This window comes from Pantoea sp. JKS000250, assembly GCF_003201065.1.
In the GTDB taxonomy this organism is placed as follows: Bacteria; Pseudomonadota; Gammaproteobacteria; order Enterobacterales; family Enterobacteriaceae; genus Pantoea; species Pantoea vagans.
On sequence record NZ_QICZ01000001.1, the window covers coordinates 1 to 55,928 of the forward strand.

At 43.8% G+C, this 55,928-nt stretch carries 69 protein-coding genes (1 of these 69 running past the window's edge); 42 read left to right on the forward strand and 27 right to left on the reverse strand.

The genetic code is table 11. The annotated features are described in order from the left end of the window. The 8 genes from BY447_RS00005 to BY447_RS00035 form a co-directional block, all read left to right on the forward strand. Positions 1-276 (forward strand): M91 family zinc metallopeptidase (locus BY447_RS00005; RefSeq protein WP_323859470.1); only part of this gene is annotated, 276 nt, incomplete at its 5' end. Between the two features lie 5 nt (positions 277-281). Beyond that, positions 282-497: a hypothetical protein gene (locus BY447_RS23060; protein ID WP_146210973.1), complete on the forward strand. Its 216-nt coding sequence runs from the start codon at positions 282-284 to the stop codon at positions 495-497. Beyond that, entirely contained in the window at positions 482-910 is a 429-nt protein-coding gene (locus BY447_RS00010) for a M91 family zinc metallopeptidase (protein ID WP_110330187.1), read from the forward strand. Before BY447_RS23060 ends, BY447_RS00010 begins: the two co-directional genes overlap by 16 nt. 11 nt (positions 911-921) lie before the next feature. Continuing rightward, positions 922-1,563 carry a M91 family zinc metallopeptidase gene (locus tag BY447_RS00015; RefSeq protein WP_097097542.1) on the forward strand — a complete coding sequence of 214 codons (642 nt, stop codon included), beginning with the start codon at positions 922-924 and terminating at the stop codon, positions 1,561-1,563. Positions 1,564-1,583: 20 nt separating this feature from the next. Then, positions 1,584-2,219: a M91 family zinc metallopeptidase gene (locus tag BY447_RS00020; RefSeq protein WP_097097541.1), complete on the forward strand. Its 636-nt coding sequence runs from the start codon at positions 1,584-1,586 to the stop codon at positions 2,217-2,219. Between the two features lie 57 nt (positions 2,220-2,276). Continuing rightward, complete coding sequence (locus tag BY447_RS00025) at positions 2,277-3,494, forward strand: MFS transporter (RefSeq protein WP_097097540.1); 1,218 nt, start codon at positions 2,277-2,279, stop codon at positions 3,492-3,494. Between the two features lie 119 nt (positions 3,495-3,613). Continuing rightward, a complete protein-coding gene (locus tag BY447_RS00030; RefSeq protein WP_097097539.1) occupies positions 3,614-4,246 on the forward strand; it encodes a M91 family zinc metallopeptidase in 633 nt (210 codons plus the stop codon). 9 nt (positions 4,247-4,255) lie between these two features. Then, positions 4,256-5,800, forward strand: a complete 1,545-nt coding sequence (locus BY447_RS00035) for an HrpF/NolX family T3SS translocon protein (RefSeq protein ID WP_097097538.1) — start codon at positions 4,256-4,258, stop codon at positions 5,798-5,800. 95 nt (positions 5,801-5,895) lie between these two features. Here the strand turns inward: BY447_RS00035 and BY447_RS00040 are convergent, their stop codons facing one another. Further along, complete coding sequence (locus tag BY447_RS00040; RefSeq protein WP_097097537.1) at positions 5,896-6,432, reverse strand: RNA polymerase sigma factor; 537 nt, start codon at positions 6,430-6,432, stop codon at positions 5,896-5,898. 237 nt (positions 6,433-6,669) lie between these two features. On the opposite strand from BY447_RS00040, the gene sctW reads away from it, so the two are divergent. The 11 genes from sctW to sctU are packed head-to-tail and all read left to right on the forward strand — an operon-like array spanning position 6,670 to position 16,972. Beyond that, positions 6,670-7,824, forward strand: coding sequence for a type III secretion system gatekeeper subunit SctW (gene sctW / locus BY447_RS00045; RefSeq protein ID WP_097097536.1), 1,155 nt, complete (start codon positions 6,670-6,672; stop codon positions 7,822-7,824). Next, positions 7,821-9,953: a type III secretion system export apparatus subunit SctV gene (gene sctV / locus BY447_RS00050; RefSeq protein WP_097097535.1), complete on the forward strand. Its 2,133-nt coding sequence runs from the start codon at positions 7,821-7,823 to the stop codon at positions 9,951-9,953. Before sctW ends, sctV begins: the two co-directional genes overlap by 4 nt. Beyond that, complete coding sequence (locus tag BY447_RS00055; RefSeq protein WP_097097534.1) at positions 9,946-10,836, forward strand: FHA domain-containing protein; 891 nt, start codon at positions 9,946-9,948, stop codon at positions 10,834-10,836. Before sctV ends, BY447_RS00055 begins: the two co-directional genes overlap by 8 nt. After that, on the forward strand, positions 10,830-12,182 hold the full coding sequence (locus BY447_RS00060) for a FliI/YscN family ATPase (RefSeq protein ID WP_097097533.1): 1,353 nt from the start codon (positions 10,830-10,832) through the stop codon (positions 12,180-12,182). The genes BY447_RS00055 and BY447_RS00060 overlap by 7 nt, the downstream gene beginning before the upstream one ends. Next, the gene (locus tag BY447_RS00065; protein ID WP_097097532.1) at positions 12,166-12,615 is read left to right on the forward strand and encodes a hypothetical protein; all 450 of its coding nucleotides are present in this window, start codon (positions 12,166-12,168) and stop codon (positions 12,613-12,615) included. The genes BY447_RS00060 and BY447_RS00065 overlap by 17 nt, the downstream gene beginning before the upstream one ends. Beyond that, positions 12,612-13,133: a hypothetical protein gene (locus BY447_RS23065; RefSeq protein ID WP_141400266.1), complete on the forward strand. Its 522-nt coding sequence runs from the start codon at positions 12,612-12,614 to the stop codon at positions 13,131-13,133. The genes BY447_RS00065 and BY447_RS23065 overlap by 4 nt, the downstream gene beginning before the upstream one ends. Continuing rightward, positions 13,130-14,146, forward strand: a complete 1,017-nt coding sequence (locus BY447_RS00080) for a FliM/FliN family flagellar motor switch protein (RefSeq protein ID WP_097097529.1) — start codon at positions 13,130-13,132, stop codon at positions 14,144-14,146. Before BY447_RS23065 ends, BY447_RS00080 begins: the two co-directional genes overlap by 4 nt. A gap of 3 nt (positions 14,147-14,149) precedes the next feature. After that, positions 14,150-14,815, forward strand: coding sequence for a type III secretion system export apparatus subunit SctR (gene sctR, locus BY447_RS00085; RefSeq protein ID WP_097097528.1), 666 nt, complete (start codon positions 14,150-14,152; stop codon positions 14,813-14,815). Between the two features lie 9 nt (positions 14,816-14,824). Then, complete coding sequence (gene sctS / locus BY447_RS00090) at positions 14,825-15,088, forward strand: type III secretion system export apparatus subunit SctS (RefSeq protein ID WP_097097527.1); 264 nt, start codon at positions 14,825-14,827, stop codon at positions 15,086-15,088. Beyond that, positions 15,088-15,885, forward strand: coding sequence for a type III secretion system export apparatus subunit SctT (gene sctT / locus BY447_RS00095; protein ID WP_097097526.1), 798 nt, complete (start codon positions 15,088-15,090; stop codon positions 15,883-15,885). Before sctS ends, sctT begins: the two co-directional genes overlap by 1 nt. 1 nt (position 15,886) lies before the next feature. Continuing rightward, positions 15,887-16,972, forward strand: a complete 1,086-nt coding sequence (gene sctU / locus BY447_RS00100) for a type III secretion system export apparatus subunit SctU (protein WP_097097525.1) — start codon at positions 15,887-15,889, stop codon at positions 16,970-16,972. 98 nt (positions 16,973-17,070) lie between these two features. On the opposite strand, the gene BY447_RS23070 is transcribed toward sctU, so the two are convergent. The 12 genes from BY447_RS23070 to BY447_RS00160 all read right to left on the reverse strand — a co-directional run bounded on the left by BY447_RS23070 (position 17,071) and on the right by BY447_RS00160 (position 26,567). Next, positions 17,071-18,012, reverse strand: coding sequence for a hypothetical protein (locus tag BY447_RS23070; RefSeq protein WP_141400265.1), 942 nt, complete (start codon positions 18,010-18,012; stop codon positions 17,071-17,073). A gap of 75 nt (positions 18,013-18,087) precedes the next feature. Next, positions 18,088-18,267: an HrpT family type III secretion system protein gene (gene hrpT / locus BY447_RS23435; protein WP_097097523.1), complete on the reverse strand. Its 180-nt coding sequence runs from the start codon at positions 18,265-18,267 to the stop codon at positions 18,088-18,090. Further along, entirely contained in the window at positions 18,267-20,282 is a 2,016-nt protein-coding gene (sctC, locus tag BY447_RS00115; protein WP_097097522.1) for a type III secretion system outer membrane ring subunit SctC, read from the reverse strand. Before sctC ends, hrpT begins: the two co-directional genes overlap by 1 nt. An 87-nt stretch (positions 20,283-20,369) precedes the next feature. Next, a complete protein-coding gene (locus tag BY447_RS00120; RefSeq protein ID WP_097097521.1) occupies positions 20,370-20,597 on the reverse strand; it encodes a type III secretion protein HrpF in 228 nt (75 codons plus the stop codon). A 9-nt stretch (positions 20,598-20,606) separates the two neighbouring features. Then, on the reverse strand, positions 20,607-21,221 hold the full coding sequence (locus BY447_RS00125; RefSeq protein WP_097097520.1) for an HrpE/YscL family type III secretion apparatus protein: 615 nt from the start codon (positions 21,219-21,221) through the stop codon (positions 20,607-20,609). Beyond that, positions 21,218-21,772 carry a hypothetical protein gene (locus tag BY447_RS23075; protein ID WP_141400264.1) on the reverse strand — a complete coding sequence of 185 codons (555 nt, stop codon included), beginning with the start codon at positions 21,770-21,772 and terminating at the stop codon, positions 21,218-21,220. The genes BY447_RS00125 and BY447_RS23075 overlap by 4 nt, the downstream gene beginning before the upstream one ends. After that, a complete protein-coding gene (sctJ, locus tag BY447_RS00135; RefSeq protein WP_097097518.1) occupies positions 21,765-22,529 on the reverse strand; it encodes a type III secretion system inner membrane ring lipoprotein SctJ in 765 nt (254 codons plus the stop codon). Before sctJ ends, BY447_RS23075 begins: the two co-directional genes overlap by 8 nt. A gap of 4 nt (positions 22,530-22,533) precedes the next feature. Continuing rightward, positions 22,534-22,890 carry an EscI/YscI/HrpB family type III secretion system inner rod protein gene (locus tag BY447_RS00140; RefSeq protein ID WP_097097517.1) on the reverse strand — a complete coding sequence of 119 codons (357 nt, stop codon included), beginning with the start codon at positions 22,888-22,890 and terminating at the stop codon, positions 22,534-22,536. A 42-nt stretch (positions 22,891-22,932) separates the two neighbouring features. Next, on the reverse strand, positions 22,933-23,142 hold the full coding sequence (locus BY447_RS00145) for a hypothetical protein (RefSeq protein ID WP_097097516.1): 210 nt from the start codon (positions 23,140-23,142) through the stop codon (positions 22,933-22,935). Between the two features lie 98 nt (positions 23,143-23,240). Further along, positions 23,241-24,170: a sigma 54-interacting transcriptional regulator gene (locus BY447_RS00150; RefSeq protein WP_097097515.1), complete on the reverse strand. Its 930-nt coding sequence runs from the start codon at positions 24,168-24,170 to the stop codon at positions 23,241-23,243. A gap of 438 nt (positions 24,171-24,608) precedes the next feature. Then, positions 24,609-25,517: a transglycosylase SLT domain-containing protein gene (locus BY447_RS00155; RefSeq protein WP_097097514.1), complete on the reverse strand. Its 909-nt coding sequence runs from the start codon at positions 25,515-25,517 to the stop codon at positions 24,609-24,611. A gap of 84 nt (positions 25,518-25,601) precedes the next feature. Further along, a complete protein-coding gene (locus BY447_RS00160; protein WP_097097513.1) occupies positions 25,602-26,567 on the reverse strand; it encodes a DNA cytosine methyltransferase in 966 nt (321 codons plus the stop codon). A 92-nt stretch (positions 26,568-26,659) separates the two neighbouring features. On the opposite strand from BY447_RS00160, the gene BY447_RS00165 reads away from it, so the two are divergent. Then, positions 26,660-27,139 (forward strand): lytic transglycosylase domain-containing protein, encoded by a 480-nt coding sequence (locus BY447_RS00165; RefSeq protein WP_320204503.1) that lies wholly within the window; start codon positions 26,660-26,662, stop codon positions 27,137-27,139. Here the strand turns inward: BY447_RS00165 and BY447_RS00170 are convergent. The 12 genes from BY447_RS00170 to BY447_RS00215 form a co-directional block, all read right to left on the reverse strand. Continuing rightward, a complete protein-coding gene (locus BY447_RS00170) occupies positions 27,136-31,896 on the reverse strand; it encodes an AvrE-family type 3 secretion system effector (RefSeq protein WP_097097512.1) in 4,761 nt (1,586 codons plus the stop codon). The two genes, BY447_RS00165 and BY447_RS00170, sit on opposite strands and share 4 nt — an antisense overlap. A gap of 167 nt (positions 31,897-32,063) precedes the next feature. Next, positions 32,064-32,345, reverse strand: a complete 282-nt coding sequence (locus BY447_RS23080; protein ID WP_097097511.1) for a helix-turn-helix domain-containing protein — start codon at positions 32,343-32,345, stop codon at positions 32,064-32,066. A gap of 17 nt (positions 32,346-32,362) precedes the next feature. Further along, on the reverse strand, positions 32,363-32,686 hold the full coding sequence (locus BY447_RS00175) for a hypothetical protein (RefSeq protein WP_097097510.1): 324 nt from the start codon (positions 32,684-32,686) through the stop codon (positions 32,363-32,365). Positions 32,687-32,688: 2 nt separating this feature from the next. Beyond that, entirely contained in the window at positions 32,689-33,009 is a 321-nt protein-coding gene (locus BY447_RS23085; RefSeq protein ID WP_141400263.1) for a hypothetical protein, read from the reverse strand. Positions 33,010-33,123: 114 nt separating this feature from the next. Next, entirely contained in the window at positions 33,124-33,360 is a 237-nt protein-coding gene (locus BY447_RS00180) for an excisionase (RefSeq protein WP_097097509.1), read from the reverse strand. A 190-nt stretch (positions 33,361-33,550) separates the two neighbouring features. Next, entirely contained in the window at positions 33,551-34,216 is a 666-nt protein-coding gene (locus BY447_RS00185; RefSeq protein ID WP_097097508.1) for a hydrolase, read from the reverse strand. Between the two features lie 489 nt (positions 34,217-34,705). Further along, entirely contained in the window at positions 34,706-35,620 is a 915-nt protein-coding gene (locus BY447_RS00190; RefSeq protein ID WP_097097507.1) for a LysR family transcriptional regulator, read from the reverse strand. A gap of 111 nt (positions 35,621-35,731) precedes the next feature. Beyond that, positions 35,732-36,610 carry a RecT family recombinase gene (locus BY447_RS00195; protein WP_097097506.1) on the reverse strand — a complete coding sequence of 293 codons (879 nt, stop codon included), beginning with the start codon at positions 36,608-36,610 and terminating at the stop codon, positions 35,732-35,734. After that, positions 36,607-37,425, reverse strand: coding sequence for a PD-(D/E)XK nuclease-like domain-containing protein (locus tag BY447_RS00200; protein ID WP_097097505.1), 819 nt, complete (start codon positions 37,423-37,425; stop codon positions 36,607-36,609). Before BY447_RS00200 ends, BY447_RS00195 begins: the two co-directional genes overlap by 4 nt. Continuing rightward, positions 37,425-37,733, reverse strand: a complete 309-nt coding sequence (locus BY447_RS00205; protein WP_097097504.1) for a hypothetical protein — start codon at positions 37,731-37,733, stop codon at positions 37,425-37,427. The genes BY447_RS00200 and BY447_RS00205 overlap by 1 nt, the downstream gene beginning before the upstream one ends. Positions 37,734-37,991: 258 nt before the next feature. Beyond that, positions 37,992-38,741 (reverse strand): hypothetical protein, encoded by a 750-nt coding sequence (locus BY447_RS00210; protein ID WP_141400262.1) that lies wholly within the window; start codon positions 38,739-38,741, stop codon positions 37,992-37,994. Positions 38,742-39,254: 513 nt separating this feature from the next. Beyond that, entirely contained in the window at positions 39,255-39,968 is a 714-nt protein-coding gene (locus BY447_RS00215) for an XRE family transcriptional regulator (protein ID WP_097097502.1), read from the reverse strand. 93 nt (positions 39,969-40,061) lie between these two features. On the opposite strand from BY447_RS00215, the gene BY447_RS00220 reads away from it, so the two are divergent. From BY447_RS00220 to BY447_RS23220, 16 genes are all read left to right on the forward strand, one after another. Continuing rightward, the gene (locus BY447_RS00220) at positions 40,062-40,277 is read left to right on the forward strand and encodes a transcriptional regulator (RefSeq protein ID WP_097097501.1); all 216 of its coding nucleotides are present in this window, start codon (positions 40,062-40,064) and stop codon (positions 40,275-40,277) included. 262 nt (positions 40,278-40,539) lie between these two features. Continuing rightward, positions 40,540-40,824, forward strand: a complete 285-nt coding sequence (locus BY447_RS00225) for a CII family transcriptional regulator (RefSeq protein ID WP_097097500.1) — start codon at positions 40,540-40,542, stop codon at positions 40,822-40,824. 281 nt (positions 40,825-41,105) lie between these two features. Beyond that, positions 41,106-42,179 (forward strand): hypothetical protein, encoded by a 1,074-nt coding sequence (locus BY447_RS23090; protein WP_141400261.1) that lies wholly within the window; start codon positions 41,106-41,108, stop codon positions 42,177-42,179. Continuing rightward, entirely contained in the window at positions 42,176-42,865 is a 690-nt protein-coding gene (locus BY447_RS00230; protein ID WP_097097499.1) for a replication protein P, read from the forward strand. Before BY447_RS23090 ends, BY447_RS00230 begins: the two co-directional genes overlap by 4 nt. A 60-nt stretch (positions 42,866-42,925) precedes the next feature. Continuing rightward, positions 42,926-44,179, forward strand: a complete 1,254-nt coding sequence (locus BY447_RS00235; RefSeq protein ID WP_097097498.1) for a DNA-methyltransferase — start codon at positions 42,926-42,928, stop codon at positions 44,177-44,179. Further along, the gene (locus tag BY447_RS00240) at positions 44,179-44,634 is read left to right on the forward strand and encodes a hypothetical protein (protein ID WP_097097497.1); all 456 of its coding nucleotides are present in this window, start codon (positions 44,179-44,181) and stop codon (positions 44,632-44,634) included. Before BY447_RS00235 ends, BY447_RS00240 begins: the two co-directional genes overlap by 1 nt. 2 nt (positions 44,635-44,636) lie before the next feature. Then, positions 44,637-45,086, forward strand: a complete 450-nt coding sequence (locus BY447_RS00245; protein ID WP_320204502.1) for a hypothetical protein — start codon at positions 44,637-44,639, stop codon at positions 45,084-45,086. Between the two features lie 341 nt (positions 45,087-45,427). Beyond that, positions 45,428-45,628, forward strand: coding sequence for a hypothetical protein (locus BY447_RS23095; protein WP_097097494.1), 201 nt, complete (start codon positions 45,428-45,430; stop codon positions 45,626-45,628). Between the two features lie 77 nt (positions 45,629-45,705). Further along, entirely contained in the window at positions 45,706-46,305 is a 600-nt protein-coding gene (locus BY447_RS00255) for a recombination protein NinG (RefSeq protein ID WP_097097493.1), read from the forward strand. After that, the gene (locus BY447_RS00260; RefSeq protein WP_097097492.1) at positions 46,302-46,937 is read left to right on the forward strand and encodes an antitermination protein; all 636 of its coding nucleotides are present in this window, start codon (positions 46,302-46,304) and stop codon (positions 46,935-46,937) included. The genes BY447_RS00255 and BY447_RS00260 overlap by 4 nt, the downstream gene beginning before the upstream one ends. 517 nt (positions 46,938-47,454) lie before the next feature. Further along, the gene (locus BY447_RS00265) at positions 47,455-47,850 is read left to right on the forward strand and encodes a tellurite resistance TerB family protein (RefSeq protein ID WP_097097491.1); all 396 of its coding nucleotides are present in this window, start codon (positions 47,455-47,457) and stop codon (positions 47,848-47,850) included. Between the two features lie 144 nt (positions 47,851-47,994). Then, the gene (locus BY447_RS00270) at positions 47,995-48,402 is read left to right on the forward strand and encodes a helix-turn-helix domain-containing protein (RefSeq protein ID WP_097097490.1); all 408 of its coding nucleotides are present in this window, start codon (positions 47,995-47,997) and stop codon (positions 48,400-48,402) included. Positions 48,403-48,580: 178 nt separating this feature from the next. After that, a complete protein-coding gene (locus tag BY447_RS00275) occupies positions 48,581-49,015 on the forward strand; it encodes a tellurite resistance TerB family protein (RefSeq protein ID WP_097097489.1) in 435 nt (144 codons plus the stop codon). A 169-nt stretch (positions 49,016-49,184) separates the two neighbouring features. Beyond that, a complete protein-coding gene (locus BY447_RS00280) occupies positions 49,185-49,568 on the forward strand; it encodes a hypothetical protein (RefSeq protein WP_141400260.1) in 384 nt (127 codons plus the stop codon). Between the two features lie 76 nt (positions 49,569-49,644). Further along, the gene (locus tag BY447_RS00285) at positions 49,645-50,037 is read left to right on the forward strand and encodes a hypothetical protein (protein WP_097097487.1); all 393 of its coding nucleotides are present in this window, start codon (positions 49,645-49,647) and stop codon (positions 50,035-50,037) included. Positions 50,038-50,046: 9 nt separating this feature from the next. Beyond that, the gene (locus BY447_RS23220) at positions 50,047-50,232 is read left to right on the forward strand and encodes a hypothetical protein (protein WP_097097486.1); all 186 of its coding nucleotides are present in this window, start codon (positions 50,047-50,049) and stop codon (positions 50,230-50,232) included. On the opposite strand, the gene BY447_RS23100 is transcribed toward BY447_RS23220, so the two are convergent. Together BY447_RS23100 and BY447_RS00295 are read right to left on the reverse strand one after the other, a co-directional pair. Continuing rightward, on the reverse strand, positions 50,212-50,523 hold the full coding sequence (locus BY447_RS23100; protein ID WP_141400259.1) for a helix-turn-helix transcriptional regulator: 312 nt from the start codon (positions 50,521-50,523) through the stop codon (positions 50,212-50,214). The genes BY447_RS23220 and BY447_RS23100 overlap by 21 nt on opposite strands. A 60-nt stretch (positions 50,524-50,583) precedes the next feature. Continuing rightward, the gene (locus BY447_RS00295) at positions 50,584-50,892 is read right to left on the reverse strand and encodes a HigA family addiction module antitoxin (RefSeq protein ID WP_097097485.1); all 309 of its coding nucleotides are present in this window, start codon (positions 50,890-50,892) and stop codon (positions 50,584-50,586) included. A 151-nt stretch (positions 50,893-51,043) separates the two neighbouring features. Here BY447_RS00295 and BY447_RS00300 point away from each other — a divergent pair, with 151 nt between their 5' ends. From BY447_RS00300 to BY447_RS23110, 6 genes are all read left to right on the forward strand, one after another. Continuing rightward, positions 51,044-51,529, forward strand: coding sequence for a hypothetical protein (locus BY447_RS00300; protein ID WP_097097484.1), 486 nt, complete (start codon positions 51,044-51,046; stop codon positions 51,527-51,529). 19 nt (positions 51,530-51,548) lie between these two features. Further along, positions 51,549-53,006: a glycosyltransferase family 2 protein gene (locus tag BY447_RS00305; RefSeq protein ID WP_097097483.1), complete on the forward strand. Its 1,458-nt coding sequence runs from the start codon at positions 51,549-51,551 to the stop codon at positions 53,004-53,006. Further along, positions 52,991-53,602, forward strand: coding sequence for a hypothetical protein (locus BY447_RS00310; protein ID WP_097097482.1), 612 nt, complete (start codon positions 52,991-52,993; stop codon positions 53,600-53,602). The genes BY447_RS00305 and BY447_RS00310 overlap by 16 nt, the downstream gene beginning before the upstream one ends. Continuing rightward, complete coding sequence (locus tag BY447_RS00315) at positions 53,590-53,895, forward strand: HNH endonuclease signature motif containing protein (protein WP_097097481.1); 306 nt, start codon at positions 53,590-53,592, stop codon at positions 53,893-53,895. The genes BY447_RS00310 and BY447_RS00315 overlap by 13 nt, the downstream gene beginning before the upstream one ends. A gap of 67 nt (positions 53,896-53,962) precedes the next feature. Further along, entirely contained in the window at positions 53,963-55,729 is a 1,767-nt protein-coding gene (locus tag BY447_RS23105) for a hypothetical protein (protein ID WP_141400258.1), read from the forward strand. 15 nt (positions 55,730-55,744) lie between these two features. Continuing rightward, positions 55,745-55,928, forward strand: the 5' portion of a protein-coding gene (locus tag BY447_RS23110) for a hypothetical protein (protein WP_141400257.1). Its footprint extends 50 nt past the window's final position; only the first 184 of its 234 coding nucleotides appear in the window; its start codon is at positions 55,745-55,747; its stop codon lies off the right edge, out of view.

Sequence of the window (55,928 nt, forward strand, 5' to 3'; positions counted from 1 at the left end):
CAATCTGTTGTGGTAAACCGACCAGCGGGACATAGTCCACACGCCCTGGATGATGCTTTTCTGAGTTTGGCACATGAACTTGTCCATGCTTTTTATCTTCTTAATGGCAAACGATTATCAACACCTCTTGATTCTCGCGGCACACGAATTCATGAAGAGCTTAGGGCAGTAGGTGTGCCGCCTTTCGAAAATGCAATGTTTTCCGAAAATGCGATCAGGCGTGAACATCATAAAGATTATCGAAGAGATTATATACTATCAACTGATAGAGGGTGAAATTAATGTATACTGTGCCGCCCAGTAGAACACTTCCTTTTATAAATATTTTAAGCGATAACGATGAGAATCGTGAAGCAGCAGAGATCGCTTTAAAAACAATCCTTTCAAAACCTCATGGTCGAACGCTTTTAAGTGAAATTGCGGATAACAGCACGGATGAGAAGAAAATTACTATAATTTCAGCTAACAATGTTGATTCCTCTTGCTACCTCAATTAACTAAATCTCAACTCATTAAATATAATGAATACAGAGATAATGATAAAGACTGGAGTAATAAAGTTGCATCTCATATTTCAAATTCACCATCAATACAAGGGCTTGGAGAGGGTGTAAGCTCTAATGTATTCTGGAATAAATCAGTCTCAATTTATATTGATTCAAAAGGCGAAAATTATATTAAGAATGATGGTGTAATTTCCTTTATCTCCTTAGCGCATGAACTCAACCATGCATATTATCTTTTGAAAGGTGATTACCTTTCACATCCTGTTGATGAAGAAGATACGCCTATTTTCGAGGAGTATCGGGCAATGGGGGTGCATCAATATGAGAACATCCCTTACTCTGAAAATGCTATTAGGCGGGAACATAACATTGAACTAAGAAAGAATTATTATATGAATGATTAAAAGGAGTTCAGATGCTGATAACAAATAGTTCTTATATGCCTAATGTTGAAATTCATCATCATAATCAGGATGAATTAAAAAAGACAGAGGCAGCATTAAAGAAAATTGGTTCTAAGCTTAAAGGTTTTTTGATGTTGAGTGAAATCAACAATATGGCTCAGGGACAAACTAAGATAAGAATCATTCCGACATTATATGGAGAAAGCACTACATCATCAGCTTTAACAGAGTCACAACGAAAAATATTCCCTAATCCTGATCCTGATAACATTTCTTCCCAAAAATGGGAGGATAGCATAGGGAATCGGATTAACTCAATACATGCAATTGGAGGTAATGAGACCGGAACAAGCGCTATAGTAAACTGGAATATTCGCGAATATGTTCATATAAATAACAGTGGAGATAGCATTGTTTCAAAAAATAGTAAATATTCTTTTGTCACACTTGCTCATGAACTTGTTCATGCTTACTGGATCATGAGAGGTGAAGGCTTAGTGGTCGGGGTAGACAGTAATGGTATAGCTAATATGGAAGAATGGAGGGCGATGGGGATCAATAATTACTATAATGAAATATTTAGTGAAAACAGTATTCGTCAGGAGCATGGTTTACCAATGCGAATCAGATATATTCCTTCAAATATTTCTTAACTGATTTAGAGGTAATCAAAATGATTACGCAAAGTGCCTTATTCAAAAATTTCACTATTGAATATTCTGAAGAAAGACAGTTTAAACTTGCAGAATATGCATTATCAAAAATTGGCTCAAAGCCAATAGGATTTTCGATGTTAATCGAAATGAATAACATGGCTAAAGGTGAAACAAAAATAAATATTTTCCCTAATAAGGAAGGAGGGTCTGCTACAGGGATGATGTTAACAGAAAGTCAGTTTCAAAAATATCCAAACATATCAAATCTTCCAGATGTGAAATGGAAGATCGAACGTGCAAAAACAATTGTTGCTGATAAATCGATAGGAGGTGAGGGCCAGCCAACGAGTGCTTTTATTGTCTGGAATACCAAAGAAGCTAATTATGTAAGTGATACCGGAAAAAACGCAAGAGTTGAAGATGAAAAAATGTCTTTTGTCACACTTGCTCATGAACTAGTTCATGCTTACTGGATCATGAAAGGGAAAACTTTAGGAATTAAACCTGATATAAATGGCGTTCACAACATGGAAGAATGGAGAGCGATTGGGATAAACAATTTTCTTAATGATAGGTTCACTGAAAATAATATTCGTCGTGAACATGGGTTGCCTCTCAGATTGCAATATGCGGGAGAAAACTTTATTCGATAAATTCTTTGTGTATCGTCATGACCTTAAAAAAATTAATATCACAACTCTGGAGCAATTGTGACTGAATCAGATAATCTATTCTGGAAACGTAATCTTTTTATTTGCATGATTGGTGCGTTTGCGACAACTGTCGGATTAACCATCATGCTTCCTTTTCTCCCATTATATGTTAATCAGCTTGGCATTGTTGAACAGGATAAAATCATTCGCTGGTCTGGAATTGCTTTTAGTGTGACCTTCCTTTCAGCGGGTCTTGTCGCGCCGATATGGGGAAGGTTAGGTGATCGTTTTGGCCGAAAAACGATGCTTATACGCGCAAGTCTCGGACTCTCTATCATTCTCTCTTTGATTGGGTTTGCTACTAACGTGTATAACCTCGTTTTAATGCTGTTCCTGGTTGGTCTGGCTGGTGGTTATGGATCTGGTTCAACGATTCTTATTGCTGTTCAGGCTCCTCAGGAGCGGTCTGGTTGGGCGCTGGGTATGGTCGCATCAGGCGTAATGGCGGGAAATCTAGCTGGACCTTTGTTAGGGGGTATTCTTGCACCGTTGATCGGCATTCGTGAAACGTTCTGGTCTGCCGGAGGTTTTATCTTTATTGCATTCCTCTTAACCCTCTTTGGAATCAAAGAAGAACATAAACCTAAAACCAAAACCGAGCGAAAATCGAAAGGGATTATTGGTAAGCAGGATAAACCTGTAATCCTTGTAATGCTGATTTCAAGTATGTTTCTGATGATAGCGAACCTTTCTATCGAACCTATCATTACGATCTTTATCAGCTCAATTGAGTCGAATGTTGATAACATTACTTTTATGTCAGGTCTCGTTCTGGCTGCTTCAGCTCTCGGATCTGTTTTATCGGCGTCGGTATTAGGCAAAATAGCCGATAAAATGGGACACGTTGAGGTCATCATAGGAGGAATGTTTATCGCTGGACTCCTCATCATTCCTCAGGCGTTCGTTACATCTGGATGGGAGTTGGTCCTGTTGCGGTTCCTGATGGGAATTGCGCTCGGAGGATTGTTGCCTTGTACCTCAGTCATTATTCGACAGAAAGTTGCTGTTGAGAATGTTGGAAGTGTGCTGGGTTACTCGGTTTCAGCAAAGTTCATCGGTCAGTTCATTGGTCCATTCCTCGGGGGAATGATAGGTAGTCATCTCGGGATCCGATATGTGTTCATTCTGACAACAGTCGTTATGTTCGCTGGCGCAATTCTGAATTTAATTTTCGTCAAAAAAACATTCAAAGATGTTTATGAGAGTCATGAATAGTCATGTTAAGCCCTATCTCGTCCTTGAAACAAAACTAAATATGACATTATGTTAGCCAAAAGTGCATTGTAGAAGATTTGTTCAAGTCAAAATAGAAGAGGCATGTCTGACAGAAAATTATGTATATACAAAGTCGTGTTGTACCAAACCTGACGATTGAAACCTCCAATCCTTATCTTTATAAAAAAACAGAATCAGCACTTTTCAAAATCTCAGCAAAGCCGATTGGTCAGGCTCTTTTAAGAGAAATCAATTCACTTGCTAGAAATGAAAGATGTGCATTTGTGATTCCAGATGAAAGCTTCGATTGCTCGGCAAAACCAATGCTGACATATTCTCAATTAAAAACATATGGTCCCCCACCAATTGATGAAGACGAAGATAAATGGAATATGTACAAAGCTATTGAACTCGTCACTTCAACCCAAAAAGGAGGTAAGGGGGTCGGAACGACAGCTGTCAGTTACTGGAACCCAAATGAATTCATTCATATCGATCTCTTTGGTCACTCTCATAAGGTGATCAATCAATATAGTTCATTCCTTTCTCTTGCACATGAACTTATTCATGTCAGAAATATTTTAAAGGGTGACGTCTTGATAAATTCTGAAGGTGGATTATCTCGAATTTTAGAGGAAGAGTACCGAGTATTGGGTTTACCTCCCTATCATGATGAACCTATAACAGAAAACAAAATCCGCTTAGAACATGGTTATCCTTATCGGTTCGATTATCAGCATTTAGATAATTAGAGGCTCAAGATGAAAATCTTAACATCGACAAATGAGAATGTATTTCAGAACGATAGTCTTCTAACTGGGCCACCAGCTGAAGAAGCTTTTCCTCAGAAGGCACAAACCAATGTTATCGACTTTACCTCTGTTTCTTCTCAGCAAAGTTTAAACCAAATCCTCCAGCCGAACGTTCAAGGGTTTATTACCGCTAATGACGCTGGATCAACTCTTACTGATTCGTCCTCTGAAAGTGGGATGTCTTTTGCGGATGTTGTGACGACACTCGGTCGGCATGACGGTTTATTGAAAAAGGCAATGACGAAGGAAGATTTACAAAAGCTTGAATCCGATCCTGATACACCATCAGATATGAAAGCCGCTCTTCAGATACTATTGAATAATCCTGCTATGTTTCAGGCGATAGACAATGCAACGCCTGATAAAGTCGATGGCAAGATCGCCGCAGGGGACATCGATGCACTACGCAAAACGCCTGCTTTTATGCAATATGCCTCTCAGCTTTCAGAATCCTATACTCACGATTACATTCCTTCTGACGCTCCTACAGGTTCACCGCCTCAGGAAATGACGGCAAACGATGCTGCTCGTGAACTCTATCTTTACTCGCAGAGTCTGCCAAAACAGCTCAGCCTTCAGACTCTGAATGAGATTGCAAACGGATCACAACCGCTTGATAAGTGTCCTCCGCAGGTCGCCGCAGCTGCCAAATATTTCACTGATCATCCTAACCAATGGGCAAACCTGACAGGGATGAGTGACCCGACAAAACCTGAATCCCGTGAAGCTTTATGTGATCAGGTTTCTTATTCGGTAAAACTCACGAAACCCGAAAGTGACGCGCTTCAGACTGTTAAAGACAACGAGGATATTTTTTTTAAGAACGGGAGCCTCACACCTAAGAAACTCAAGGACATTGCTAAAGATCCCAATAATTCTCAGTCTGTAAGAGACGCGGCAACATTGTTAAGCAAACCGAATTCAATGTTGTTTTCGATGCTGGACAATGGCAAACATCACGCGGGAGGCAATTTCTTTAATAAATCCAATGATGAGAAAATCAGTAAAGGTGATCTCGATGCTTTCATTGCGCATGGTTCTAACCAGGTAGCAGCCGCGCCAACGCAGGCGAAAACCGATACACCGACACAACTGAAAGCAAAAGCGGATATGGACGCCGGTCAGGAAACCCAGCCTGATAAGAAAAAAGAAATGGGAGGCGGCTTTTTCAAAATGTTCGACATTCTTGGATGGATTGGAACGGGTTTATCGATATTGATCCCAGGACTTGGAGAGGCTGCGTTAGGGGCGGGTGTTGGAAAAGCAGCTGTTCAGGCTGGTGTTGAAGCGGGAATGAAAGCAGGGATGGAAGGCGGTGTGAAAGCCGGATTCTCAGCAGCGAAAGAGGCTGGAATCGCAGCGGGTAAAGAAGCGAGCAAGGCAGCGGAACAGGCAGGAACAAAGGGGATTGGCTACGCTGCTGGAACAACAGCTGAACGAGGCGGTAAAACAGGAGCGGAAGTAACGGTTGAACATGAGTCTCAACGGAGTTAAAAAGTAAATGTCAGACCAACTGACAGTTCAACAAAAATCACGCGCACGCTAATGCTTCAGTTAATAAAGGGAGAACACTGTTCTCCCTTTTCTGTTTACGGTTCCCAATGAACATATTTCCTGAGAAAAATTCGCAGTCGGGATAAACGTGATCGAACAGTCCCGATAGGGATGGCGAGCTTGTTCGCAAGTTCCTGATAGCCGATGTCGTTTTCAATCAAGACTTTGAGCATTTGCTGATATTTTTTCGGCATGACTGAGAATTTTTTAACGGCTTTCATCAGGCATTCTCGGGCTGAAAGAATATTTTCAGGTTCGTCTTTTTCCTGGAATTCGCGATCAAGCGCGTCTTCAGGTGCAGCGGTCAGCGACCGAATCTGAGAGTTCTTATAGTAGATTTTGATCAGGTTCATGGCTATCCCAAAAATCCATGTTTCCGGTTTCGATTCGCCTTTGAACTTGTCTTTATGGATAAGCACTTCAAGCCAGGTTGTTTGAACGAGATCATCAACGTCAGCAAAATTGGTGACGCGTTTTCGAATAAAACTCTGAAGGTTCTTTTCGTTCTCGATCATGATCAAGCCCCAGTCAATAAGGGGTTTCGCGATAGCCTCTTCAATCAACGTTTCCATCTTACCTCCTGATTTATGTCAATCAGATTTAGCAATCGCTATGCCAGCTATTTTTTTCTTTTAAATGATTGAATTTAAAATGAAAGGGAAGAAGAGAAGGGTTCAGAATTTGCCATTTATGGCAAATTTTCAGCAGGACAGCCGCCAAATTTGGCAATATCAGAAGATGAAAATATTTCGGAACTGAGTTCGCTGTTTCTTTACCTATAACCAAAGGGAAAAAGAAGGAAAGTTCCGATGAACATGAAAATTCACCACACCCCAGTTCGACATTTTGAGGTGGCAGAAAAAGAAGAGGCGATAGAAGAACTCGGGAATATTGGGAAGGGTGATTCAACCGTTAAACCTGGTCATGAAACGACACACGCAGAACGCCTTAAAAAAGAACAGGCGTCTCATGTTGCTGAACATTCACTTGCACAGGAAATCGATCAACATCGTGCGAAAATTGAAAAACAACAACAGATAGCCAGGTCGAGGCGTGGAGGGTATTCACTCAGGTTCACTCATATTGAACAGATCAGTGAATTACTTGAGGGTGGTCATGATGAAGAACAGGCAAAGCGAGAGGACCGGATTAAAGCGATCCTGGAGGAATCGCCTGAACATAACCACTTCACAGCCATTCTTGAAACGATTGATGATGATCCGGCTTCAGCGTATGCAACATTGAGCCTCATGGCGCTAAAGCTTCAGGATAACCACCAGCCCCAACTTCTCGCGAGTATTCAAACTGTTTTAGACAAACTCAGTCATGAACATGGTGCTGAGGTCACAGCCGGAATGAACACGGCGAGAGCTTTCGCCACTCACTCAACTGATAAAACCCAAAAACGCACGCTTCGAAAACTTTATTATGATGGTGTTGTGGGTCAGCAAACCTCAGATTCTGTCATGGATCTCTTACTCTCAAAGTTCGGCGTTGAGGGATATTTACCGGCGCTCAGAACGCTTCAGAGAGCGTTAGCAGATGACATCGCCGCGTTATCACCCTCTATCCCCCCGATGGCCTTACGCCGTTTACTGAACGGCCTGAACGATACACGCGTATTGAGTAACACAATCACTGAGGTGAGTGAGTTCTTAACGCGAATGTCTTCGACTTTCAGAGATGTGAAAATGTCTGTCGATAAGATGACACGAACTCTTCTCGGGATGTGCCGAAATGGTTTTTTTTCAAACCAGCTCATTTCGCTGGGTCTTGAAACTATCGGAGAGGATTCTCAGCGTCATCCGTTTTATTTCAATCATCTGTTAAGACTGATTCAGCGACTACCAGAGAACGTCTGGGGCGATAACGGCAAACATCGTGATTCGGCGATCAGGATGATTCGCGCGTTAAACGGCGAACTGGCGCAAATGGAAAAAAATCGGTTAGGTCAAATGCAATGAACCAGCTCTTTAACTTTCTCAATAAAGTCGCTTTTCATGCCATGCAGCGATCAGAAATCGTGGGTGGGTTCATTGCGCTTTCCGTTGTGTTCATGCTGATTATCCCGTTGCCATTGCCGCTTATCGATATTCTGATTGCCACCAATATCAGCATGTCATGCCTGTTGATCATGAACGCCATGTTTCTTCCCAAACCGCTCGCGTTTTCAACATTCCCGTCTGTTCTCCTTCTCACGACAATGTTCAGACTGGGTCTCTCAATCTCCACCACGCGTCAGATTCTGCTTCAACAGAATGCAGGCCATATCGTTACAGCCTTTGGAAACTTTGTGGTGGGTGGAAATCTGGCGGTGGGGCTGGTGGTGTTTTTGATTCTGACGGTGGTGAATTTTCTGGTCATCACAAAAGGATCGGAACGAGTCGCGGAGGTCTCAGCGCGGTTTACGCTCGATGCCATGCCAGGAAAACAGATGTCCATCGATTCTGATTTGCGAGCGGGTTTAATCAGTGCGGATCTGGCTCGGAAAAAACGCGCAGACTTACAGAAAGAGAGCCAGCTTTTCGGGGCGATGGATGGAGCGATGCAGTTCGTGAAAGGCGATTCAATGGCAGGCATTGTAATTCTTTCCATCAACCTGATCGGCGGGTTTTGTATTGGCGTCCTCCAGCTGGGGATGACAGCGGGCGAATCGATGCATGTCTTTTCCATTCTGACCATTGGCGATGGCCTGATTGATCAGATCCCGGCGCTGCTGATTTCCCTCACCTCGGGAATGATGATAACGCGGGTATCAGGTAATGAGGAAAACTTTGATCTCAACATTGGCAAAGAGATAACCCAGCAACTGACCAATCAGCCTAAAGCCTGGATTATGGCGGGGGTAGGCATGTTTGCATTTGCGATACTACCAGGGATGCCCACATTCGTTTTTCTTTTCCTGGGAACCGTGACTATCGGAAGTGGCGGGTTCCAGTTCTGGCGGGATAAAAGAAACGCCTCAACAAACCAGCATGAAAAAATGTTGGTTCCTGAGGAAAACGGAGAAAACGACCTGAGAACATTCAATCCAGCACGACTGTTTACACTGAGCTTTCCGGCAGGTCGCGAGCGTGATCCGCACGTAATCCAAATAATTGAAGAAATCCGGCGTATCAGGAACCGAATCGTCAATCAGTTTGGTTTCACCTTACCTGTTTTTAATATTCAGTTCACAACCGCTCAGCGAGAGGACGAGTTTCGTTTTCTGGTGTATGAGGTTCCGAAAGTCATCGCGACTATCACCCAATCAAAACGCGCTGTTGAGCGAATTGGCTATGTCAGACAGCTTGAGGATAAATCCACTTTGCCCGCTGAAACAGATGGGCTTGAAGAGGATTTTATCTGGCTTGAGAACGAGGATGACTATCTTAGAGCGGGAGAGGTCAGCTGGAGTGGCAACGATCTGTTACTGGCAAAAATGGAAGAGGCGTTGTTTCAATCAGCGCCTCGCTTTATTGGAATGCAGGAAACTCGCGCTATCGTTTCATGGCTTCAATCCGATTTGCCTGAGGTTGCCCAGGAATTTGAACGCGTCTTTCCAGTTGCGCGGTTATCTAACGTTCTGCAACGGCTGGTGGCCGAACGGATCTCGTTGCGGGTCATTCGAACTATCGTTGAGAGCTTACTAAGAAACGGCAGTGAGCGAGACACAGGAATGTTAATCGATCAGGTCCGAATCGACATAAAAGAGCATATCTGTTACCAGCACAGCAACGACAGAGAAGGGATCATTGCCTGGTTACTCGCACCAGAGACCGAGGAAATCCTTCGCGAGGCACTACGTCATACGAACACCGATACCTTTTTTACGCTCGACAGAGACCGGATGAAAATCTTTATCGATCAGATTAGAGGGGTGTTCCCGCCTTATCGGTCCATTAATCAGGGTGTGATGTTGGTTGCCCAGGACCTCCGCGCCCCGCTCAGAACTCTCATTCAAAACGAATTTAATCATGTGCCGGTCCTCTCTTTTTCGGAGCTGGAATTTAACTTGCCGGTCAACGTAGAGGGACGGATAGACATTAATCAGGATCTGATTGAGGGCAAGGGTCAGGAACCGGAGAACGAAAGTGAGGAAGACGATGTTTGAATTACGGGTGTTAAACGGTCTTCATGAGGGAGCCGCGATTCCGCTGACGGGTGAGAGCTGGTCACTGGGTAATGATGAACAAAACGATCTCCAGCTCTGTGACGAGGCGATTAAATCCTTACATGCCAGGCTCAGGAAAACCGAACAGCTTTGGGAACTCTTGCCAGGAGAGGGAGACGTTTATCTGAGCCAGGGCAAGGCGATTAGAGAAACGCTTTCCCTCGATCTTAATCAGCCTTTCCAGCTTTCCGGTGTCTGGCTGGTGGTGAGTGATGCCGATTCTCCCTGGCAAAAAAACGGGCTTATTCCGCTTGATAAAAACGGGAACATTCTTACGAAATCCCTGACAGGTAAATTCGATTTCCTGTCACGCTTCGCAATCCTTATCCGGCCTCTCATTATTTTGTTCTGCCTGCTGCTGATCGGTCTTGCAGTGGCCGGTTTCTGGTCAGCGTCGAAAGTCGAGCCTAAACCTCAGAATCTGAAACCAGTTCTCTATGATGCGGAGGGATTACGGGCAGTAGTTGACCGAAAGCTTCAGGAACGCGACCTGTCATCGGTGGTGAAGGTCGAGGGGGATCATCAGGGCGTTTGGCTGGTGGGGAGCGTTACTCAGATTCAGTCAGACATCATCAATCGCCTCATGATTCTGATGAATAAAACCTATTCAATCAAAATTCCTTTTGTGAATCGCACAACTTTGAAAGTTTTATCGCTTCCTTTTCGTATTGTGCAAATCACAGCGGGGAAAGGGGCAAATGTGGTTATCGATAACGGGAAACGGTTATTTATCGGTGACAGAGAAGGCGATTTCACATTGTCCAGAATCACAAAAACGGCGGTGGAATTCACCGGACCTCAGAACATTACAGTGAAATGGTGATGACACGATTAGATGAATGGTTTGATGAAAACGAATCGCGATTTCAGCAACTGAACCCGGTTGAGGTACATGGTCGCATTACGGGTATTACTGGGATCCTTCTTGAGGCGAGTTTACCTGATGCAAGGATAGGCGATTTATGTCGAATCACTGGCAAAGATAACGTTCAGGTTTTGGCTGAGGTCGTGGGGTTCAATCCTGAAAATACACTCCTCTCCGCGCTGGGGTCACTTAACGGTATCGCGCAAGGTGCGAGAGTCACACCCCTTTATCAGCCTCATAAAATCTCTGTCAGCAAAAAATTACTCGGTTCTGTGCTGGATGGATTCGGGAGACCTCTTGATGACCAGTCAGTTTCAGCGTTTGCGCTCGATGGGGAACACGTTGAGGCTTATCCGGTTTTGCGCAGTGCGCCACCAGCCACAGACAGACCCCGCATTAATGAGGCGCTTTCGACAGGGGTAAGGGCGATTGACGGGCTGATAACGTTAGGAACAGGTCAGCGGATGGGATTATTTGCTGGCGCAGGTTGTGGAAAAACAACCTTGCTTGCTGAGGTGGCAAGAAATACGCCTTGCGATGTCATTGTGTTTGGTCTGATCGGCGAGCGCGGTCGTGAACTCGGGGAATTCCTGGAGCACGAGTTAGACGAAACGTTGCGTGAGAAAACGATTATGGTTTGTGCCACGTCGGATCGGTCAAGTATGGAGCGCGCTCGGGCTGCGTTTACCTCAACAGCGATTGCTGAGGCATTCAGGGAAGAGGGGAAAAGCGTTTTACTTATTATCGATTCCCTAACGCGCTTTGCTCGTGCTCAACGTGAAATCGGGCTTGCGCTCGGTGAACCGCCTGGTCGGGGCGGTCTTCCTCCCTCGGTATATACGCTGCTTCCAGGTTTGCTCGAACGCGCAGGGAAAACACATCAGGGGTCAGTCACCGCGTTATATTCCGTTCTCATGGAAGCGGATTCAACGAATGATCCGGTTGCTGATGAGGTTCGGTCTCTTATCGATGGACATATCATCCTGAATCGGAAGCTTGCTGAGAAAGGGCATTTCCCGGCGATTGATGTTCTCTCCAGCCTGTCACGCACGATGACCAATGTCGTTGACCCTGTCCAGACGCAGATGGCCAGAAAATTTCGTCAGCTCATGGCCGCGTTTTCCCAGGTCGAAATCCTTATTCGACTGGGGGAATATGAACCTGGAAGCGATTTATTAACTGATGTCGCAGTTAGATTACAGCCATCTATTAACAATTTTCTTCAACAGGGAAACCATCAGCCTGAACCGTTTATTCACATGCTTAATAAGTTGGAGGATTTAATCAATGAATCAGGATTATGAATTTGAAATTAAGCTCAAAGAGAATGAAATAGCAAAAACAGCACTGGTTATTTTGCCTTTACGGGAGCGCAAGCTTGTTAAACTGAAAAATCGATTAAAAGAAGAAAATGCGCGACTCGCAAAACTTCACAAGCTGATGAAGAAAGGGGAGAGACGCTTAACGATTTATCGTCATCAATATAAAAACGCGATTGAAGATTTCGCTAAACATCATACTGGCGTAATACTGATGCATGAAAAGCTTTTTCAGACGCTTGAGGCTGAAAAGCTTTGTCGAGCTAATCTGATGAATCAGGAAGCGGAAAATCAGGAGGTCGCTGAACATATTTTGAAACAGGGAATTGTGATTGAAAGTATAAATAAGGAAATAAAAGATTGTCAGAAGGAAATAGAAAAAATTGAAGTAATTCTGTCCGAAAAAGGATTGTTATGAAAACTTCTGTACATTGCTTTTCGCAACAACACGCTTCATCTCAACATAATCAGCTGTCTCAGCCAGCCCGACGACCTCAAAATCATCGGTTTAAACCCTCTGAAACGGAACCGCACAAAAAAGAGTCTGATGAATTTCGCTATTTGCTTAAGGGCGAACATCATAATCATATTGATGATTTCGATACATTCTGCTTCAAACTTATCGATGAACATCCATCTGAACCAACTGAGGAAACGCCTCAGCACCCCGTTTTTCATCCGATCATGTCTGATGTTCTGACCGAAATCGAAAAACAAGAACATCTCCCTGCTGAGTTTTCCCTGATCCTTCCTGGCTCAGGTGAAATCGTCGCAAAGATGCAACAAGGCGAATCAGGTGAAACGGTCATAGCGCTGGGATTTACTGACGAGACACTTTCGAAGCTGTTGGGTTTTGAAAAGCAGGGCGAAAATCTCATGTCTCGTCGCCTCGGAAAACCTGTGAGGCTCCAGTTCAAAAGGATTGAGGCGCTATGAAATTCAAGACTATCTCAATGAAAGAAGTTGAGATAAGAAACTGGATCGGCACAGGTCGAATAATATCACTCAACTCTCCTGATGATTTCCTGGTGATCAGAATGTGTGAGCTAAAAAGAGTCGATAACTTTTTGTCTTTTTCATCGGCCTGGGGAAATTTTTCACTTGCTGAACCGGGTAGATTTCTTTCGACAATCAGCCGTGCCTCTGTTTTTGAAGATGCTTTTATTGAGCCTGACGAATGGATTTTTGACCTCATCAACAACAGACTAAAGCCGCCATTCAGACAGCTTTTCTCACTTATCTCAAAAAATAACGTTACAGAATCGGTATTGATTGAAACAGAAATTAATTTGACAGAGAAGGGTGAAACCTCGGTTCATTATGCTCAACTAAGCATTGATCTCCTTGAAACGTGGCAATCGCTGGCCATCTTTAACCAGGTTCCGTCTCCATTTTCTCTGTCAATGCCCATCAACTTTCCCGTTATTGCAGGCCATCTTAAGTTGTCTCTGAAAGAGTGCCTTAACCTGAACCCTAAGGATGTTCTGATCCCTGCTATTCCTTTGATCTCGGTCAAAGGAGAGGGAGTTATTCGTATCGGAAAGACGGAATTGTATTTTGAGCTGGAACCAGAATCCGAGAATTCTCACCAATACATATTATCTATTACTGGAAAACAGGGACACAATCTGATGACCGATTATGATAGCGAGACTCAGCAATCCGGCAACGATACGCTAAACGAGAGAAAAGATTACCTTCAGGTTCCCTCACAGACTGGCTTTAATGATTTGCCGCTTGAGCTGACGATCCGTTGTGGAAACTTATCAATGACACTCGGCGAGCTGCAAAATCTTGACGCCGGTTCAACATTGCTTGTTGAGCATGTCACTCCTGGTGAGGCATTGCTTTGTCATGGAAACTATCTTCTTGCTAAAGGCGAACTCGTTAACGTAAACGGAGCCTTAGGCTTGCAGATTAAATCGATGTTCCGAGCCGTACCAGGTTAACTCATGCCAGAGAATATCAGTTCATTTAACCCGCTGGCTCTGGCTATTCTTCTCGGGGCGATTTCACTTATTCCTTTGTTGCTGATGATCACAACCTGCTTTCTGAAAATCTCAATGGTGATGATGCTTACCCGAAATGCTATCGGTGTTCAGCAAGTCCCGCCCAACATGGCGCTCTATGGCATTGCTTTAGCCGCAACGCTTTTTGTCATGGCCCCTGTGCTTGATGGAATGCAGACACGATTTAAAGAAAAACCCCTCGATACAACCTCACCACAAAAGATCGAAGATTCTCTGAATTATGGCATTCAGCCTTTAATCCGTTTCATGGTCAGAAATACCGATCCCGATGTCATGACTCATCTCGCTGATAATGCCGAAAAGATGTGGCCGAAAAATCTCGCTGATGAGGTGAGTGTTCATCACGATAACCTGTTATTGCTTATCCCGTCCTTTGTCCTCTCAGAACTGCAAAGTGGATTTAAAATCGCCTTTCTGATTTTCATTCCCTTTCTGGTTGTTGATCTGGTCGTTTCAAACGTTCTCCTGGCACTAGGAATGCAAATGGTTTCGCCAATGACCATTTCACTTCCGCTGAAAATTTTATTGTTTGTCATGGTTTCAGGCTGGAGCAAGTTACTAGACGGTCTGTTTTACAGTTATCAGTGAGGGCCAATCATGGATGTCATGTATTTGTTCAAACAGTCGATGATTCTTGTCGTGATGCTTTCAGCTCCGGCATTGCTGGTGGCCGTAGTTGTCGGGATGATTGTTTCACTCCTTCAATCTGTGATGCAGCTACAGGATCAAACCTTGCCGTTTGCTATAAAGCTGATCGCAGTAGGTGGAACGCTGGCGTTATCTGGACGCTGGATCGGATTAGAGCTTTATGGCTTGGCGGAAACCGCATTTTCTATGATGGCCACGGCGGGTAGAGTCTGATGTTTTCAGACCTGATTGATACTGTCTTTCAGGGGATGATCGCGCTTTCTCTTGGGCTTGCCCGAATCATGCCTTGTCTCTTGCTTTGTCCGATTTTCTCCTTCTCATCTCTCAGAGGAATGATAAGAAACGGCATTGCTATTTCACTGAGTCTCTTTGTTGCGCCGGTAATCAAACCTGAGATAAGTGGGCTTTTGCTCAATCCGTGGGCAACTGTCGCGATTGGACTTAAAGAAGCAGTGTTGGGAATGATGTTGGGTTATCTGCTCGCTATTCCTTTCTGGCTATTCGAATCAGTCGGGGCATTATTCGATTCTCAACGCGGCGCACTGAATGCAGGGTTGCTGAATCCAGCCCTCGGACCTGATGCGACTCCCCTCGGTGATATACTGTTGCGCTGGTCAATGGTTTTCCTCGTTATGATTTTTGGTCTGTCACAGGTGACGCAGGTTATTTGGGATTCCTATCGCCTCTGGCCAGTGACTCAGCTTTTCCCATCATTGCAACATAGCGGATTGACGCTATTACTTGACCAACTCGACAGCTTTTTCAGCGATATGATCCTTTATGCCGGACCATTAGTCCTGTTGCTATTACTGATTGAATTCGCCGTTGGAATCGTCAGCATTTATTCGCCTCAGATACAGGCCAACATCCTCGCTATTCCCCTAAAATGTCTGGTCGGAATGGGTTTCTTTGTCATTTATCTTCCTTTCCTGGAACATCTGGCGAATGCCAGATTCAGCACCTTCAGTGACCTCATTCCTTACCTTTCAGACATCCTCGGGAGGAAATAACATGGCAGGGGAAAAAACAGAAAAGGCGTCTGACCATAAACTGAAAGAGAACCGGAAAAGAGGACAGATAAGCCAGAGTCAGGACGTTTCAAAATTGCTCGTAATGCTAGCTGTTCTGGAGGTCATCTTTGCCATGCTTGATGAAACGATAGACAAGCTAAAATCGCTTTTGCTTTTACCTACTCAGCGATTATCGGTCCCATTTGCTCAGGCAATTAACGATGTGGGAGGTGAGGCGATTTTGATCGCCGGCACAATCATTTTGATGACGGTCGGGACCGTCATCATCGTAAGACCTGTTGCCGGATGGATTCAGTTTGGTCCGCTGTTTGCGCCAGAGGCAGCGAAACCAAAATTTGATGCCCTCAATCCACTTCCCAAATTCAAACAGATGTTCTCAGGTAAACAGTTCGTTCAGCTGGCGGTAAGTATTCTGAAAGCGATAGTCCTGTGTCTGGTTTTCTATCTGGTAATCCGAACCCACCTTCAGGAACTTGCCGGGTTGTCAGGTGGGGATCTGGAAGGATTTATGCAATCTGGTGTCATGTTACTCAAGGTGCTGGCTCATACCTCAATTGGCGTCTTACTGGTTTTTGCGGTGTCAGACTTTGCCATTCAAAAGTATTTCTATCTCAAGCAGAACAGAATGAGCCATGACGATATAAAGAAAGAACATAAGCAACTTGAAGGCGATCCCCATACTAAAGGTGAACAAAAGAAATTGAGTCGTGAAATTCTGAATGCACCTGTCATTAAAATCAGCGCGAAACGTGTTGGAGATGCAGATGTGGTGATGGTCAATCCAACTCATTTTGCGGTCGGTCTGTTTTATTCGCCAGATGAAACCGCGTTGCCGAAAGTCATGTTCAAGGCTGAAGGAGAGGATGCTCAGGACGTAATCAAACTGGCTCATGAGGCGAACAAACCTGTCGTTCGTTACATCTGGCTTACCAGAAATCTCTATCGGACCACGAAAGAGGGTGATTTCATTCCGCGTGAAACTATCAAGTCAGTGGCCGCGATTTATCGCCTGATTCGGTCTATCGAGGAACTAAAACCCGGACAGACCATTGAGTTCGAAGAGTGAGGCTGACCAGATTAATCAGACCAGTCGAGGGGTATCAAATCGATAAAACTGAAAAAGGGAAGGCGAAAGCCTTCCCTTTGTCGTTTCTGATGACGACCTTATACAGTCATAAACAGTTGGCGTTGCTGTTGCGCGATCATGATGTTTGTCTGACCGGCATCAGCATTCATCATCGCATGAGAAACATCTTTGCCCGGATGATTCGCACCAACGTTACCGCCTTCAAGAGCGGAAACCAGATCCTGACGGGCAATGTTCACCAGAGCCAAAGAGTTTTGTGAAAGCTGGTCCTGATTTGAGAGCGCAGTTTTCCAGCTGGTGTCTTTGCCGTCGCTGGTTTCTGGCTTGCTGTAAACGTTCTGATGCTGATCCATGTACTGACCGATCATTTCGCGAGTGTCTTTATCTCCGCCAATAGTGTTATTTGTGCCGTTAGTGACGCAGCTATTGATCGCAGTATTCGCAAGATTGACGTTCAGGTTCTGTCCAAAATTGCTCCCCAGCTGGTTATAGCTTTGTGGTGTATTGCTCATAGCTGGGAACGGCTGACTTTCAACAGAACGATTTGTTAAAGCGCCGGACATTCCGTCTGAAAACGCGCCCATCAGTGCCGGGTTTTGGTTGGGGTTAAACACAGAGTGTTGGGCATTGATTCCCATCCGTTTCAGAACCTGTTCAATGACACTTATCATATGACTTTCAGGAACAGTCGCGCCCATACTTGCCCCGCCAGGTTCAGCCCCTTGCAAAACAGGATTTGTGCTTGAGTTATTCCACATGGACAAACCGAGATTTCCGAGATCTTGTCCCTGACTGAAACTATCGGATTGAGCACCCTCAAAAAGATTATTTCTTAATTTACCATTGAATAAAGATTCAGTGATGCTGCTGGGCGAGGACAATCCCGCGCCGTTTGAAACATCATCACGATTATTCAGGTTGAGAAGATGACCGTTGTTCATGCTGTTAGATGAATCAACATCGCGATCAGTGAGATTCGTTTTAAAATGCATAGAACCTAAACTTCCGAACGAGTGCATTATATATACCTCTTTGTGAAAAAAGAAAATGGCACTAATTAAGTTAAAAGTTGCTGTATTCAGTTCCTTTAATTTTTATCGAACAGGCATTTTCGAATAACTCTGAATGCCCTCGCGCATTGATTGTGGCCACCAGATTACAAGATGATGTGGATCAGATAAGGGACGGCAACTTGTATTGTCACAACCATTATCATGACTGGCGCAGCTTGAGAGGATCATGGCCATAAAACCTAAAAGGCTAAACCTGAACATCAGTTCTCCCGAGTGATCAGAAAAGGGGGCGAGACAAGTAAAGAGGGACGCGAACGACGAGACTCACCACGAGATCGGAAAGCAAGATAGACCTCCGCTTTCTGTCCTGGCTGAAGCTGTGATGTAGGCCAGGCCGCAACCGATAACACATCGTCATCTGAACAAGCGGATTCATCAAAACGAACTGGGTGAGTAGTCACATTTTTGATTAAACCTACTGTTAACTGAATTGTCTTATTGTTGAACCATTCGGTTCGGGAATGATCAAACACAATGCCAGGTGGTAACGTACAAAGTTGATTCAAATTCACTCCCTCGCCACCCGACTCAAAACCGTCAGGCACTTTGTTTTCAGCTAAATCCCGGAGGGCATTTTCAATCGTGCCGCGCATTGCTGAATATTGCTGGCGATCATGAATGCCCCTCATTTCTGAGGCAAGTTGAGAGCGGTCCTGTGATGAAATATAACGAGTAGGGTCAACCTGATCGCCGATAAGGTGAGGCGTGATTATGAACAGCCTTTCTCGTTGACTTGTTTCATGGCGTTGATACGAAAATAGATGGCCAACATAGGGAATGTCACCCAAAATCGGGATCCGATGGTTAATATCGCCTGTCTCGCGGCTGTGAATGCCTCCCATGACGAGCGAACCATTTTCCTGAACCAGGGCTTGGGTAGAAATCGTGACTTTCTGATCGCCGGTCGCAACATTATCATCATCGCGATCAACTTTACCGTCTTCGATGTCAACCATCAGTTGAACGGTTTGATGCTGACCCTGACCAATGGCGCGAGGTACAACCTGTAAACTCGTCCCGGCTGTGACAGGCTTAATATCAACGACACGTTCCCCAGTCGCCGTTATAAAGGCTGTATCGCTTAAATCAATCACAGCTGGCTGATTTTCCAGTGTGAGAATGCTCGGGTTAGCCACAACAGAAGCGTTTCCTGATCCCTCCAGTGCCTGGATCTGACTAAAGAATCTGTTATAATCCGTCACGAATAAAGAACTCGCACCGCGAAAGAGAGTTGACCCCGCTGTGATATTCCCGAAAGTTCCCCGAAGGTTTGCTCCGAGTTCATTCATCGATTTGCGGTCTACATCCACGATCATCGCGTCAATTTCGACGAGCTTTTGAGGAACGTCAATCTGTGAAATTAATGACTGATATTCATCGCGTTTGCTGGGGTCATCGCGTATCAGAAGCGCGTTATTTCTGACATCGGCAGACACAAACGGATGAAGAGCGTCTTCGTCTTCGTCATCATCTTTTTTTCCGGTCTGAGAATTCACGAGGCTGTTCAGGATAGAATCGGATTGGTCCCGGATCTGCTGCTCCATTCTGCCTTTTAAACCATCATCGCCATTATTCTGACTCTGCTGAATGCCGCTCGCAGATTTTCCGGTTCGCTGTCCTAACAGTTCGCCCAGTATGGTGGCCACACCTGGAACAAGAATAGTTTTATCGCGATACTGAATATTCCTGTCGGCAACAGCGGCATATTTCAGAGGGAAAACCATCATTTCTTTGTTCTGTTTTTTGTCCTTATCCTTTGCACTGAAATCCTGGACTAGCTCCACATAAGAGGGCGGGCCGGTCACGATCACAACGCCATCGTCTGGAAGCTCACCGAATCCAAATTTTGGCTCCAGTAACCCAACATCAGTTAACGCCTGCTTCAGATCCGGCGCTGCATCAGCAGACACTTTTATTCTTTTTGAAATCTGGTCAGACTGAGGACTGACATAAAGCGTATCGTTATAAACGAACCACTGAAACCGGAACTGAAGACCGAGGCGATTCAGAAAATCTGTCGGTGAATCTGCCCGGAGACGTCCATCAACATTCCCATCAAATCCGGCCGGTATATTCAGGCTTACGCTATGGCTTGCCGCGAAATCCTGTAGAACAGTTTTGAGCGATGTGTTTTGCGCTGCATAAGCATACGCCCCTTCAGACCAGCTCTGAGGCGTTTGAGCAACAACCGGCATACTAAACCCTGATGCGCTCATTGCCAGGATTGCCAGTCTGATAAATCGTGATGAACGTTTTAACACTGAGGTTCCCTTTATAAGGCAGCGTCACCACTGCCTGAAAATTCAGCTAATAGATTCGATGATTGAACGGGTCAGGTTGTGCTTCAGCGATGAAAGCTGGTTATCGGCGAGATTCGACACAGCCTCTTTTCGAAGGGCATTTTTGAACGTAAAGAGATCGTCCATCGTTGGAGATTGCCCCTGCATCGATTGCGCCAGAGACAGCACTTCATGACTGGCGTCTGAGAGCTGGTGATCAAGTCGATGTTGAATGTCGAGCATGTTAGCCATAATCATTCCTTAGTTAAGTCTGGAAAGGATGTAATGCTGATAACCGCGCCAGCTCAAAGAAAATTCTCCCTTTGCCGTCCTCAGCATGAGTTCGTCTTGCGGCTGGTTTTCAGTGGGGGAAATGTCCCAATGAGAAACAGCTAAAGTCAGTTCAGGAATTCGATTCAGTGTGTCGGGATGGATAAAAAGTGTCGCGGCCTCATGCTTGTCAGCGGAACGTGAGAGCTGTCTGAATACAGCATTGATTTTTTCATCATCAGGAACTGCATCAAACATCGCGTTAAAAAGCGAATGCATAAACGACTTTGCACGGCGGGTAATTGTCTCTTCCTCATCGAGACGGGATGATTCAAGCAATGAAAAAAACTCTTCTGTCTTACTCAGGAAATCTGATTCCAGCTTAGATAATGAGTTCTTCATTTGCAGTTTAAGATCACATTCAAATTCACGCGTTTTCTCAGCAATTATAATTTCATTTTCCTTTATTTGCTGTTGGCAATATTCCTCAGTTTGTTCGAATAAACTTTTTGCTGAATCCTGTTCAGTCAAGGTTTCTGATTTAATTAAAACATCCTCAATCAGATTAACCTCAAATTCAATCCTGATCTCACGTAAATCAATCATGATTTATCAAGTCGCCATAACGCTGAATCAAACAACGCAAGTAGTCGTTTTTTATAAGGCGAGTCAAAAAGCAAAGGATCCTTTTCTGCAAGAAGAATATCAGCCTGATAAAATCGAAGTCTTAAACGCGACCAGACTGGGGGCAGAAAGAACGATTTCAAAAGGGAAAGATGATATTGAGGTTCACAATAGTCTATTCCTGCTGGTAAAAATGACTGAGGGCGAATCCCTTTGGTAATCCGATCACACCATTTCTGATCATGAGCAGAAAGATAACCAAAATCACAGTTACATAATGCTGCGAACAATCGTGTTAACGCCTGCTGACGCATCGGCGAAAAATCAATGAACCGCAAAACTCTGTCATCAGGTTCTGTCAGTTTAGTTTTGGGAATATTGCATAAACCGCGAACAACGGCGGGAGCGTCCTGATAGAAAATCGTCTTTTCTTGTTCATTTAAACTGAACCACGGTAGTTCATTCCAGCTTTTATGAATATCAGCGACAAAGCCAGCTCGCCACCATTTTAACCAGTCATCGGGATCAATCATGTGTCACCGTTAAATCTGTGCTTTGGCTTTTCTTTTTTCTGATAAGTTTTAATCCGAACAGCACGCCAATAGCTAAAATCAAGACAAGGAAGCTCACCAGCACAACCACTTTTAGTGAAGAAAATGTGGTTTGTTTCATCACTATCGGACCGAATGCGACAGTCTGAATCGAATCCTGATAGCTAACAGCAGGAAAGAAAACAATTGAAATCGCATCGTCTGATTTCCCGGCTAATCCCGGTATGCTGGCTGAAATGAGTTGTCGAATCCTGGGACGAATTGCATCAGGATCAAGTTCTGATGTGTATTTGATAAAAACTGAAGCGCTTGCTGGCTGGACGGGTTCGCCAGGTGCAACGCGCTCCGGCAAAACGACACTGACTCTTGCCAATACCACACCGTCAATCTGTGACAAGGTAGATTCCAGTTCCTGGGAGAGTGCATAAATATAACGCGCACGCTCTTCAAGAGGACTGGAAATGATCCCATTCTTTTGAAACATTTCTCCGAGGTTAGTTCGGGATTTATGGGGTAATCCGGCAGCATTAAGAATACGAACTGAGCGGTCGATGTCGGGCTGACTGACAAGCAATGTCACGCCAGTTTTATCAATCTGTTTATCAGCAATGATATTGTAATGACCCAGCTCAGAAATGATGTCGTTCGCGTCAGATTCACTAAGGCCGCTGTTAAGTATCACCTGCGAATCGCACCCTAAAAGCAGCATTAACAACAGGGCAAGCATGAGACGTTTCATAATATCAATTGAGACTGGTGATCTTATCCAGGCTCTGAACCGCCTTTGAGACAATTTTCGTGTTCATCATATTTTCAAGGTAATAGTTCGAAAGCTGACTTTCTGCCTTGTTCATGGCAATCGGATCGGTTGTCTTTTCGGCACGACGAAGAGAAGTATCGATATGATTTTTTTCTTTGTTGATCTGATTGAACATTCCTGAAGCCTGATGAAGCAGACCATCGTTCTGAACGTTCTGAGTATCCTGATCAAGAGACTGACTAAAAAAATTTGCATCACTGGCAGTAGGGGAATCAGGTTTGGTAACTGACAAATCAACGTGACTGGCGAATAATGGGCTGGTGGAATTTGAAATATTCATCTGTCCTCACTTTCAGGAAGGTCCGAAGACCTTCCTCATGAATTAGAAATTAATCTTATCGGTATTCTGCGAACTGATCATTGTGGTGATCGAGTTCTGATAGCCTGAAACGTAGGCGTCTTTAACATCGCGCTCAGCTTTATCTAGCGTGTTCTGCATTGACTTAGCCTCGATTGCGTCCATCTGAGATTGAAACATATCGGCATTAGCATTCGCCGCGCCGGTTGAAACGCCTGTTGAGGTGACTGACATACTGAGTTCTCCTTTAAAATGTTGAATTGAATATCGAAATATTCCTTTAGTGAGTGGTTTGAATCAGATTTCGGTTCCACATCTTTATTTGAATTTTTTTATTTCCCAATCAAATTCAGTGATTTAAGTTTGTTGTAGAGCGTGCGCGATGGGATCCCTAATTCGTCAGCTGCCTGGCTAACCTGATCATGATGACGAGTCAGACAATCCTTAATAAGACACGCCTCGATTCGGGCCATTCGTTCCTTAAGTGTCCAGGACCTGGGCTTTCGGATTGTCTCAAGTGGCGTAATCCCTAAGACAAAGCGCATCGCAGCGGCTTTAAGTTCACGCATATTACCAGGCCATGAATGCATCAGAAGCGATTCAGTCAGGGCAGGATTCATCGCTGGAAGCGGACGCTTAAACGTCAACGCCGCTTCAGCGGCAAACCTGACAAATTGAGGAATGATGACATCCACTCTGTCCCGTATGGCTGGAAGCGAAATTTTGATTGTGCTCAGTCTGAAATAGAGGTCACGGCGAAACAGTCCTGATTCGACAAGCTCATTAAGTGGCGTTTGTGCCGCTCCGATAACCCTGAGATTCACAGGGGTCGTTTCAGTGCTCCCGAGTGGCATAACGGATCGTGTTTCGATGACCCGAAGAAGCTTTGCCTGAAGCGAAAGAGGCATTGAATCGATTTCATCGAGAAATAATATTCCGTTGTGACTAGATTCGATGTGGCCTATACGGGTTTTATTTGCGCCTGTGAACGCACCCGGCACCGCCCCAAAGAACTCAGCCTCAGCCAGCTGTTCAGGGATTGCGGCGCAGTTGATCCCGATAAACGGTCCACTCAGCTCGCTTTGTTCATAAAGGTGACGGGCGAACGTGTCCTTTCCGGTTCCAGTCTCTCCTTCAATCACAAAATCAATATCGAGTGGAGCGAGTTTGTTAATCCAGCGCGTTAAATCTTCCGTGAAATAAGCCGATGATCGTCCCTGAGCAGGCTGAATAATTATCTGATTGTTCCTGTTCAAGCGCATTACTCTCCGCTGATTATTTTCTGGTCCTGACGCTATCACGACCCATAATCATAAGCCGATAGGAATTACTCCTTATTTGTTTATTCGCAAAGACAGACAAAGTCCTTGAAACATTTCAGAATCATTACAAAGATAAGGATTTAAGAAGAACAGGAGAGGGATCAAAGGCTTGTTGTTGCCAAAAGCAATTTATTAGGGGGAAGTAATTGTTGTTCTTTTGTGGTCTTTGGAGGTTTTAGAAATATTTTTTACTTTTTGTATCGTATTAATTGGCGCGGAAAATAAAGACACAACAAAAATAATGAATAATTTGAGCTATTTTTATTCCTCAATCTATGAGATTTTTATTTCTAATAAATAATCGATCTTTTGTTTTCGCACAGATTGAGAGTTAATTTTTAGAACGCAAAAAAAAGCGATCCGAAGATCGCTTAAGATTTAATTGAATTTACTGGCGTAACCATTAACCTCATTAACATAATTCGGATCCCCCAGGGTAACATTCGAGAGATTTTTAACATCAACCTGATCATCGCCTGAGTTATAAGCACGAAGCGCGGCATCATAAGAACCGAATTTTTGCTTCCCTTCCTGCAACATCAGCGCGGCACACATAATCTGATTTTTTGGATCGCTGATGTTGGCCCCGAGCTTATCAGGATGTTCAGCACGCATCGCGGCGTAAGTATCAGGGTTGATCTGGTTCATTCCGGTATCGGTTTTCCCGTTTCCTGGGTTTGTTGATGTCGCATTCACATCTCCGCCTGATTCCTGCATCGTTTGTGCGATAAGTAACTTCGCCGGAACGCCCGTAGCCTGACTTGCGGCCTGATAATCAGTGCCGAATTTGTCTATCAGCTTTTGGAGGTCAGGATCTGAGGTATTCATAGAGGTATCAGTATTCGTCGTACCTGTTGATACCAGACGAACTGCGGGCGTCTGATTCAGCCCCTGTAAGCTGGTTGGAAGAGTAGGCAGCATTGAGCCAGCATCAGATGAAAGTGAAGGTAAAGGACTGGAAGAAGGCTGGGTTTGTCCTGACGACATTCCGAGCAAGGCTTGAAGCTGTTGTAAGAACTGGATGAAATATTGTTCAATCGTTACCATCATACCTTGAGACTGTGAGGAACCTTGCGACATCGAAGATTGAAGCGATGATGAATTTTGTCCGCTCAAGACCGGATTAAAAGGACTCTGGATTGTCGCATCTCCATAACTCAAAGTTCCCCCTTGTGCGTTTGTTGTCTGAGAAGGGGGTTGATTCATCATTGGCGGTTCAGCTAAACGAAGCTGATTATCGTCGATACCTGAATGCGAATAATCGCTATTTGTTTGTGAAATGTTCATTATGCCTGTCCTTAAAGGTGAGGTAATGCCGCTCGACGCGGCATTTAATAGGTTATGAAAATCGGGTTCCGGTTCCAGAAATCCTCAGGACAGAAAAGAAAAGTCGCAGCCAGGGATCGATTTCAGGAAAGCATCAATGAATTCGGCGGCGACTTGCGGGACAATCGCATTCCCATAACCCCGCAATCGTCCCATTCTTTCGGGAACCCCATAAGCCAACGGGAATGTGCTGGGTTCAACTGCCCTAAACTTTCCATCCCGGCAGCTGATCCAGTCAGCATCACTCCAGAAGCTTTTATCCTGATTGCACAACCTTTTAATCCATGTTCGGTCGAGTAATCCAGTCTGTCGAACGTCCGATCTTTGCCATCCTTGCGGATCACGGTTGCGCCACTCCCTTTCCAGTCGTTCGCGGTAGGCGTTGACCAGCTCGACAGAATCACGATGTCCTGCAAATTGGTCTGATGACGATTGTGTTTCCTCGCCAGCACTTTTCGCCAGTCCGTGTGGCCGTTCACCGAACCATTCTGAGCGCATGGGCTGGGCCATGTCGTAAGCGCCAAAGAACATTCTGTTTCTTTGATGCGGTGCGCCGACGCTACAAGCTGGTAAAACGGCGAACCCGCTGGCGTAACCTTCTTCCTCCAGTTCAATGAGTAAAGAATCTGCCCAGTGATCTTTGGTAATCGCTGCTGCAACTTGCTCCCCAAAGATGAATTGAGGTTTGCACTCTGAGATGAGGTCGAGAAAGGCCGGAGCCAGGTGACGTGAATCGTCTTTCCCTCGTGCTCGTCCAGCCACGCTGAAAGGCTGGCACGGAGGACTTCCCGTCCACAACGGGAAAGTCTCGGGGATGTTGGCGAGATGCAGGGCATATGGCCAGCCGCCGATCCCGCAAAAGAAATGACATTGTGTAAAGCCGATAAGGTCTGAGGGGCGGATTTCGGTGATTGATCGTTCATCAATATATCCTGGTGGGATTTGTTCCATTGCTATTAACTGGCGCAGCCATGAGGCCGCGCCTGAATCAATGTCGTTGTAGTAGTTCATACAGCCTGGTGAAAGAGGGTGGTTTACAGGGATTTACAGGAACTGAATCGTCATTTTCTTCACTTATTAAACAAACTAAAGAGGAGCCAAAAGTGCGATTTAAAGTGTTGAATCTGACATTGTCTTTTTTTTTATTATTATCACCGAATGCCAAAGCGGATTGTTTCAAAACAGTCGGCGAGAAATTTCATATTGAACCTTTGTTGTTAAGGGCGATTGCAGACAAAGAATCAAATCTTTATAACCATGCGATTAATAATGGCAACAAAAATCATACCGAAGATGTTTGCATGATGGGAATAAACTCAAGTCACTTTCAAGAACTCAAACGATTTGGGATCACGCGACAACGATTATTAAAGGAACCCTGTGTTTGCGTTGCGGCAGGAGCCTGGGTATTGAATGGATTTTTCAGGAAATACGGAAGATCCTGGAATATAGTTGGTATGTATAACACAGGGAATAATCCACGTATTGCCGAAATTCGTATTCGATATGCTAATTCCGTTCATTTTATTTATGAGCGCCTTGAAAAAGAAGAAGGGGTCTGGAAAGACCCCTTCAGTTATTAATTAATTTTTCTCACCACATATCCGGCCCGTTGCGCAGAATCCATAGCCGTTGAAATCCCATTCTGCTGTGAAACAATCCTTCCTTTAAGTGAATAGGACACAGGAACCTCATCATTATCATCAGGATAGTGAAAGAGCACGCTTCCAAGCTGTTCAGTTAAGGATACTGAAGCTGAGTTTGAACCACCTAAAATAAAGTTTGGAGAGGTAAACCCATCTGATTTTTTGGCAGTCTGACTGAAACTTATCGCTTTGATCCTGACATTCTCGCGATCTTTGAGTAATTCATGAATGTCCTCCTGAGTCAGTTTTCTGGCTAACCATTCCTTTTCAATCCTGTCACGAGTCTGCGTGTTGAATTCCAGAGAGACAGAAGCCACAGCGTGAGGATTTAGCCTGAGCTGGTCAATCAGCTCACGCAGCTGGTGATCATTCTCCATCATCGCTTTAATGCGATCAGTGTGAATTGACCTACTGAAACCCACCAGCCCTGAGAGGTATTCACACAAACTGGCATGGTCAAGACGAGATAGATTTTTAAAGGATGATTCATATTCAGCAGCTGCGATCACCTGGTCCTTATTGTCGTATGCCTCTTGTTGTCGGACGAGTGATTGTAGAGAGAGTAACGCGGCTTTGGGTCCAATCCCCTTCAGTTCATCAAATCGGGAATGTGGTTCTGTATCCTGATACCATTGGGAAAAATGAGTATTGAGGATTTTCAGTTTCTGAACGCCTGAAAGATTCGGAGTTTCAGGTGATTTGCGTTGCAGATTGATCAGTAACTGAGCTGAAGCGTTATCGGTGAAGTACCGTTCAAGTTTTGCAGCGATAAGATCAATTGCAGGAGTGGTAATTTTTTTCGGATTGGCAAACTCAACCTTAAGTTTATGATGAGTTCGATTGTTAACGGTCGCGTGAAAGTCAGCTGAAGGGTTAATATATCCAGTAAAGTTATTGCTTTCATCACTGCTTAAAATCCTCGGGCCAAACGGTAAGGCGAATTGGGCCGCGACATCAAATCTGTCCATCACTGAAAAGCCTTTATCCGATATGGCTTTGCCTTTGCCAGCGCTCGTGGACATTTTATCCTTACTCATTGAGAGATTCGCGACACTTGCCCCGGCCATAGCGGAGACTCTTGCTCGACCAATGGCCGAATGATGTTGTTCGTGATTGAGATCGAAAGGCAAGGTGATATAAACATGTGCGGCAGCAGCGAGAGAAAGATTAAAGTTCCTGGCTGACGAACGTGTTTGTTTGTGGCCTGTTCCACGCCCCATCAGCTCAATCGGGTCGAGTTCGCCCGACATCAGTTGATGAATAAAGGACTGAATTTCATGTTCCCCTACGTGAAAACCCATTCGATTAGCCGTACCTTTTCGCGCTGTCATCGATACCATCCCCCCCACCAGCGCAGTTTTTGACATCGGTAAAGTGTCATTGTCATCGAGAAAAATCGGATGCGAATGATCAAAATCGCCCAGGACGTTATCAACTAAACCCAGCTGAACGGCACCGGTTGCTGAGGATGATTTTGAAAAGCTGAGATTAAATCCTGTTTCAGAACGAGAAATATTCATCACATAACCACGCCCAACACGCCCAGTAGCACCAGCACTGACAAATAAAGCGCGGCTGAAATAACTCGATACCGCCGTTGTGATCCCATAGCTTCGGGTAAAGCCCATGCTTTCATTGGTTTCCATCGACCTGAGCGAATCAATCATTTTGTTTTCAAGCCCTTCAGAATCCTCAACATCCATCACTGTTCTCGCTGTGACGTTAACGCCATGATTCTCTTTACTGAATGCTTTAACCATTTGCCTGATTGCATCGTAGGTGGACTCCAGGCCAGAGTGATTGCTGAATCCCATATCGGTTATCCCCTTAACAGGGTTCGATTCCCATACCCCGAACCTGAGGTTGGCCGTTTTCTCAATCATTTCATTGATGAACTCAGGACGACGAACGTCCTCTTTCATCGCCGTTTCGATTTCACCCATCAGACGATGAAACTCACGCAACGTCAGCACATCATGAATCAAGCGGGATTTGATAAGCCCAATATCGTCATGAACATCACGTTGCATTGAAGCCGGCACGGATTCCTTCTGATGGTTCAAGATGATTTTATGCTCAACCATTGAACTGAACAGGTTTCCAGCCTCGTTATTCAGCTCAGCCGGAAACATGTTCAGGGAAGAGGAAAGCTGTTGCGTGAGGTTTGTCGAGCGCGAACTTGCTACGTTCAGTAAACCTGATTTTGTCCTTTTTAATGATGGCCGGACGCGTTGTCTGAAATCCTTATCCAGAATCCCATAATGTTGAGCGATGATTTTAGCGTGATGGGTGACGCTGACCGCGAGAAGGTCAGTCAGATCAGAGATGTCTTCCATCAGCTTTAGTTCAGCTCCATTAGTGGCCATCGGTCTCAGTTCCTTCAGGCGCAAAGAGAGCGGCTTAAGGAATTCCTGTTGATCGTCCTGACTGACCTCATTTAGACGTGAAAGTAACTCGGATTGCATTTGATAAACGGGTTTTAGCCCCTCACGGCCACTAAAGCTATGCTGAACACCATAGGCGACATTTTTGAGCGGTCGCGGCCATTCCATCGTCGGACGGAAAACAAAAGAATCGAGACGATCACTGAACTTCGTTTTAAGCTTATGGTGCTTATCCATGTTTAAAAGCTGTGAGTGTGCTTTGACTTTGATTCCTGTCCCAGGAATGGCTTTCGTGTGGTCGTCTCTGGCGAGGTCATTAAAAACAGCATCCATCACAGAAGATACCGGTTTATGTTGCTCAAGTGAGACCCAGCGGTGACTCTCTAATCGCCAGCTGTTACCTGATGCATCCTGAGCAGCAATCTTACCAGGTCCGATTGTATGAAGACTTACCAACTCAACAAGCTTATTATCGGTTCCCGAGGGTGGAAGAAGAGGTATCAAAGGCGAAACCTTTCCGTTCATCCAGCTTTCTTCTGAAAGAGAAAATAGTTCGCCTTTGCCACCTAACAGAAGAAGACTTTTATCACTGGTCATAGCGACAGCTTTAGGTTTGAAATCGGGGATTGCAATTTGTTCACTCAGCTGGTGGTTTGTCATGACACGATTTGAAAGCTGGGTGTGAAAATTGATACCGCCATTCGCATTGATCGAGACCACGTTATTTACATCGGCAGCGGCGAAATCTGTAAGGTGATGGTCGGCGTCCATGTCAGGGATCGTGCGATCAACACTCACCGTTTTTTTCAGCTGATGAAGGGCAAAAATATGATCTGAATGGGACTGTTTCTGAGAATGTTCCCGTATTTTTAGCTTTTTGATTTTCCCGTCTTTTAACATCCAGGGCTGACCATCAAGACCGGCATGAAGAACAGACAGCTTGACTCGGTCGGATCGTTCCTCATTCGTCAGTTCCCAGTGCTGAGATCTTGGATTGTAGAAATAGGGTCGCTTATCAAAGACGGTAATTTTACCCAGCCTTTCGAGATCAATAATGTTATGTAAATCAGGTGTAAAAGGCTCAAGCCCTTTTTGGTTATCAATGATCAGCGAGTCTGAGACATTCCAGGCGCTCAGAACCGAAGCATCAAGATTATCAATTTTCATTGTGAGGTAATGTTTTTGATCTTGCGCATCATTCACGATGAAGCGAATCGTGTTTTCTTTCACCTGACCAATATCATCTATCCGAAACCCCGGACCAATGACGCTTGAAATCTGTTGGTTGATGCGCTGGGTCAGGACATTCATCGCTCCTGAATCGAGATGAAGAACTGGGTCGAAAGCGCTGGGTAAAGGTCCACACTGTAAACCTCCACGATAATCTATGGCCATGACAGTCTTATTCACTATCGCTGTTTTACGGCAGCTGTAGCGAGGTGGCAATGAGAGTTCAGTTTTCTTAGCAGGGCGACTGACATCCTCTATCCAGAAGATTTTTTGAATTTTATCGTCATCATTGTTTGTCTGAACAAGAGCATGTCCTTCACGGCTGATCGAAAAGTGTTCAATCTTATTTTCGAACGCTGGGATTGGAGGGGTAGCGGCTGAATCAGGTGAGAGACAGGCAAGAATTTTTTCATCTTTTACACACCACACCTTATTGTCAGGCTCGGAATAAAGATGAGTGTGACGCTCAGGCGCTGCATTTACTTTGACCCATTTCTGAGATGGAGTATCAAAGCTATATAAAGCTTTCATGTGCAATCGATAGCGACAAGAATTATCCGAGGCTGAATCAGTCAGGAAATCAGTGAGCAGTTTATCAGGGAGTGTAATTTTTTCATGGCCTATTTTGACGAACTCGTTAATGAGAGAAACATCAACAGACTGAGGTTTTTTTTTGTGAAAAAAACCTGAACTCTTTGGTTGTTCCCATTCCTTTTTTTTCTGACTATGAGTGATTCCTATCATGCCTTCATCACCAGATGAAATGGAAATCAATCTTCCTTTTTTGTCTAATAAAATTTGTCGTGTCTGATCATCAGAGCTTAAAGCCAACTGATATGATAAAGAGGGGTTCCCAACGGTCTTATTAAGAAGAGAAGTGATAGGTTGATTTTCATTATTTTCAATGAATTCAATTTTTTGGTTTTTATTGAGCGTAGCTTTGCTGAGTAGAGAAGAGGGTTCTGAAGGAAGAGAGGGGAGCGGTTTATTTTTATTAAAAACGTTTGATGTCGGAGGATTAACTTCAGTAAGAATGGGTTGGCGTTTAACAAACGGATTTCGAAAGCTCGGAAGGTTCATATCAGTTTCCCTTTTATCGTTAGCTTAACCTAAGGTATGTAAACAATAAGGGCTATTTGTTCCATATAAGTTAAAATATGGGGGCTATCTTCTTTAATCTATTAATAATTAAGGTTTTTTAAAATCAGACAGACGCTGATACATAGCGCCTGTCACTGGCTGAAGCATTATAAAGCTTTAAGTTTTTCTGCAAGGGAAGGATCGCCCTCAAGCAGAAGGAGCAGCTTACGAGCTGGTCCTATTGGCTTTCGTGTACCGTTCAGCCATCCATTAGCAAGTGATGGGCTAACACCTAAGCAAACCGCCAGCTGTTCGGCAGTGACGTTTAGGCTTGATTTTATCTTCCAAAGGTCAGGCCGCGTAAAAAGTCTTGTGATCTTTGCCTTTTCTTTTCCCTTTTCAGGAAAGAGAATGGACCCTGAACAGTTTGTTGGATTGATCATATTCATAACAAAATTTTCCACGTTTAAATGATTACTGAGCCGTCTTTCTCAATGGCAACAATGACCAGTTCTAATCCTCCTGGCTGAACAATGGTGAATCCATCACTATGAACAGTCGTGAAACCTTCAAAAGAATAATCGTCATAATCTGAGATTAAAAAGCTTTTTTTTTCTTGCGCCGTACTTGACCGCTTAAAATGGATATTAGAGTTATAATATCCGATAGTGCCTGACAAATAATAATTTTCATTCCAGGCGGTAATTTCTGAATCAGTGATGCCACAACGGAAACGTTCTAATTGACCAGTTCTGTTTGTCACGACAATATTATAAATTCCATCAACCATTATCATTCCTTCAGTTCTGAATAATCGGTAAAGGAGATATTTACAGGTAACTCACAATCTTCATCAAGATTAATGGCATAACCGAAGGGAGCAGTTTCAATTTTTCCTGTGAAGCGGAATGATTGAAAATCTCCTAAGAATGGAGAGCGTTTATTTGAACCCAGTCGTGACACGCCGAGTAACACAGAATCATGATGAATTGAGCCATAAACGTTGTAAGACAGAGCTTGTCCTAAAAGTTGACCGTCACGGACCAATACTCTTATTGAAATGGTGGTTCCATTTAATGCAACCATTGTTAACTTGTAATATCCTTCTTCCATAACAGTTTTCTCTTTTACAAAAGAATGAATCATCCCATCTGTCAAGAAAATAATTTATCAGACTGAGCGATTTTGAATGAGAAAAAACCGATTAGAGCTATTGTTTAAACTGTGTTATCTGCGATCCTTCCTGATGCGATCTCTTAGTATCAGCTTGTTATTTTCTGAAGCAAATTGTTTCGGTTTGCTCGGATTTATTTTAACCGCCGTTTCCTGAATCAAATACTCTCTTCCATCAAGATAAGGGGGAGGGTACAGTTTGCCGGAACGAACCCAGCGCCTGACCTGTTCAATTGAACGCGGTTTTGGTTGACGTTCATTCCACTCGCGCAAAGTAATATAAGCCTTCATCAATCTAACTCCATGACAAAAAGCGCCAGAACGTCAGAGACGGGCGCATGAAAGAAAGAGTGTTATCCGGGTTTCAGAACGAGAAAAACCCCGCCGAAGCGGGGGAAAACAAAATAATAGAGGATGAGACTACCTTTTGTTTTATTTCCTTCCCTGGTGGGGAAAACAAAACGTTGCTAAGGTATCGGGCTTATTCGATGCCGCGATTACCGTGAACCATATCGTAAGCGTACTGAATACCAATACCGAACGCGCCTGAATGAGCCTGTGATATTTCCATAGTTGCCGGATAGGTCTCTTTACGTTCCCAGTCACGCTGAAGTTCCAGCAGGTAGGCAGTTGAAGTGATCGGCACAGCGCCAGACTGGATCATACGATGCATCGCCATAACGTGAGCCTCATGAGACATATCGCCTGAGGCGTCAGCAACTACATAGACTTCAAAACCTTGCTCAAGCAGCCCTTGAACCGGACCGTTCAGGCAAACAGAGGTCCACAGACCAGCGATAACGATACGCTGTTTGCCGGTTGCGTTAATCGCATCGACAAAATTCTGATCTTCAATCGCGTCAGAAGTGGTGCGGTTGATATAGCTCTTCGTGTTCGGGAACACTTTAGAGACCTCAGGGAAAACCGGACCCGCGAAATCACTACGGCTGATTGTAGAAATAATGGTTGGAACATTAAACGCCTTGCCGGTTTCTGCAAGAATTGCAGTGTTAGAACGTAAAGAACCGATGTCGATTGACTTTACGTTAAAAGCCATCTGAGACTGATGATCCAGCAGAACTAAAGCGTGGTTATGCGGGTTCAGAAGGTTCTTAGGCTCAACGGCAACAGCTTTAATATCAGTCATGTGACTTCCTTACTATTAGTGGTTATAAAATTAGGTCTACAAGAATCTTATTTGGAGGTCATCTTGTTGACGGGAAGAACTATAACTAATTTTATTCATAAATGTACTTTCACTTTTGCAAAAACAACTTTGAAAAATAAAGATAGTTTTCGCTCAGATGAACACATTGTTATTTAACAGGTAAGGAGGCGAGTCTTGTACAAAATAAAACCAAATTCACATGAAATGATAATAATTGACATATCCGTATGGTTTAGGGAAATTAGAAGCAAAAAAAAGCCTGAACGGATGCGTTCAGGCGTAAATTCACGACACTTCCAGTTTTATTATTATGGAGAACATCAACAAACGGATTCTAAAGAGGGGGGGGTAAAAGAGATACTTTCAAAAATCGCCTGTAAGATGCGGCATAATTGCAGAATTGAAAGATTTCTTTAGAACCCGCCTGAAGTTTCAAGATACGACAGGCGGCTTAGAAAACGTGTCAATCTATGCGGAACCATCCTGAAATATTTCGTCTTCATGCTTAGCGATATATTCCGCACAGTGATTAATGAATTCCCTGATCTTTGCGGATTTCCTTACCTCCGGGTGAGCGAGAAACCAAAGTTCTTCCTCAATATCTGGAAAGACCGGACTCAGGCGAACGAGGTCATCATAATGGCGAGAATGCATTACAGGCATCAGACCGATCCCCATACGATTATGAATCGCACTTGCAATACTCAGAACTGAATCGCCCCGATAAACAATCCTCTCTTTGTCTACATTAGCTTCAATCCACTTGTGCGCCCGGAGACGAGAAAGAGAGGGTGTGAAACCCAGCCAGCGATTTACCTTGAGTTGGTCAACGCTGAGGGTTGAGCCTTCCCATTCTGATTTATTGCCATAAATCGCCCATTTTGCGATCCCAACTTTTCGACCGGAAAGATGATCAGGAACCTGGTTTGTAGCTCGAAACGCAATGTCAGCGCCGCCTGTTTCCAGGTTCACCTCCTCGTTTCCCACGCTCACAAAGAAACTGATTTGCGGGTTTTCGAGAGAGAATGTTGCAATGAGCGGAGTAAGATAATCCTGAAGAAGTGCGTCGTTTGTCGCTATGCGGATTTCACCAACATAACCACGCACCTCCTCAGTGACATTCGTTAGTACGCATTTCAACTGATCTTTCATGCTTTGCGCTAACTGAATCAACTCATTTCCGGCATGAGTTGGTACATACTGAGTTCGGGTCCGCAAGAACAATGGCAAGCCTAACAACTCCTCAAGCGCCCCAAGACGACGAAACAAAGTAGAGTTGTTTATATCCAGAAAAGCTGAGGCGCGAGAGAGGTTCCCGTATTCTCCAATTGCCTGAATGATCTTCAGATCGTCCCATGAGAAACGATTGAGAAGCTTGTTCATTTTTTACCCTCAAAAAGCTCTACTTGATAAAAAGAACAACATGTTCGCTAAAAAAAACGGAAAAAAATTACCGATCTAAGCCTTTTTTCAGGAAATTTTCAGATGGTGATTTTAAGACTTCGAAGTATTGTCGCTTGTAAAATTGGCGAGGCAGGTTTGATAAACATCTGTTGCAATAATCATCAAATTAGGTTCATTTTCGATGTGCTGAGAGCAGTAAGAGTAAAACTGATTTAGATCCTTAACTGTCTTCGCACGAGGTGCGGCGTCACAGAAAGAGTCCACCAGCTCACCAGGTGTGCGCGTCTCTTTATCGATCCACTTCGTTTCAACGACAGGCGTTTGATTGATGACAGCATTGAGATCAGAGGCTGTTTTTGGAACCTCAACAGGCGTAACATCACGTTCGATTTTTGGTCCAATTTCATCAGGCGTATACACGCCCAGGATGACATCAGGCGCAAAGAGGCGCGCCCAATACTTAACAGCAAGGTAAGCGATCTGTTGTTTGGGAGCTGTAATCCAGAGCGGTGAGTTTCGGACCTTGATGAACTCAAGATAGAGAGGTTCACCCCAGGTGATTTCGCTCTCACCTGCCAAAACAGCTCCAACACTGACGCATAGTCCTTTTTCCGCGCTAGCGCTGCGATCGCCAGGTCGATATTTTTCCCACGGACCTTCGTACTTATATTTGAATCGTGAACTCACAGCGTGAGAGCTGGTAACGATTGCGTTAACGAGCTGAGCCTCAAAACAGAGCTGACCATTTACTACGCTCGTCTTTTGCGCCACTGAATACGGGTTCATGTTCCACTGAACCGCCTGAAGCGCCACAGCAAGACAATCAGCAGGCTTTCCGACAAGATGATTAGGAATCGAAACACGGCTTAACGCCATTTGCTCAGCGAAAGCCTGAAGTTTCTCAAGTGTCGTCGGCGAAAAAATGGCTGATCGCGTATTCGATGGATCGTGAACAACAACATCATTCATAAAAAATCACTCCGTTTATCCCATTCGGGACGAGAAATTTCCTCTATACCGCCAAAATCATTTGTCTCGATTGCCTTAGCAAAGCGCGTCAGGTCAGAACGAAAGAGGTGAGTTCCGACCTCGACGTCGTAGGGTGTCAGTGAATAGACCCTGACCGGATAGCGACCACACTCAATCGATTCACTTACCACGATGAAAACGAACATAGGTGTTTCACCGTAATTCTGTTTAAACCCCTCACGATAAAAGGCGTCCTGAACGTGATAACGAAACTCAGCGATGTGTCGTGGAAAACGGGTAATCTCGCTCACCTTCTTCACATCAATGATGACCGGCATCGAATTTAAGAACTTATCAGGTCGGCAGCGACACAAAACGCCTGTGTCGTTATCGTTCCAGTACATTGACGCCTCACAATGGCCATCCTGATTCAGTAACCATTTTGCTGAGGGATGCGCAAAGGTTGAATCGCGCATTAGCGAGAGTTTGCGCCAGTTCTCCTGACTAAGAACAGACTTTCCCTGGTTTCGCATATCAGCAAGAAAATGTTGTTCCTCTTTCTTGCCGTCATTGGTTCGACGGTTAAATTCAGGCGAACAGACAAAGCGCGATGAAAACTGATCAGGTTCAAGCAACGCACAATGAAGAGCCGTTCCCATGATCAGAGGTTCTTTTTTTTCATCGTCTTCTGGCGCATCTTTTCGCCACTGATAAACGGCCATACTGATCGCAACATCATCGAGCTGTGATTTACTGATACCGGCGCCGCGATGGTAGTCCTCATTACTGATAGAAAAATAAACGCCAGGTTCCATCATTCCTCCCTGGCGTCTCTATCAAGAAAAATCCCAATCGCATATTCGCGAGTGACGCGAAAGGTGAGCGCATCCCAAAAAAATTCAGAGACCATTATCTGAAAATCAACGTCACTCATATCAAGCCAGTCATGAGCCTGAGGTGTAAATTCAGAGGGGTTGTAATCTGCGATTGCAGAAAATAAAGGGTTGAAGGATTTTAAGGAATGGAGCCGTTCAACCTCTTTTCGGATAATGTCGAGGTCTTCATTGGTAAGTCGGGTAATGATTGCGTTAATGGTGCGGTTATCATTGAGTGAGAATTGCATGAAAGACCTTCGGCATGAAGCCATTCGAGCATAAGAGAAATAAACTCGAAGTCGCTAAGGCTCTCTGTTTCCATTCTGGCGGGGCCACCAGCACTATTAATAAACACTCGGATCTCCTTTCTCTTTCAGCAACGCTATTAACTTATGAAACTGCTTAAGAAAATAGTGATGACATTGGGAATAAGAGAACTGAATGAGAGTCAACATAATCATCTTTTCTCCTGAAAAAGAAAAGGCCCAACTGGGCCTTATAGTTTTTTAGAGTGATGCGCAAAATTTCTTAAACTCCATCGATATTTTATCAACTTCCCCCATCTGATCATAAAGAGTATCAAGCGTACTTTGTACGGCATCGTTCGCAGTATTCAGCCGAATAATAAATTCGTCGATTTTGGGCTTAATGTCTTCAGACAAAACCTTTGAAACTCTGGATTGGTCCTGTCTATCAGCAGCCATCAACATTTCAAGCGCACGTTTTCGAAGATCATTTGAGTCATCTTTTACATTCCCCGAGGTTGAGTTTTTAATCGGTAATTTTTCAGGTTTTGTTGCTTGAGGCTCTATGATGTCCTGAATCGAAGAGACAGAGGATGCATTGAGATAATTTTTTTCAGGTTCATCAACAGAGTCATCTACGTCATCAACAACCGCTTTGTCGTCGAACTCGGGGATGGGCAAAACATTCTCCTCAACTGGCATGGTTATTTTCGGCGCTTTGCCGTCCCAATCAAAACCGGGAATAGAAGTGGGTAGCCCAAATTTTTGATGAAAAAAAAAGGTGGTAAGATTTCCACCGTTTAACGGTCTGGCCTGAATGACATTGATACAATCACGTTCGTTCAGATAACGGATCAGAATATCTTTATCTTTACGGCTGAGTGATGCAAAACTTTTGACCTTCTGACTCATTTGGGGAAGACGAACACCATCACTCATTTTCTCTACAAAATTTTTAACCTCAGCAAGGGGTCTCCAAAGTTTATTAGGCAGATTTAAGGCAGGCATCATAACTCCAGTTTATAACCAAGTGATTCGTTATAACGAAACGTTCAAAGGATTCCTTCGTTAGGGAAGGGCTTCGTTAATCCATCTTCCAGCAGACTCGGGAGGTATTAGCACCCCTAACAAAATTCTCACAAAACGGGTGAAAAATTTGAGTTAAGTTTGTTAAGGAAGAGTGAGTAGGAAACACCATTCAAGGAAAAAAAGAATCATAATCTGTGTGATTTTTTTATGCATTCAGACCTAAGTATTCATTCAGCCATGCTCTTTTCAAGAGAATGCCTGGATGAATACACAGTTCGCACCCTTGCCATTCCTCCTGAACCCGCCGGGCGACCGACGAATGAAGTTGCGCCGTTCAACGCTTTAATTAAATCCTAAGGGATTGGATAGGTCAACTACTCAAGTCGTTATCGAGGTTTCAGAATGTGACGGAAGTCGCGAAATGGATTAGTTAAAAAATGCACAAAAAAAAAGCCTGAAATAGAGATTTCAGGCTTAACATATTGAGTTTGAAGGTTATAAGGTACGTTGCGCGAAAATTATACGCCCTAAGATAGTAAGGTCGTTCATGGCTATTTTTTCTTCAGGATATGAAGCAGCATTGAAGGTTTTCATGGTCAGTTCAGCCGGACCAGAGCGATAAAGAGTCCGAATGCGTTTCCAGTCACTTTGATCAAGAACATAAATCTTACCATCAATAACCTTGTGGTCATTAACATTAACGATAACTTTTGAACCCTCCGGTAACACCGGATCCATGCTGTCACCTTTAACGACAAAAGCAATCAAATCAGCCTGGGACGCGTCAGCGAGAGAGCCTTTCAAGTCTTCGAGATTTATCTCCATTGTTGGGCCTGAATACTCAGTAAAAGGAAAGGGCAGTGATGAAAAAGCGCTTTCAATATCAGGGAGAAGAGGGATAACTAACTGATTGTCTTTCTCACGAATAACGACTGAAGAGCCTTCCGAAATTTTCCTGTTCGCTTGTCCTGACGGGTATGAATTTGATGGCACGCCATCATCAAGATATTGCTCACCATTACCCGTAAGTAACCATTCTGCACGGACTCCAAGCGATTGAGCAATCTCAACAATTCGTTTACTTGATTTAGCATGGCCTGAAACAATTTTGTAAACTGTTCCCTGCGTAACTCCAACTCGACGCGCCAATTCCCCTTGTGAGAGTCCTCTCTCAATCAACATGGCCCTTAAGCGGTCAGCAAGTGACATATCAGTTTCACCTCTTTATTTCCAGATGTTGAAAAACAACGACCTGGAGAGTTATCATTTGCATTTCAACGAATACTGAGGTATTTAAAACCAGTGAATGACATCATTCGGTTTGCTATCAAGCAGTATGGCAGCCAAAAGAAACTGGCGGTTGCTTGCGGTGTCACGCAAGGGGCTGTCTGGAAGTGGTTACACGGTTACAACGCGATTTCACCTGAACATGTCAACGCGGTTTCTCGTGCGACAAATGGTCACTTTCAGCCCCACCAGATCCGCCCTGATTTACCCGAACTGTTTCCTCGACCTTAGTGAAACAGTTCAATGCTCTTTAACAATCAGCATCATTTGAAAAGCGATTACTTTCGTATTCGCTCAGATTTCGCGCATTCTAGCGCAAAAAAAGTGAATACAGGATGGTGGTTCCTATCGTTATCGGAGGCGATGTCTATTACATAAGCGTCCTTCTGTGAATCTTTTGTAACAAAAGTAAAACCTGAGTAGTTTTCTTATCACAAGGGACCGCTTTCTGTATTCGCACACATACCAATGACAAGAACTAGGAGATTACCCAATGAGAGATACACAGATTCACACGGCTTTAAAGATTGAATCTACTCTCGTAAACGCCATAAACGTTCATGGAACAGAGACAATCGCGAAAGCTATAGGGATCGACCGCTCTCAGATTTCTCGTTGGAAGAAAACGCACATCCCAAAGTTTGCGCGGTTTCTCGCCTTTATTGGGTACGGGGTTGAGGATGATGATTTGAGAAGACTGGCGAAGGAGGTCGCTGAATTGTTGATAAAAGAGATGCGGTCATATCCTGAGGGTTCTGATCGCAAAGAGACAAACTAAACAGCAAAAACATCGATCACACTTTCTTTAAATCTTCAAGAAAATCAGAAGGCTATCTGCCGAAAACCTTCTGTTTCTCTTTACACACTGATCATCTGAATCCACATAAAAAAAGGTTCACCATGCGGAGGCGAACCTTTTAGCTGAATATCAGAGGTGAACATTATGAATCCTGATTCTTCACGCCGGAATTGTACCATCAAAAGTCTCATAAAACGCGCAATTTTAAGCAGTACAAATCATAAGGTTATTTTCTCAAATCAACTTGTGGGAGACGTGTCATGAAGCCACGTTTCACACTCTATGATTTTTCTGACATAACCAAACCACAAGGGAACAAAGTGATAAATCAGAAACAGGGACATTTCTCGCTGTTTCGAAGCCTTTTCTTAAGTGAATGGTCTCACGATCCATTCAAGCTTGCCGTTTGGGTCAGATTGCTTTCTGAGGCCGCATTTCGTCAAAGAACTGTCGAGTTTCGAGGTGTGGCCTGGACCCTGAATCCTGGTGAATTGGTGACGACTTGCAGAATCATCGGATCTCACATCCTTGATTCGAATAAGAAACCGATCAACAAACGGCAAGTTTTACGGATCCTAAAGTTCTTTGAACGCGAAAATATGATCCAATTGAACAGTCATCCATCAGCTTTAGTCGTTTTTATTATCAACTACTGTGATTATCAGACGATCACTTTATCTGAAAAGGAAGGTACACCCACCGGCACACGTCCGGGTATACATGACGGTCCACCCGGCGGTACACCTCCAACATCCGAAAAATGCAGTATTGATGCGGGGTTATGGGTAATTAGTGATAATGCCTTCGGTACACCCAACGGTACTCCTAAAGGTACACCACACGGTACACCTGACAGTTCACAGAACAATACTGATACTAATACTGATCTAAAAAAGATCTCTTCGTCTCGGACAAAAAACATTGGATCCAGGAAAGGATCCCGATCTACCATTCTGGCTGAAAGGGCTGTTAGTTCGCCCTCTGGCAAATTTTGGGGAACATCGGAGGATCTACGTCTTGCCCAATGGATATTTTCGCTTGTCAGTGTTATTGACGGTTCAGCAAAAGAACCCAGCTGGGCTTCATGGTCAAATGACATTCGACTTCTGAGGGAATCAAAAAATTGCACGCATAGGAGTATCGCCGAAACTTTCAAATGGGCGAATTGTGATGGATTCTGGCAAACGAATGTGTTAAGTCCTTATAAGCTTCGTCGGCATTGGGAGAATATATTTCCTAAAAGTCAGCAAGCGAAACAAAAAACATCAACCACCAGAGTTCAAAACGAACTTGATTTTGATAATTCTGACTGGGCTGAAGGACTCACATTATGAAGCAAATCGCGCAAGCCATAAAGAATCGTGATGCGCTGCAACTTTCATTAATTGCACAATCTAAACCTTATAAAAAATCTGAACAGATCCCGAAAAAGGCCATTGAGGTTTTCAACGATTTATTCAAACAGCTCAGGGCAACATTTCCCGCGATGATGTCGATGATCAAAGATCAGGAAATGTTAGATGAATTGCGCCGTCAGTGGGTTAAAGCTATCGCTGAAAATGAAATCTATCATTCTGACCAGATTGAAGCCGGAATGAGAATGGCCAGGAAACATGAAAAACCGTTCCTTCCTTCTCCTGGTGAATTTATCTCATGGTGTAAATCTGAATCAGCAAATCTTTATGGCCTTCCATCGGCATCAGATTTATATGATTTGGTGATGACATTCAGAGGACGTCGATTTCAATTTGCCAAACCTGAGGAATATCCCTGGAAATCTAATGCTGAATATTGGCTTGTAACAGCGGTTAGTTCAAAAATGTCATCTGGTCATCTGACTGTTAACGAAGCGCACAAAGTTTGTGAGCATGAAATAAAAAAGCTCACGAAAAAAATTGATAACGGTTTTTCCATTCCCGAGCCTGTTCCTCAGGTACAAAAAAATGTTATTGCTTCCTCGCCAGAGGTTGCAAAACAACACATCGCTAAAATCAGAGCAATGTTAAAAGCCAGTCACTAACGAAAAGGGGGATTCATTTCCCCTCTATTCCCTCTGTACCTTCCAACAAAGTGACCTCTAATGAAATTGAACCTGCTTAATGGGGATTGTCTCGATATTCTGAAAACTATCGATTCTGATTCCATTGACAGTATTGTGACGGATCCTCCCTATGGGCTTAGTAAAACTCCAGATATGTTTGAAGTGCTAAAGCGGTGGTTAGAAGGAGATGATTATTTTCATCGTGGTAATGGTTTCATGGGTAAAGCGTGGGATAGTTTTGTACCTGGTCCCGTTATCTGGAAAGAATGTCTGAGAGTGCTTAAACCTGGTGGACATCTGCTGTCTTTTTTTGGTAGCAGAACCTATGACTTAGGCGTTACCGCTATCAGGCTTGCTGGTTTTGACATTCGTGATCAGATTATGTGGATCTATGGCAGTGGGTTCCCTAAGTCTCTTGATGTCAGCAAATCTATTGATAAATTGGCTGGAGCGCAAAGAAAAGTTATCGGTCAGGAATATAATTTTGGGGTGACAAAATCCAGTGATGGAAAACTTGCTTTTGGTGATTATGCTGGCTCTTGGGATCTGTCATTACCAGCCACTGATGAGGCTATCAAATGGGATGGATGGGGAACGGGTCTGAAACCAGCTCATGAACCGATTTGTATGGCAAGAAAACCTTTCACAGGTAATCTTGTTGATAATGTCCTGAAGCATGATACAGGCGCGATAAACATCAATGCCTGTCGCGTTGAACCAACGAATGATAACGTGAGCGGGCGATGGCCTGCAAATCTATGTCATGATGGAAGCTATGATGTGCTCAGCCTGTTTCCACAAACAAAGTCCAGTAACAAACGATCTGCTGAAGGTCGTGACAAAGTTGTACAGGGTACAACTTGGTTAATGAATAATCATCAAAGCTGCGAATACGATGATTCAGGAAGTGCCTCACGATACTTCTACTGCCCAAAAGCTAGCAAATCAGACAGGAATGAAGGTGTCACATCCGCTTATGTATCTAATGCTGAAATGACTGGCAGGAAAGAGAATTCAGCAGGTCTTGAGAGTCCTCGCGCCGGAGCCGGTCGAAAATCAGGTGGCCTGAATTTTCATCCTACTGTGAAACCAACAGATTTGATGTCATGGCTTTGTAAGTTGGTCACACCTGAGAACGGGACAATTCTCGATCCTTTTATGGGAAGTGGTTCAACTGGGAAGGCAGCTGTCATCAATAACTTTAACTTTGTCGGAATCGAAATCGACAAAGATTATTTTGAAATAGCGCAACAGCGCATACATTTTAAAAATGATTGCTGTAAGGAGGGGTAATGAATATCCCGCCTCAGGGGATCCGTTTAACTAGCCAAAATTTTATTACTGTTTCTGAATCCATTTCTGAAGATCTGCGAAGAGGGCGATCCTTTCGTCTTAGACTTGAACCGTGGTCAGAACGGCGAACATTATCACAAAATGCTTTATTTCACCTCTGGATGAAAGAGCTGAGTGATTTCTTAATCAAACGTGGTCGCTCACAATGCTCACCGGAATGGTGCAAAGATGCTATGAAATTCACATTTCTTGGATTTGAGACAAATACTTATACCGATGTCAAAACAGGCGCTCAGATTGAGAGGGAATCGTTACGAATGACCTCTAAGCTTAGAGCTTCTGAAATGCATCATTTCATGACGCAAGTTCAGAGCTGGTCACTTGATATTGGGTGCTTTCTCAAAGTTCCAGCGACCTCAGAATTTTTTGAGTTATCACGAAAACAAGAGGAATGACGATGTCTGGAGGTGATGAAAAGATTGTAAGTTTTGTTCAGCGATATGACGTGAATCATGACATCAATGAAATGAAAAATTTTGTTGAGGCTGATAAGCCTAATGAGTCCAGGTTCTGCCCTCATACAAATATCCTCGTTGATGAATTTAACCGGTCAATTCGCTGTCGTCTCTGTGGGCAGGCTATGGACAGTTTTGATTACCTCCTTTCGCTTGCCAAAAAAGAAACCAAATTGGATTGGGAATTGAGGAGGCTGAGGTCGGAAATCAAAAAATCTCGAGAGAACCTTCAAAACTTACAGCGTGAAGAGGTCAATACGCGCGCCAGAGTCAAAACCGCTCAGTTCAGATTAAATGATGTCAATCTTGCTCTTCATGAGGCTGGTGAAACGCTGATAAAGATAAAGGGGTATCATGGATCACGAAAATCAGTTAATGGCAAAGGAGGTTGAGGAAATAATCACCAAATTTCTCAATCAATTCGAGAAAGGGACAATAGATGATATTTATACTAATTGCCGGAATGCGATTCCGTTTTTTTTGGTAAAAGATGTCATCTTTCAGATGTTCAAACAACACAAGCTTCGAAGACGTAGGGGGCTAAAGGACACGACTGAATATCGGCTGACATCTATGTTTCCCGATTTTGGCTGTTCATACCGACCACGAAAGCCATATTCACCCAAAAAAAAGGATGAAAAGAAAAGTAAAAAAAGACCTGTCACTGAATCCTGTCGCGACAATTCAGTCGTTTATCATTTCGATCAATTGCTAAGGAAAACGAGGTTGTAAAATGAAAAAGTCATGGTTTCAGCATTACCCGATGAATGAAATTGAGGCCAATTCATTGATCAGGGATTATAAAATGCGTGGCGTTTCAGCTGAAAAAACATTGACAGCAGACCCACGATTTTATGTTGTCAGTGCCTTTTTACCTGTTTCGCAATACATCCCGCGCTCAAATAAATCCTATATCAATTCGTTCTGGCAATAATCCGTTCAACTTAAGCCAGTTTAAAAACTGGCTTTTCCTCAGCGTCGATTGTAAACCTTCTAACAGAGAGTTTTATAATGGCGAAACCAAAAGAAAAAAACTGTCCAGTTTGTAATTCCCTTTTTGTTCCCTGGCTTTCGACTCAACACGTTTGCGGAAATTACAAATGCGCTCTCGAATGGAATCGACGACAGGAAGAGCGTTATCAGCACCGCCAGGAAAGAAAAAGACTACGCTCACAAATTCATCCCAAACAAAAAGAGTGGGGCGATTATAATCGCGAGGCCCAAAACGCCTTTAACAGATATATTCGTATTCGTGATGCAGGGTTGCCCTGCCATGCTTGCGGTATACAACTCAACGACAATGACCCTAATAAATCTGGTGAGTTCGTAGATGCCAGCCATTTTCGTTCTCGTGCGAGAGCTGCACAGCTAAGGTTCAATACGTTTAACTGTGTTACGTGTTGCTGGCACTGCAACAGAACACTTTCAGGCAACATTCAAAATTTACGAAAAGGGCTGATCTCCCGCTTTGGTTTATCAATTGTCATCAGACTCGAATGTGACAATCAATTTCACCATCATTCGATTTCTTATCTGATTCGGATTATCGATATATTTACCCGCCGTGCGGATCATCTTCTAAAGCTCAGGGCAAGAAAGGAACTAAGATGAATCTTGAAAAAACAGTTCGTTTCCATTTTCCAAAATCCTCACCAATTTCACCCGTGTCACCTTCAACTGACGAAAACACACTCAGAACTCCTGAGGTAATGGCTGCGCTAGGATTTGCTCAGGCTGAAGCCGGATTTGGCATGTCTGCTTTTTTTGGGAAGATGGGTATCAGTCAGAACGATAAGAATAGGGCAGTCACGTTTCTGATGAAAATGACTCGTTCTCGTCTCATGAAAGTGCGGATGACACTTGACCTTTCAGGGCGGCAACGAGCCAGAATGATCTACCTGATTTCACTTTTCGCTTATGAGGATTACACCCGTTCCGCTGCATCACCTGAACATCGTTGTAAGAGCTGTAACGGTCGTGGATTCATCCGGGACGTCGAGCAGATCGCCGCAACTGGCCAGAGAGTGATGAAAAAATGCAGTCGGTGTAATGGCCTCGGTTTTAAACGTGTGAAAGCCAGCGCATTGTTTAAAGCGCTTAAGGCCATCATTCCTGAGCTTTCACAGCCCACGTTTTCACGTCACATAAAACCAATCTTTGAGGAGTTGATTCAGGTGTGTTTTAGTGAAGAAAATCGAGCTAATAACGCCTTAAAAAAAGTTTCTCATCAAAAAAGTTATTAAAGAGTGCGAAAATTACTTTCGTCAACTTGAATGATTGAATAAAACTGCATAAGCTGAGCGCAGAGAGTCAAAAAACCGCCAGATGCTTTCTGATTCAACCTCCTTTGTGTCTGTGGCTCTCTCATACTCCCGGCCTTCCTTTGTGAATCCTGATGGTTGATTCCAGGTGTTCTGCGTTCACTATCAGCTATTGTGGTTCATAACGGGAGGTTGGGGAGACGCGGTCAAAAAGAGGGCGATCAGTCCTGACCGCCCTAAGTAAAGCAAATTGGAATCCATCTTTAGACGCCGATGACAGCAGTCGGCGACAAAGAGTTTACGTTTGCTCCTTCCGAAAACGTATTAAATTGAGCTATTTCTTATTATTCGCATTAACTGGAAAATTGATTAAATTTCAATCCGGTTCTTTTTTAATCATCTGTTAATTGCAAAAATGCAAGTATCTAGTTCTTCCGTCCTCGTTAGAATTAGCTCACACCCCATCGTTTTTATAATAATTTTAGTGTGAGAAATCCTTATGGAACTGACTAAAAATCAAGAGTTCGCCTTTGCTTCAATTGCAAGTATGTCACTGATTTCTTTTACCAATGGTGAACCAACAGAAAGCGAGCTTGAAGAAATATACATCCAGATTCATGAGTGTGAACGTCTTCAAAATGATATTGATTTTTCGCTTGTTGCGCTCGATGAATGTCGTGAGCGATTAGAAATAAACTTTCAAGATGGTCACGATGCAATTCTTGACGATATTCGTGAATTGAAACTAGGTCATGATGAATCCGTTGAAATCATGAACATGACGTTAAATGTTGTAAAGAGCAATAGTGAAATTCCTCCCGAAAAAATGGACACTTTGAGTGAAATTTGTCAGGCGATGAATCTCTATAGTGACGAATTCAATTTTGCAATTTAACAATAACAATGAAATACCCTCATGAGCGACATTTGCAAGCTTAACCCGGCCGCAAGGCTGGGTCTTTTTTTCACTCAGTTCGGTTGGTTGCGGGGAGCAATTATGTTTACAATGCCGCCTTCATAACAGCGTCGGTGATGTAAAATGCGATACCCTGTCGATGTCATGCCTTGTTCTTGTGGCTTTCTCGCTTTCTGTCCTCTCATTCCAGAGGCTGAAGGTCATGGCGAAACGCGTGAATCTGCGATTCAAGCGTGTCATGATGCGGTGATTGCCTCATTTGAAACGTTCTTCAACCAACGCCAGATGATCCCGTTACCCAACGAATCCGGGGCGGATTTCATTGAGATAGCCTCAAGCGTGGTGGCCAAATTGCTTTTGCTCAACGCAGTCCTTGAGCATGGGATTTCAAACACAGAACTCGCAAACCGGCTCGGATTATCCCGACAGGAAATCTCACGCATTTTCAATTTAAACCACACAACTAAAATTGACACTATTCAGAAGGCTTTGGCAGTATTAGACAGGCAGCTTCTTTTAATCATTTTGTGACATCATCCCTCTGCGTTTTTATTTACGAGCCTGAACATAATGTTCAGGCTTTTTTTTTACCTCGCTTTGCCCAAGCGATTCTAAATCAGAGAGCCTTTCAAGGGTGAGTCAGGTGGGTTCGCCTGTCTCTCTCTGTGGGTGTTCTCCTGGGCACTGGCTCACCCTCAAAAGGAATGACATGTTTAATTTTTTAAAAAAACGCGCTCGTCGCGTAACCAGTGACATCAACAAATTCGATAAACGCGATCTTGCTCAGGCTGTTGTTAATGCGGCCTGGCTGGTGGCTTATGCTGACGGAAGTTGTGACCCCCTTGAACGTGCCAAAATCGACCAGGTTCTGAAAACGAATCCAGTCCTGTATAATTTCACAAGCGAGCTTGCTGAAATTTCAGGGAAAATCATTAATCTTCTTGAGACAGATTTCAAAATTGGTCGTCGTGCTGCATTACGTGAAATCGAAGATGTGAAAGGGGATCAGCGCGAGGCTGAAGATGTGCTGGATGTCGCTGTGGCCATAGCCGGTGCTGATGGTGAGATCGAGAAATCAGAACTCAAAGTTCTCGAACAGATTGCGCTTATCTTAGGGTTGCGTCTGGAGAACCATCTGGAATGAATCAGTATCCGAAGAATCTCTATTTTACCGGATTTATCGCTTTTTTCCTCGTCTTTCACTTGCTCGGACAAATTGGATCAGTTTTCTCTGATGTCGTCCTCCTTGTTGCGCTTTACATCATGATGAAAGACCGACAGTCATAAGGTGATTTATGTCCACTGAGATAACCGTGAACGAGCTGATCGCACGGATTAAGGTGATGTATCTGGCTGTCTTCGCAAATGGCGAGTTTGATGAACAGCTTAAAGAGACTCTTAATAACGAATTCGAAGAGCTGTCCCTTTGCGATGATGCACGATTTATGTCTCGCAAATTGGCGCAAAGGATTAAAGCTGAATTCGAACGCGATTTTCATGGCACGATAGATCAGATCTTTATCTCACTTGAGCCTTTGTCCGCACGTCCAGAGTGTGGCCATTTATTGCTCATGCTTTATCTGTCTATGGTAGAACGAGACAGCGAAATGACTGACGCTGAGGAGGTTTTAGGAATGGAGCTTGCTGAGACGTTGAATCTTGATATCGATTATTATCTGACAAATCGCACAGACTAAGCATTTTTTTCAGTTTTGCGAAGTATCGTTTGTATCCTAATCCATAAGTAATTAAATGACTACCTAAGGAGACGTGATGCAACAAACTGAGGAAACGCTTTCTGTTGAAGATAAAGATTTGCTTTATGGTATTGTCCTTATCGACACGATTTATTTGATCGCCTTTGCTGAATCACGTCCGACGTTGCGACAGATTCAGCTGATCAAAAAGATTCGTGCTGAAGAACCTATCTTACAAAACAGCAAAATGATTAACGACATCATTTCGCTGTCACTCGAAGACAAGCTAAAAAATGATTACTTTCGGACTTCAAAGAACATTCTTGAAAATCTGAATACAATCATTAATGATTTTGAACGATGTGAAAAAGTTCTCGATTATGCGCAACTTATTGCGATGGCTGGAGACGAAATCACACCGACTGTTCAGAACCTTCTTGATCGGATTAGTGATGCGCTTTATTTGTGAGGGTAGGCCATGAATTTAAGTCATAAAAAAAAGCTCGTCATGGTGCGTGATGAACTTTTAAAAGCGAAGGGTTTCCTGGAGACCGGAAACCCTGAGAAGGCAAAGTTGAGTGTCATTTCTGCTTTGTGCTTTGTTGATATGATTTACACAAAAGAATCAACAGAAAAAAAAGATTCAGCCGAAACGATCAGGTAACGGTATAGTCATTAAGTCTGTTTTGTGGCGGCTGGGATAACTTGTCTCAAACGCCACAATACTTAGGTCATAATTGATTTGTAACTTAAGCCAAAAACTTGCATCGTCTTTAAAATACCAGGCTAAACGCTCACATAAATCAAAAGGGATAGCGCGTTTCATCTCAATGACTTCAATAATTGTTGAATCGCAATATTTTATAATAGTACCAAAATCCAAAACAGATATATGACGATCTCTCAATCTGCATTTGAGAATCAGTCCAGGATGGGGATGAAGTTTTTCAGCCATAAAAAGTAACTCCTCTCAATGAATCGAAGTTACTTTAGCTATTTTACGAATTGTTACCTGTCATTCTGAGCTATCCTGGAACCGTTCTGGCAAAGGGTATATCGGGACGTTCTCAGCTGTTTCAGTGCGTCTTGCTCTGGAAATATCATGCCTGGCCTGCATTTCTAGTAATGCTTCAGGCGTTGAACTGATTGCCTTTGCAATTTTGATAGCAAGAACAGGCGTTAATGCAGATTTGCGTTTCAACAATCTGTGAATCAACACAGGGGATTCACCGATATCGAAAGCTAACCTGTTCTGTGAAACATTCAGGATGTTGAGAAGACGCTTAATTTCCTCTCCAGGATGTGGCGTTAATATTCTCACCATTTCAAATCCTTAGGTATTGACGGGAGTATAAATCTTAGTGTTTCCTCTCTTTAAGTCGTGTCAATGTGTGCGAATGTGTATCTCGATTCTTGAAGTCGTTTAAGCGCTCTGATATTCCTAAAGACTTCAACCTAAGTAGAGATAAAAGTTAATGTCTGACACGTTAAAATACGACCTGGTTATTCATCATTTAGAAAACGGTAACACTAAGCTGAATACGCCTCTTCACTGGTCAGAATATGACTCTAAAGGCGAGATTATCAATGCTGGCGTAAATGGCTATACAGAATTTCCTATTCCGCTGCCATCACGGATCATGGTCAAAGGCAACCCAAAACGTTCAGTTGGAAAGGTCGGAATCAAATCAATTCTTCGTTCTGATTGCGATGAACGTGAAATGGTTATGTTTGAAACTCTCGACACTAACAAACCTTTGTCACCTGAACATGAAGAACTATTTGACCGCTTAAAAGCTGTCATGAATGATTTTGCACCCGATGACGGTCAGTTTATCCTCAACCTGCATTTCTTGCCTGATGACCCGACTGATGAAACGGAATGTGTTGATACAGATGAAGGTGAGCAGGAATTAGCGGCTTTACTTGCACTTTTACATTTTATGACTAAACCTCATTAACCCTTGCTCAGGATTAAAAATGGATGTTGTCATTAATGGTGTTCAATATTCACCAACAAAACGCGTTGATTCTAAAATCGGTATCGCTATAACGACTCATAATCGGCCAGACACGTTAATCAAAGCGTTAGAAAATCATCTAAACTTTCTTCCGGCTGGCGCGAAAATTGTCGTGATAGATGATGGTTCAGCAGTGCCGGCGACCGTACCTGAAGGAGTTCATCTTGTCAGGTTTCCTCATTCACGCGGGATTGTTGCCGCTAAGAATGCGAGTCTGAAAGCGCTAATAGATGCAGGTTGTGAAGAGCTGTTCCTGTTTGATGATGACGCATGGCCGATTTCACCATCATGGGAACAGCCATATATTCGTTCGCCAGAACCGCACCTTTCCTATCAGTTTTTGGATCTTGCCATAAATATCAAGATTCGGGATATTGCTGTTTTATTCAGCGACAAGCAACACATTGCATACACCGGACAGCGTGGTGTGATGTTGTATTACCATGTTTCAGCGATCAAACAGGTTGGTGGTTTTGACCCGATTTATGAGCGTGGAATGTATGAACATGCTGACTTAGCGCTTCGCATTTATCATTCAGGCTTAACCAGCTGGGCCTTTGCTGATGTTGTCGGGTCAAATCGTCTGATTTACTCGCTGGATGAACATCTGAATGTTAAGCGCTCCGTTAACCGCGCAGAGCGAGAGCAACAAGTCAGAAAGAATGTTGGTATATACAACCTTCGTATGAAGACCGAGTATTGCGATTTTGTACCGCTCTCTGAAGGTTCAAACGTTGTTTTGACCACGTTTTTCACCGCAAATCCTGACCCGCAGCGGAATAAACGTTTGGAGCCTAACCCTGTATTACTGGACGCATGGTCTAGTTCAATTCAGGGAGCCACACCCATTGTTCTCGCTGACCAGCTCAAATCCGCTCCAAAGGAGGCCAGCCTTCATCGCGTCCCTGAATCGAATATCAATGTCTATTTTTTGCGATGGTTGCGGGTTTGGGAATATCTCAGAGACCATCCAGACATTGAGAATGTTTGGGTCACGGATGGGACGGACGTAGTCATGCTCCATGAACCCTGGACCAAAATGATCCCAGGGAAAATCTACGTCGGTTCAGAACCGAAAACTTATGCTGATGACTGGGCAAAAACTCATCATCCCGAACGGATTTATCAGGAATTCATTTCCATTCATCAGGATGATGTCATGCTTAATGCAGGTTTATTAGGCGGTTCGAGAGAGGATGTAATGATGTTCGCTCATTCAATTCTTCGAATTTATTCCAAAGTCGAATCTGAGAATTTTTGGGATAAACGCAAAAAGCCCTTTGCGATGGGTGACATGATCGCTTTCGGCATAGTCGGATATCGTCACAGGGATCGACTGATAACAGGTCCACTTGTTCATACAGTCTTTAAGACGAATGGCACAGGAAAGGAATACGCGTTTTGGCAGCACAAGTGAAATTTTGTGTAGTGGGCCATCATTCTCGTGAAGTGCTCGCAAAACGGCTTTCAGAACGGCTCGATGCAACGTTATTCATTGACCCAGGCAAGAACGGCAGTAACTGGAACCATCGTCGGGCGCTCGAATGGGCCTCGACTCAGAAAGAACGAGTGATTGTCCTTGAGGATGACGCTTTAATTGTTGAAGGCTTTGATGGCCTGGTGAGTTCATGGCTCGACCGATTTCCTGACAATATTCTGAGTTTTTATCTCGGTACTGGCAGACCCCCACAACGACAGATAGAAATCGCGCTGCGCTTAATTGATGCTGATAAACATCAGCTTGATTATGTTATGTTCGGAAAATTGCTTCATGGTGTCTGCTATTCGATTCCTCGCCATTTCCTGCCGCGAATTCTGGAAGGTTGGGATGAGCGCCTGGGCGCGGATTATGCAATCAGTGCAAACTATAAGGGAAGGGTGATTTACCCTGTCTTTTCACTAGTTGATCACGCTGATAGTGACATTGTTGAAAAACATCCTGATAAGGCTAAGCGCCTGGAACGCCGTAAAGCGTGGCGACTATACAGAAATGAGGGAACATGGCCAGACTGAGCACGTTGAAACCACGTCTTTCAAACCTCAATCCTCATCGCCTCAAAACGCTCAAAGTTGCTGATAAGAGGATAACCGGCGTCACGCTTCAACAACGGCGTCTTAAGATGTGGAAAGCCGATCCTCGATGCGCGATTTGCGGCAAATTGACAGAATATCCTCATGGTTTCGAGCTGGACCATATAACACCGCTTTATCTTGGCGGAGAGGACATTTTAGAAAATACCCAAATACTTTGTTGTGGTCCCGATGGATGCCATAAGAAAAAAACAAAGTCTGACTTTAAACGTTGAATTTGCTGAACTGATGAATGATCAATCATTCATCATTTGAGTCAATTCTGACAAGTAAGGGTTTGCGATGATTACAAGTCCTCAATCATCATTGCTCGGTGGCCCATCAGTTAATTCAGGCTATATTCCTCCGAGCACATGTGAGGTGTCAGGAGAAGACGGCAAAGCCATAGTAATTCAGCCTCAACCCGATCTTTCTGATATCGATTTACTGTTAAGCCGTCTTGATTCCCGCGTTGTTTATTCAGGTCCACCACATTTGTTTTGGAATCAAAACGGGATTCTGCAAACCTCAAACATAAACGAATGGCCAGTTGAATATCAGAATGGGGTTGCAATAGGTCGCAGCTTCCCGGAACCTCAAACGACTAACTATCTTCCGAATTGCCGTGCAATTGCGCTTTCGAATAATGTAAAGGCCAGTGCTGATTTTGATTTGATAGTCGGTGAAACAAGCGCCCCTGATGGTGGTGCGATGTGCCTCATTCCAGTTGCTTCAGCGTTTTATCTGATTTCACAAGATATTGGAGGCGTTGATCTGATTCCTGGAACACCTTACACCCTGTCTACTGAATGGAATAGACTTGTTTTTCCTGTAACACCAACAGCAAACAGTGTTGTTCGGATTTGGATTGGTCGCAACATTAATGATGCTTCAGGGAACACATTTGTATTTATTGAACCGTCTTCGGCACTGAATATCGGTGATTATGTTTTTTCCTGGTTTGCAAAAGCTGGAGATGAAGTCACTTTCCCCGCTGGATGTGGGATGATTGAGAACAGCAATTATCCTTACGCAACATCTCCGATAATCACTGAGGACGCTAATCAGGGAATTCGCACAGAATCATCAGTATCCATTGCTCAGGTTGGTGATTCGCAAAGTATTGTTATTGTTTATGATGATTTATCTCTTGAGGTCTCTCCTTTCAACGGTGCTGATTCAGTTTCCCTTCCATTCGCTACTTTTAATTGGGGTGAACGATACATTACACGGATAAAGTATCTGTCTAATGTTCCTGATTTATCACCCATAGACTTGACAGCCGAAACGCTCGATTCGAGGGTTAGTTATTCAGGCCCATCACACACTTATGTTGACTCATTCTCAGCTCTTGCAACATCGAATGAGAATGAATGGCCTCTTGAATATCAAGATAGTGTTGCAATTGGACGGCACGAACCTGAGGGGCAAACTATAAATTATGCTCCTGATACTGTGGCGCTTGATATTGCGCCGCCTGGAAATTCAGCAACATGGATGTATTCTCAAGGTTCAACTATTACCTATGGTGCTATTGAGACAAGTCAGTTCAATATCATAAACACTGAAACACCTAAAATTTTTATTAATGTATATAACGAATCCGAGGCTCGATTTTTCTTCTCTCCAGATGTGAATCCAGGGACTGATTCCACCTGGCAACGAAACATTTTAACATTTGAAAATACGATTGAATCAACACTTCGCTTTTATACTCAGCGTGAAGGTGCTACGAGCTATCTTTATCAGCATTGTCCAGGTGTTCCAGTCGGGAGTTTTGTTGCTTCAGTCTTTCGGCGGCTTACTGATACTAATATGCAATCAGAAGCGCCGCAGCTTGAGATAGGTACTTTCCCGACATCTCCAATTTTCAATGACAGAAACGAGCAAAATACCCGTTTAGCCTCTTCTGTGACTGTAAAGAATCCAGGTGGTGCTAAGAACATCGTCCTTCACTTCTCGGATGGAACACGCTCAACAGTTCCGTTCGTTAGTGATATAGCGACTTTACCTCTGGCCTCTCAAGCATGGGCGACACGTTATATCACTCAAATCACATTCAGTAATTAACTGATAAGAGGATTTATGTCTGATTTGGTTAACCTAACTCAGGACGCTATTCAGATAACAGATGGCTCCAACGGTGCTCATATTTCAATTATCAGCGGTCAGATGTTATACGCTGATTCAGCTGATAGCTCAGCCTGGCATACTCTAATGGGAACAGTTTTAGAGATTCGCCCACCCGTTGTTACCTATATGAAAGCGA

Bases quoted from the DNA above. Each gene is read 5' to 3' on its own strand.
- BY447_RS23060 (WP_146210973.1), top strand. From the start codon at position 282: ATGTATACTGTGCCGCCCAGTAGAACACTTCCTTTTATAAATATTTTA.
- BY447_RS00015 (WP_097097542.1), top strand. From the start codon at position 922: ATGCTGATAACAAATAGTTCTTATATGCCTAATGTTGAAATTCATCAT.
- BY447_RS00020 (WP_097097541.1), top strand. From the start codon at position 1,584: ATGATTACGCAAAGTGCCTTATTCAAAAATTTCACTATTGAATATTCT.
- BY447_RS00030 (WP_097097539.1), top strand. From the start codon at position 3,614: ATGTATATACAAAGTCGTGTTGTACCAAACCTGACGATTGAAACCTCC.
- BY447_RS00035 (WP_097097538.1), top strand. From the start codon at position 4,256: ATGAAAATCTTAACATCGACAAATGAGAATGTATTTCAGAACGATAGT.
- BY447_RS00040 (WP_097097537.1), bottom strand. From the start codon at position 6,432: ATGGAAACGTTGATTGAAGAGGCTATCGCGAAACCCCTTATTGACTGG.
- sctW (WP_097097536.1), top strand. From the start codon at position 6,670: ATGAACATGAAAATTCACCACACCCCAGTTCGACATTTTGAGGTGGCA.
- sctV (WP_097097535.1), top strand. From the start codon at position 7,821: ATGAACCAGCTCTTTAACTTTCTCAATAAAGTCGCTTTTCATGCCATG.
- BY447_RS00055 (WP_097097534.1), top strand. From the start codon at position 9,946: ATGTTTGAATTACGGGTGTTAAACGGTCTTCATGAGGGAGCCGCGATT.
- BY447_RS00060 (WP_097097533.1), top strand. From the start codon at position 10,830: ATGGTGATGACACGATTAGATGAATGGTTTGATGAAAACGAATCGCGA.
- BY447_RS00065 (WP_097097532.1), top strand. From the start codon at position 12,166: ATGAATCAGGATTATGAATTTGAAATTAAGCTCAAAGAGAATGAAATA.
- BY447_RS23065 (WP_141400266.1), top strand. From the start codon at position 12,612: ATGAAAACTTCTGTACATTGCTTTTCGCAACAACACGCTTCATCTCAA.
- BY447_RS00080 (WP_097097529.1), top strand. From the start codon at position 13,130: ATGAAATTCAAGACTATCTCAATGAAAGAAGTTGAGATAAGAAACTGG.
- sctR (WP_097097528.1), top strand. From the start codon at position 14,150: ATGCCAGAGAATATCAGTTCATTTAACCCGCTGGCTCTGGCTATTCTT.
- sctS (WP_097097527.1), top strand. From the start codon at position 14,825: ATGGATGTCATGTATTTGTTCAAACAGTCGATGATTCTTGTCGTGATG.
- sctT (WP_097097526.1), top strand. From the start codon at position 15,088: ATGTTTTCAGACCTGATTGATACTGTCTTTCAGGGGATGATCGCGCTT.
- sctU (WP_097097525.1), top strand. From the start codon at position 15,887: ATGGCAGGGGAAAAAACAGAAAAGGCGTCTGACCATAAACTGAAAGAG.
- BY447_RS23070 (WP_141400265.1), bottom strand. From the start codon at position 18,012: ATGCACTCGTTCGGAAGTTTAGGTTCTATGCATTTTAAAACGAATCTC.
- hrpT (WP_097097523.1), bottom strand. From the start codon at position 18,267: ATGTTCAGGTTTAGCCTTTTAGGTTTTATGGCCATGATCCTCTCAAGC.
- sctC (WP_097097522.1), bottom strand. From the start codon at position 20,282: ATGAGCGCATCAGGGTTTAGTATGCCGGTTGTTGCTCAAACGCCTCAG.
- BY447_RS00120 (WP_097097521.1), bottom strand. From the start codon at position 20,597: ATGGCTAACATGCTCGACATTCAACATCGACTTGATCACCAGCTCTCA.
- BY447_RS00125 (WP_097097520.1), bottom strand. From the start codon at position 21,221: ATGATTGATTTACGTGAGATCAGGATTGAATTTGAGGTTAATCTGATT.
- BY447_RS23075 (WP_141400264.1), bottom strand. From the start codon at position 21,772: ATGATTGATCCCGATGACTGGTTAAAATGGTGGCGAGCTGGCTTTGTC.
- sctJ (WP_097097518.1), bottom strand. From the start codon at position 22,529: ATGAAACGTCTCATGCTTGCCCTGTTGTTAATGCTGCTTTTAGGGTGC.
- BY447_RS00140 (WP_097097517.1), bottom strand. From the start codon at position 22,890: ATGAATATTTCAAATTCCACCAGCCCATTATTCGCCAGTCACGTTGAT.
- BY447_RS00145 (WP_097097516.1), bottom strand. From the start codon at position 23,142: ATGTCAGTCACCTCAACAGGCGTTTCAACCGGCGCGGCGAATGCTAAT.
- BY447_RS00150 (WP_097097515.1), bottom strand. From the start codon at position 24,170: ATGCGCTTGAACAGGAACAATCAGATAATTATTCAGCCTGCTCAGGGA.
- BY447_RS00155 (WP_097097514.1), bottom strand. From the start codon at position 25,517: ATGAACATTTCACAAACAAATAGCGATTATTCGCATTCAGGTATCGAC.
- BY447_RS00160 (WP_097097513.1), bottom strand. From the start codon at position 26,567: ATGAACTACTACAACGACATTGATTCAGGCGCGGCCTCATGGCTGCGC.
- BY447_RS00170 (WP_097097512.1), bottom strand. From the start codon at position 31,896: ATGAACCTTCCGAGCTTTCGAAATCCGTTTGTTAAACGCCAACCCATT.
- BY447_RS23080 (WP_097097511.1), bottom strand. From the start codon at position 32,345: ATGAATATGATCAATCCAACAAACTGTTCAGGGTCCATTCTCTTTCCT.
- BY447_RS00175 (WP_097097510.1), bottom strand. From the start codon at position 32,686: ATGGTTGATGGAATTTATAATATTGTCGTGACAAACAGAACTGGTCAA.
- BY447_RS23085 (WP_141400263.1), bottom strand. From the start codon at position 33,009: ATGGAAGAAGGATATTACAAGTTAACAATGGTTGCATTAAATGGAACC.
- BY447_RS00180 (WP_097097509.1), bottom strand. From the start codon at position 33,360: ATGAAGGCTTATATTACTTTGCGCGAGTGGAATGAACGTCAACCAAAA.
- BY447_RS00185 (WP_097097508.1), bottom strand. From the start codon at position 34,216: ATGACTGATATTAAAGCTGTTGCCGTTGAGCCTAAGAACCTTCTGAAC.
- BY447_RS00190 (WP_097097507.1), bottom strand. From the start codon at position 35,620: ATGAACAAGCTTCTCAATCGTTTCTCATGGGACGATCTGAAGATCATT.
- BY447_RS00195 (WP_097097506.1), bottom strand. From the start codon at position 36,610: ATGAATGATGTTGTTGTTCACGATCCATCGAATACGCGATCAGCCATT.
- BY447_RS00200 (WP_097097505.1), bottom strand. From the start codon at position 37,425: ATGGAACCTGGCGTTTATTTTTCTATCAGTAATGAGGACTACCATCGC.
- BY447_RS00205 (WP_097097504.1), bottom strand. From the start codon at position 37,733: ATGCAATTCTCACTCAATGATAACCGCACCATTAACGCAATCATTACC.
- BY447_RS00210 (WP_141400262.1), bottom strand. From the start codon at position 38,741: ATGATGCCTGCCTTAAATCTGCCTAATAAACTTTGGAGACCCCTTGCT.
- BY447_RS00215 (WP_097097502.1), bottom strand. From the start codon at position 39,968: ATGTCACTTGCTGACCGCTTAAGGGCCATGTTGATTGAGAGAGGACTC.
- BY447_RS00225 (WP_097097500.1), top strand. From the start codon at position 40,540: ATGAGAGATACACAGATTCACACGGCTTTAAAGATTGAATCTACTCTC.
- BY447_RS23090 (WP_141400261.1), top strand. From the start codon at position 41,106: ATGAAGCCACGTTTCACACTCTATGATTTTTCTGACATAACCAAACCA.
- BY447_RS00230 (WP_097097499.1), top strand. From the start codon at position 42,176: ATGAAGCAAATCGCGCAAGCCATAAAGAATCGTGATGCGCTGCAACTT.
- BY447_RS00235 (WP_097097498.1), top strand. From the start codon at position 42,926: ATGAAATTGAACCTGCTTAATGGGGATTGTCTCGATATTCTGAAAACT.
- BY447_RS00240 (WP_097097497.1), top strand. From the start codon at position 44,179: ATGAATATCCCGCCTCAGGGGATCCGTTTAACTAGCCAAAATTTTATT.
- BY447_RS00245 (WP_320204502.1), top strand. From the start codon at position 44,637: ATGTCTGGAGGTGATGAAAAGATTGTAAGTTTTGTTCAGCGATATGAC.
- BY447_RS23095 (WP_097097494.1), top strand. From the start codon at position 45,428: ATGAAAAAGTCATGGTTTCAGCATTACCCGATGAATGAAATTGAGGCC.
- BY447_RS00255 (WP_097097493.1), top strand. From the start codon at position 45,706: ATGGCGAAACCAAAAGAAAAAAACTGTCCAGTTTGTAATTCCCTTTTT.
- BY447_RS00260 (WP_097097492.1), top strand. From the start codon at position 46,302: ATGAATCTTGAAAAAACAGTTCGTTTCCATTTTCCAAAATCCTCACCA.
- BY447_RS00265 (WP_097097491.1), top strand. From the start codon at position 47,455: ATGGAACTGACTAAAAATCAAGAGTTCGCCTTTGCTTCAATTGCAAGT.
- BY447_RS00270 (WP_097097490.1), top strand. From the start codon at position 47,995: ATGCGATACCCTGTCGATGTCATGCCTTGTTCTTGTGGCTTTCTCGCT.
- BY447_RS00275 (WP_097097489.1), top strand. From the start codon at position 48,581: ATGTTTAATTTTTTAAAAAAACGCGCTCGTCGCGTAACCAGTGACATC.
- BY447_RS00285 (WP_097097487.1), top strand. From the start codon at position 49,645: ATGCAACAAACTGAGGAAACGCTTTCTGTTGAAGATAAAGATTTGCTT.
- BY447_RS23220 (WP_097097486.1), top strand. From the start codon at position 50,047: ATGAATTTAAGTCATAAAAAAAAGCTCGTCATGGTGCGTGATGAACTT.
- BY447_RS23100 (WP_141400259.1), bottom strand. From the start codon at position 50,523: ATGGCTGAAAAACTTCATCCCCATCCTGGACTGATTCTCAAATGCAGA.
- BY447_RS00295 (WP_097097485.1), bottom strand. From the start codon at position 50,892: ATGGTGAGAATATTAACGCCACATCCTGGAGAGGAAATTAAGCGTCTT.
- BY447_RS00300 (WP_097097484.1), top strand. From the start codon at position 51,044: ATGTCTGACACGTTAAAATACGACCTGGTTATTCATCATTTAGAAAAC.
- BY447_RS00305 (WP_097097483.1), top strand. From the start codon at position 51,549: ATGGATGTTGTCATTAATGGTGTTCAATATTCACCAACAAAACGCGTT.
- BY447_RS00315 (WP_097097481.1), top strand. From the start codon at position 53,590: ATGGCCAGACTGAGCACGTTGAAACCACGTCTTTCAAACCTCAATCCT.
- BY447_RS23105 (WP_141400258.1), top strand. From the start codon at position 53,963: ATGATTACAAGTCCTCAATCATCATTGCTCGGTGGCCCATCAGTTAAT.